Source organism: Kitasatospora sp. NPDC101447, from assembly GCF_044767225.1.
Classification (GTDB): domain Bacteria; phylum Actinomycetota; class Actinomycetes; order Streptomycetales; family Streptomycetaceae; genus Kitasatospora.
The window spans coordinates 5945-62549 of sequence record NZ_JBIWNL010000028.1 but is presented as its reverse complement, the minus strand read 5'-3'; the positions used below and the strand labels follow the sequence as shown (position 1 = coordinate 62549).

The following is a 56605-nucleotide window of genomic DNA, read 5'->3' as shown; positions in this document are numbered from 1 at the left end:
TGCCGGACTGCATGTCGAGGTGGGTGTGCGAGTCGGCCACCGCCACTGCCAGGGGTTCCGGCAGCGGCGGCGGGGTCGACCGGTCGTCGTCCTTGGCGGCCATGTCAGGCGGCCGGCTTCTCTTCGAGGCGCGGGAAGAGGATCTCGCCCTTGGTGACGGTGGCGCCGGCGGGCAGCCGGCCCCAGTCGGCCACGGTGGCGATGGTCTGCGCGGACAGCGCGCCCAGCCCGGCGGCGTCGGCGCCGAGCGAGGCCCACAGCTTCTCGGCGGTGGACGGCATCACCGGGTTGAGCAGGACGGCGGTGGCGCGCAGCGACTCGGCGGCGGTGTAGAGGATGGTCGCGAGGCGCGCCCGGCCCTCCTCCGAGTCGTCCTTGGCGACCTTCCAGGGCTCCTGCTCGGTGATGTAGCCGTTGACCTGCTTGACGAACTCGAAGATCGCCGCCAGGCCGCCGGCGAAGTCCAGCTCCTCGCCGATCTTCCGGTCGGCCGTCTCGACGGCCTTGGCCAGCCCGTCCGCGACGGCCTGCTCGGCGTCACCGGGCGCGGTGGCGGCGGGCAGCGCCCCGTCGAAGTACTTGCCGACCATCGCGGCGACCCGGGAGGCCAGGTTGCCGAAGTCGTTGGCGAGCTCGGAGGTGTAGCGGGCGGTGAAGTCCTCCCAGGAGAACGAGCCGTCCGTGCCGAACGGGATCGCCCGCAGGAAGTAGTAGCGGTACGCGTCCACGCCGAAGTGCGAGGTCAGGTCGGTGGGCGCGATGCCGGTCAGGTTGGACTTCGACATCTTCTCGCCGCCGACCATCAGCCAGCCGTTGGCCACGACGCGCTTGGGCAGCGGCAGGCCGGCCGCCATCAGCATGGCGGGCCAGATGACGGCGTGGAAGCGGAGGATGTCCTTGCCGACCAGGTGGACGGAGGCCGGCCACAGCTCGGCGAAGCGCTCCGGGTCGCTGCCGTAGCCGGCCGCGGTGATGTAGTTCTGCAGCGCGTCGACCCACACGTAGAGGACGTGCTTCTCGTCCCAGGGCAGCGGCACGCCCCAGTTGAAGGTGGAGCGGGAGATCGAGAGGTCCTGCAGGCCCTGCTCGACGAACCGCAGCACCTCGTTGCGGGCGGACTCGGGGGCGATGAAGCCGGGGTTCGCGGCGTAGAACTCCAGCAGCTTCTCGCCGTAGGCCGACAGCCGGAAGAAGTAGTTCTCCTCCTCCAGCCACTCCACCGGCTTCTTGTGGATCGGGCAGAGCTTCTCGTCCGCGGTGGCGCCGTCGAGCAGCTCGTTGGGGAGCTTGTACTCCTCGCAGCCGACGCAGTACGGGCCGGAGTAGCCGCCCTTGTAGATCTCGCCCTTGTCGTACAGGTCCTGGACGAACTCCTGCACGCGGTCGGTGTGGCGCTGCTGGGTGGTGCGGATGAAGTCGTCGTTGGCGATCTCCAGGTGCTCCCAGAGCGGCTTCCAGGCCTCCTCGACCAGCTTGTCGCACCACTCCTGCGGGCTGACGCCGTTCGCCTCGGCGGTCCGCATGATCTTCTGACCGTGCTCGTCGGTGCCGGTCAGGTACCACACCTTCTCGCCGCGCTGGCGGTGCCAGCGGGTGAGGACGTCGCCCGCCACGGTGGTGTACGCGTGGCCCAGGTGCGGGCGATCGTTGACGTAGTAGATCGGGGTGGAAACGTAGTACGCCGGGGCGCTCGTCCCGGTGGTGCTGTGGTCTGCAGTGGCCGCCATGGTCGGAAAGCTTAGTCGGGCGGGCGGACCGCCCTCGACCGAGTTCCGTCCCGGTCGGGGGCGGTCCGTCCCTGCCCTGCGGCGTCAGCCCAGGAGCCGTGCCCAGAACCGGGCCCAGCGTCCGCGCGGCTTGGCGGGCTCGGTCGCCGGGGGCGGCCCGGCCGGCTCGGCGTGCGCCGGGTAGCCGGGGGAGTGGTGCCAGAGCTGGTCGGCGGAGGCCACCCGGCCCTCGCGCATGATCCGGACGGTGTGGCCACCGCACCCGGGGCAGGTCGGCTTGAGGAGCGGGGACGGCACCCGGACACCGTTGGCGTGGTACTCGAACACGACGTGCCCGTCCTTGGCCGCGTGGTGCTCGATGTCGTACGCCTGCTCCCATCCGTACCCGCAGCGCAGGCACGCGAAGGAGTAGGCCTCCCGTACGGTCTCGACGGGAGTGTGCCCGCGGCCGGCCAGGCCCGCGGTGCTCAGGGGGCTACCGATCGTCTCGCTCATAGCCGTCTCCCAGCGCCCGCCGGGCGCTCGCCCGGCTGGGTCTTTCCTTTCCAGGAAATGCCCGGACCACCTCGGCCGACGCCCCACTTGTGAAGACTTGGATGCGGGTTGGGGAGCCCTATACGAAGGGCCTCCCCGGGACCGAAAACCGCGACCGAAACTTCAGCTCCACGGGCGTTTACCGGGGCCTTCCCTCCAAGGTACGACTACCCGTGCGCAACGCAACCCCCGGATTTCACCCCTTTTTCAGGCCCGGGTCCAGGCCCTCCTTCTTGGCCGCCACGACGGCGTCGAACACCTCGCGCTTGGGCAGCGAGAGCTCGACCGCGACTGCCGCGATGGCCTCCTTGCGCCGCTCCCCCGCCTCCTCGCGCACGGCCACCAGCCGGGCCAGCTCGGCCGGGGTCAGCTCCTGCGGCGCGGCCGGCGGGGCGCCGGCGACGACGACGGTGATCTCGCCCTTGACGCCGTCGGCCGCCCAGGCCGCCAGCTCGCCGATCGGCCCGCGCTTGACCTCCTCGTAGGTCTTGGTGAGCTCGCGGCAGACGGCGGCCGGGCGTTCCGGTCCGAACGCCTCGGCCATCGCGGCCAGCGCCTCGGCGATGCGGTGCGGCGCCTCGAAGAAGACCATGGTGCGCGGCTCGGCGGCGATCGAGGCGAGCTGCCGGGCCCGGTCGCCGGTCTTGCGCGGGAGGAAACCCTCGAAGGTGAAGCGGTCGACCGGGAGGCCGGACAGCGCGAGCGCGGTGAGCACCGCGGACGGTCCGGGCACCGCGGTGACCTTGACGTCCGCCTCGACGGCCGCGGCGACCAGCCGGTAGCCGGGGTCGGAGACCGAGGGCATGCCGGCGTCGGTGACCAGCAGCACCCGGGCACCGCCTGTCAGTGCTTCGACGAGTTCGGGGGTGCGACCGACCTCGTTGCCCTCGAAGTAGGAGACGACCCGGCCGGCCGGGGTCACCCCGAGCGCCTGGGTGAGCCGGCGCAGCCGGCGGGTGTCCTCGGCCGCGATGACGTCCGCCGTGGCCAGTTCGTGGACCAGTCGGGGCGGGGCGTCCGAGACGTCGCCGATGGGGGTGCCTGCGAGAACCAAAACTCCTGTCACGTCCCCCATCCTTCCAGCTGCCGCCGCGCGGGGCTTTTGGTGATGATTCGGGCAGCTTCCGAGGGAGCGGACGCCCGTGCGAAGAGCGCGCCTACGATGTGGCGGATGAACGGCGACACGGCGGCCCAGACGTCCACCGGTACGGACCACTCCGCGTGGGGCGGCGTCGGCCTGCCGTCCCCGCGCCCGGCGGAGTCCGTCGCCGCCCCCGCGGCGCCGACCTGGCGCGAGCGGCTGGCCGGCCACGGCTACCGCGCCCGCCCGACGGTGCCCCTGGCCGAGCGCCTGGTGCCGCCGATGCCGGACGGCCCCGGGGTGACCCCGCGCGACGTGCCGCAGTCGCCGCTGCTGCTGCGGCTCGGCATCTCGCTGCCGCAGGGCCTCTGGTACTTCCTGTGCCGCTGGTCCGGCTGGCTGGGCCCGATCGCGGTGGCGGTGTTCGCCGGGCTCCTGCGGTTCACCGACCTGGGCCGGCCGAACGCGATCATCTTCGACGAGACGTACTACGCCAAGGACGCGTACGCGCTCTGGCAGGGCGGCTACGAGATCAGCTGGCCCGAGGACGCCAACACGACGATCATGACGCCGGGCGCGGCCGTCCCGTACCGGGAGACGGCCTCGTACGTGGTGCACCCGCCGGTGGGCAAGTGGATCATCGGCTTCGGCGAGCAGCTGTTCGGCATGAACCCCTTCGGCTGGCGCTTCGCGGTGGCCCTGCTCGGCACCCTGTCGGTGCTGATGCTGGCCCGGATCGCCCGCCGGATGTTCCGGTCGACCCTGCTGGGCTGCGTGGCCGGCCTGCTGCTCTCGGTGGACGGCCTGCACCTGGTCCTCAGCCGGGCCGCCCTGCTCGACCTGGTGGTGATGTTCTGGATCGTCGCCGCCTTCGGCTTCCTGCTGCTGGACCGCGACCGGACCAGGGGCGTACTGGCCGGGAAGCTGGGCGGGGTCGAGAACGCCGGGCTCGCCCAGCGGGTGAACCTGGGCTGGCGCCCGTACCGGATCGCGGCCGGCGTCTGCATCGGCCTGACCTGCGCCACCAAGTGGAGCGGCCTGTACGTGATGGCGGCCTTCGGCCTGATGAGCGTGCTCTGGGACGTCGGCGCCCGCCGCCTGGCCGGCGCCCCGCACCCGTTCCGGGCGGTGCTCGCCCGGGACGTGGTGCCGGCCTTCTTCTCGGTCGTCGTGGTCTCGCTGTCGGTCTACGTCGCGTCCTGGTGGGGCTGGTTCGCCAGCAGCAACGCCCCGGGGAAGGGCGGCTGGGGCCGGGACTGGGCGGTCGGTCGCTCCACGGACTTCCCGTGGATACCCGAGGGCCTGCGCGCCCTGTGGCACTACCACTCGACGGTCTACGAGTTCCACACCCACCTGAGCGACCCGCACACCTACCAGTCCAACCCCTGGTCCTGGCTGGTGCTGGGCCGGCCGGTCTCCTTCTACTACGAGTCCGCCAAGCAGGGACAGGCCGGCTGCACCGTCGCCGACTGCGCCCGCGAGGTGCTGGGCATCGGCACCCCGCTGCTGTGGTGGACGGCCGTGGTGGCCCTGGTCTACTGCCTGTGGCGCTGGGCGTTCCGGCGGGACTGGCGGGCCGGCGCGCTGCTGTGCGGCCTGGCCGCGGGCTACCTGCCGTGGTTCGCCTACCAGCAGCGGACGATCTTCCTCTTCTACGCGGTGGTCTTCGTCCCGTTCCTGGTGCTCGCGGTGACGATGCTGGTCGGCGCCCTGATCGGCCCGCCCGGCGCCTCCCGGGACCGCCGGATCATCGGCTCCGCGACGGCCGGCCTGCTGGTGCTGCTGATCGTCTGGAACTTCCTGTTCTTCTTCCCGCTCTTCACCGGCCAGACCATCCCGCTGGACGACTGGCGCCGCCGGATGTGGTTCAACAGCTGGATCTGAGCACCGGGCTTGCCCCCCCCCGGACGGCCGGCCGCGCGCTCCGGCCGACACCGTGTCCCCCCGAATCGTCCGTATGCGGTGCACGACACGTACCAGATCCGTCACAAGTCCCGGGCGTTTCGTCGGCGCACCGATTCCGCCTGCCTAGGGTGGGGGCGTAACGCGTTTCCGGCTCCGGCCGGTTGCGCCCGGCCGCGAGACCCCTGGGGGAACTGCACCATGCGCAGTGGCGCGAAGATCGGCATCATCACCGGCGTGTCCATCGTCGTCCTCGCGGGCGGCGGTTACGCCGCGTACAGCCTGATGGGCGGCTCGGATTCCGGCGGCGCCAAGCCCCGCACGGTGGTCGCCGAACCGCCCTCGGCCGATCAGGCGGCGGCCGGCGCGAAGGACTTCCTGGCGGCCTGGGCGTCCGGCGACATCGCCAAGGCGGCCTCGCTGACCGACGACCCGGCCGCGGCCACCACCGCGCTGACCGCCTTCCGTGACCAGGTGAAGCCGAGCGCGCTGACCCTCACCCCGACCGGTCCGACCACCCAGCAGGTCTTCACCGCGGCCACCGGCAGCCCGGCCCCGGCCAAGCCCGCCGCCGGGGCCTCCGCGACGCCGTCGGCCGGCAGCACCCCGGGCGCCACCGACTCGCCGTCCGCCACCGCAGCCCCCGGGCCCACCGGCACGCTGATGAGCTTCAAGGCCCGCGCCGAGTTCGAGGGCACCAACCGGGCCTGGGACTACCAGGGCTTCCTGGGCGTCGTGAAGATGAGCGACAACACCCCGGCCGTGCACTGGGCGCCGACGGTGATCCACCCCCACCTGTCCGGCAACGAGACGATCGCCGTCCAGCAGGTCTTCGCCCCGCCGTCCACCGTGGTGGACCGCAACGGCAAGCCGCTGCAGGCGGCCTCGCTCACCCCGGCACTGATGGCCACCGTGCAGGACAACGCCCAGAAGCTGCTCCCGCCGGACCCGACCCGGGACCAGGACTCCGGCAAGGCCGTGGTGATCAACGATCCGGCCGGCAAGGCCGCCGCGGACAAGCTCTTCACCATCGTCGAGCCGAAGCCCGGCAAGCCGTTCAAGGTGACCATCGACAGCACCGTCCAGGCCGCCGCCGAGAAGGCGATGACCGACCTCGGCAGCAAGCCCGGCTCCATCGTGGCGATCGAGCCGAGCACCGGCCAGGTGCTGGCCTTCGCCAACTCGCCCGCCAACGGTCAGAACCGGGCCTTCACCGGGCTGCTCGCGCCGGGTTCGACGATGAAGATCGTCACCTCGGCGGCGCTGCTGGAGGCCGGGATCAACCCGGACAGCGTGGTGGCCTGCCCCGAGAAGAGCAGCAACTCGGTCCCGATCCCCAACGACTTCCCGGGTGCGTTCCCGAACAACACGCTCCAGCAGGACTTCATGGTGTCCTGCAACACCGCCTTCATCAACCAGGGTCTGACCAGCCTCAAGCCGGAGACGCTGTCCGCCACGGCCAAGGACGTGTTCGGCATCGGCCTGGAGTGGAAGACCGGCCTGCCGAACGCCGACGGCAAGGTTCCGCCGACGCCGGGCAGCAAGGACGAGCAGGCCATGAACTACATCGGCCAGGGCAAGGTCCAGATGAACCCGCTGGCCATCGCCTCGATCACCGCCACCGTCCAGAGCGGGGCGTTCAAGCAGCCGATCCTGGTGGCCGGTCTGCCGCAGCAGGCGGCGGCCCGCCAGATCTCGCCGGACGTCGCCGGCAAGCTGCGCGCGATGATGAACGCCACCGCGGTCGGCGGTACGGCCAGCCAGGTGATGGCCGGGATCACCGACAACGCGGGCGCCAAGACCGGCTCCGCCGAGGTCCAGGGCGCGTCCACCACCAACAGCTGGTTCACCGCCTTCCGCGGCAACATCGCGGTGGCCGCCGAGGTCCAGGGCGGCGGCCACGGCGTCGACGCGGCCGGCCCGGCGGTGGCCTCCCTCCTGAAGGCCGCCGCCGGCCGCTAGCAGCCTCCGTCCCGAGCCCGCCCCGCCTCAGCTCCGCGGCAGGGCGGGCTCCGGCGTCTCCGGCACCCGGCCGGGCGGGGCGGGGCGCCGGCTGCTCCAGCGCCGGGCCGCCAGCCGGGGCCAGATCATCAGCACCACCGGCAGCGCGAGGTACCCGAACCGCCCGGCCGGGGCGAGCATGAAGGCGATCGCCAGCCCGGCGGCCAGCAGGTCGGCCGCGGCGATCGCGGAGACCGGCGGCCGGGCCAGCAGCCAGATCGCCACCCCGACCAGGGCCACGGTCATCAGGGCCAGCGAGATGGTGTGCCCGGTCGGCCCGAAGCCGGCCAGCACCTTGCCGGGCAGCGGACTGCCCGCCGGGGTGCGGATCGCGGTCATCCCGAGCGGGAAGCGCACCACCTGTTCGCGCAGCGCGTCCGCCTGGGTCAGGACGGACGGCAGGATCACCGCCGTGCTCACCCCGACCCCGATCAGTGCGGTCCGGGCGGCGGGCCGGCGGCCGTACAGCCGCCAGAGCAGCAGGACGGCGACCGGCAGCGCGGGCCAGGCCGTCCACTTCAGGGTGCAGGCGAGGGCGAGCACCAGCCCGGCGCCGACGGTGCGGTCCCGCTCGGCGAGCGCCATGGCCAGGCAGCAGACGCCGATCAGCGGCAGGTCCACCCCGCCGACCACCAGGGCGAGCGCTATCAGCGGCGAGGCGGTGAGGACGGCCAGCGGCAGCAGCGGCGCGCGGTCCCTGGAGGGCCGCAGCAGGCGCCAGGCGGCCAGCAGGCAGGCGAAGAAGGTGAGCGCGAACCAGATCCGGGCGTCCCCGGCGACCCTGGCGAAGGCGGTGGAGTCGCCGAGCACTTGGCGCGGCAGCCCGAACAGGGCCATCGCTGGCAGGTACGGGTTGTAGTCGGTGACCACCACCGGGTGGGGCAGGTAGGCGTCGCCGGTGGTGAGCAGCAGGTGGGCCGAGCGTTCGACCACCATGACCTCGGACTGGTGGCGGCCGTGCAGGGCGAGCAGTCCGAGCGGTACGAGGACGGCGCCGACGAGGGCGACCGCGGCGGCCGCGTGGGCCGCGAAGCGCCGCGGCAGGGTCAGGCAGAGCAGCCCGGCCAGGGCGTAGGCGGGGGCCGCGATCAGGCCCCACAGCCGCTGGTTGGCCAGGTCGGAGACCAGCGGGAAGGCGGCGGCCCAGCCGGCGGCGATCAGGCAGCCGAGGAGTTGGACGGACCGCAGCGAGGCGAGTCCGGCGGGATTCAGTCGTTCGGGCGTGGGCGGAAAGGTGCTTTCGCCACGCTGGCGGGGGAAGGGGCGGACCGAGAAGCCTCTCGGCGGTCGTCCGGGTCTGGACGACGTCTCGGTCACGAAGGTCTGCGCCGGCGTTCTGCGGCGGCCGGTGAAGCGGCCGCCTGGGCGGGAGTAGCCGGGCGTGCGGGTGCTCACCATGGTGGAAGGTTATGGGTGTGGGCCCGGCCCTGTCGCCATGGCGTGGGGCACTGGGCGGGTGATGGCACGAAAAGGGCCGCCGGGTGTCCAGTCGGTCGGCGGCCCTTCACGTCGGATTCGCCTGCGGGTCAGCCGGCGGTCTGGTCGGCCGCGACTGCCGGTTCCTCGGCCTGCTCCAGGCGCGAGTGCTTGATGCTGTAGCCGAAGTACACGACCACGGCGACGGCGAGGGCGATCGCGCCGGCCCGGAAGGTGTCGGCGTGCAGGCCGGTGATCAGGTAGATGCAGAAGGCGACGCTGACCAGCGGGACGACCGGGTAGCCGGGCACCTTGAAGCCGCGCGGCAGGTCGGGCTGGGTGCGGCGCAGCACGATCACGCCGATCGAGACGACCGAGAAGGCGATGAGCGTCCCGAGGCTGGTGATGTCGGCCAGGACGTTCAGCGGGATGAACGCGGCCAGCGCGCCCACGCCGAGGCCGACCACGATGGTGTTCCAGACCGGGGTGCCGGTGCGCGGGGAGAGCTGGGCGAAGCGCTTGGGCAGCATGCCGTCGCGGCCCATCGAGTACAGGATGCGGGTCTGGCCGTAGATCACCACGAGGGTGATGCTGAAGATCGAGAGGATCGCGCCGATCGCGAAGACCATCGCGGGCCAGCTCTGGCCGGTGATGTCCTGGAGGATCTGGGCGAGGCCGGCCTCCTGGCCGTCGAACTTGTCCCAGGGCTGGGCGCCGATGCCGGCCAGCGCGACCAGGATGTAGAGCACGGTCACCACGACCAGCGAGATGATGATCGCCAGCGGCAGGGTGCGGCGCGGGTTCTTGACCTCCTCACCGGCGGTGGACACGGCGTCCAGGCCGATGAAGGAGAAGAAGATGCTGGACGCGGCGACCTGCACGCCGCCGATGCCGAGCGGCATGAACGGGGTCAGGTTGCCGGAGTGGAAGCCGGTCAGGGCCACGCCGATGAACAGCAGCAGGATGACGATCTTGATCGCGACCATGGCCGCGTTGACCTTCACCGACTCGCTGACGCCGCGGATCAGCAGGACGCAGACCATCGCGACCAGCAGCAGCGCCGGCAGGTTGAACCAGTGGGTGCTGTCCGGCGCGCCGGCGAGCTGCTCGGGGATCTTGAACCCGAAGGCCAGGTCGAGGAACTTGTTCAGGTACTCGGCCCAGCTGACGGCGATCGCGGAGGCGGAGACGCCGTACTCCATCAGCAGGCAGATGCCGACGCCGAAGGCCACGCCCTCGCCGAGGGTGGCGTAGGCGTAGGAGTACGAGGAGCCGGAGACCGGGATCGCGGAGGCCATCTCGGCGTAGCAGAGCGCGGTGAGTCCGGCGGTGACCGCGGCGATCACGAAGGACAGGATCACGGCCGGGCCGGCCGAGGGCACCGCGGTGTTCAGCACGAAGAAGATGCCGGTGCCGATGGTGGCGCCGATGCCGATCGAGGAGAGCTGCCAGAGGCCGATCGAGCGGCGCAGGTGGATGCCGGAGCGACCGCCCTCCTCGGGCGCGCCGGCCGGAAGGGCGTCGCGCCCCTCGCTCTCCGCGATCAGTGTCGAGACGGGCTTGCGTCGCAGCAGACGCGCACCAAGGGTGTTGCTGGCCAAAACTGCGGTCCTTCTAGACGGGGGAGGGTGTGGTGTCGGCTGGCCACCCGACACCACCGATGGGAGTCATTGCGGACCAACCGAACAAAGATGGGACAGTACCCGGCGAAAGCACCAGTGTCGCAAACGAACAGTCCGGGTACGCGCATTGTCCAAATCGGCACATATCGATGCACAAACCGGACACTTCGCAAACGGCGCATCTACCGGCGAGCAGCTAAAGCAGCAGCTCAGAGCCGTTCCGGGGGCCGGGATGCATCCGCCGAGCACCGCCGGGACCAATGAGGCGGGCGCTGCGCAGCCGCGGCCCTCCCGCACGGCCCGGCCCGACGGCCCGGTCGACCGCGCGCGCACGAAGCCCGGGCGGGCGCCGATTCGCCGCCCCCGTGCCGGAGTTCACGCCGGAGCGGCCCGACGCACGGTCCGGACTCGTTTCGCCACGGCGAACTGATGATCCCTAGGATCGGCCGGGTGACTACCGGACGACGACCACAGACCAGGCTCGGCAGCCTGCTGGCCGCCCTGGCGATAACGGGCGCCTCGCTGCTCCTCGGCCTGCCCGCCCACGCCGACGAACCATCAGCCGGCGCCGCCCCAGCCCCCAAGGAGGCCCCCCGGGTCGACCTCGTCCTGGACGTCAGCGGCTCCATGACCGCCACCGACATCCAGGGCAAGAGCCGCATCTCGGTGGCCCAGCAGTCGCTGAACGAGGTGATCGACGCGCTGCCCGCGGAGACCGAGTTCGGCATCCGCACGCTGGGCGCGACCTACCCCGGCAACGACAAGAACCTCGGCTGCCAGGACACCAAGCAGCTCTTCCCGGTCGGGAAGACCAACAAGGTCGAGGCCAAGACCGCGGTCGCCACCCTGCGGCCCACCGGCTGGACCCCGATCGGCCTGGCCCTGCGCGGCGCCGCCCAGGACCTCGGCAAGGGCGAGACCACCCGCCGGGTGGTGCTGATCACCGACGGCGAGGACACCTGCACCCCGCCCGACCCCTGTGACGTCGCCCGCGAACTCGCCTCCCAGGGCATCCACCTGGTCGTCGACACCCTCGGTCTGGCCCACGACGACAAGACCCGCCAGCAGCTGCTCTGCATCGCCAACGCGACCGGCGGCACCTACACCGACGTCCGCACCCAGGAGCAGCTCACCGACAAGGTGAAGCAGCTCGTCGACCGCTCCAACGACACCTACACGGTGACCCCGGTCAAGACCGCCGGCACCGACAAGTGCGAGAGCGCCCCGGTGCTCGCCCCGGGCGTCTACACCGACCGCGAGAAGTTCTCCGAGCACCGCGTCTACAAGGTCCCGGTCAAGGCCGGCCAGGAGCTGCGCGCCTCCGTCAGCGTCGCACTCGACCGCCCGACGGCCCGGGACTACGGCGTCCTGCTGCAGGCCACCAGCGCGACCGGCCAGGAGCTGGTCCGCGGCACCGACGCCGGCAGCAGCCGCACCGACGTGATCTCCACCGGCCTGCGCTGGTCCACCGACGACTCCAAGGGCTACGTCACGGCGAGCCCGACCTCCTCCTCGGGCTCCTCGAAGGAGAAGCCGACCACCACCGTCTGCCTGGTCGTCAGCAACTCGCTGGCCCCGCAGGCCGGCGTGCAGGCCGACCCCGGCATGCCGCTGGAGCTGACCGTGGACCTGACCTCCTCCTCGCCCGCCCCCGAGGGCGCCGCGATGGGCCTCGGCCGCGGCTGGATCCTGCTGCTCACCCTCACCCTGGCCGGCCTGGTCTTCGGCCTGCTGTTCGGCTGGATCGCACGTTGGCGGATCGCCGTCTGGCGGGAGAACTGACCATGCGTACGACGATTCGCGGCGCCCTCGCCGCCCTCGCCCTGCTGCCCGCCCTCGCCCTGGGCGCCCCGGCAGCCTCGGCCGCGCCGTCCCCCTCGGCCAGCGCGAGCGGCACCCCGGCCCCGGCCACCAAGGCCGGCACCTCCTTCCTGACGGCGGTCAACCTCTCCCCCGGCCAGGACGCCGAGGTCGCCGCCTCCACCGGCGACTACCTGTACTGGGCGTTCGGCGCCTCCGAGGGGCAGACCCCGACGGTCAAGCTGACCGTCAACCTGGCCCCGGCGACCGACCGGCACGGCCCGCAGACCTGGTCCGTCGAGGTCTTCGACGGGCTGCGCCGCCGCCAGGCCTGCACCGCCGGCACCCAGAACGCCACCGGCGACCAGAACGCCACCTCGGTGGCGCTCGACTGCACCCTGCGCGAGGTCCGCACCTGGGCCGAGCCGTGGTCCGGCGACCCGCTTCCCGGCACCTACTACGTGCGGCTGTCGGTGACCGACGTCCCGCAGCCGGACCTCGGCCTGGCCACCTCCGTCCGGCTGCACGTCGCCGCCAAGGGCGGCTCCGACAACGCCCAGCCGGAGGGCGGGGAGCTGAAGGCCCCGCTGGTCCCGCCGGTCGGCGGCGGTGCGAGCACCGCCAAGGCGGCCGCCCCGGTGGCGGAGGAGGAGCACTGGTACACCGGCTGGTTCTCCGGCTGGAACAGCCGCTGGTACTGGACGATCGGCGGCGGCTTCCTGGCCGCGCTGGCGGGCGTCCTCGGCTACAACCTGACCCGGCACCCGCACGGCCGGCGGCCGGGTCACCACGGCACCGTGCCGCCCCAGGGCTCGTACCAGAGCGGTTCCTACTCCGACCGCCCCTGACCCGCGCCCCAGCACAGCCCGAGGGCCGGCCGGAGGACTCCTCCGACCGGCCCTCGGCCGCGTCCGGACCCGAACCCGGGACGAGCGTCAGCCGCGGAAGAGGTCGTGCCCCACGTCGGACGGGACGACGTCCTGGACCGGCTTGCTGTCCGGCCCCGGCACGTGCTCGCCGGGCACGGGCTCGCCGCTCTCCCGGTGCAGCAGCACCACGCCGTCCTCGGCCCAGAGCTGCCGGTACCCGTGGTCCAGCAGCAGCCGGATCCGCGCGGCCTGCTCGGTGTCCGTGGCGAACGGGAAGGAGCGCTTGTTCGACCGGGTGAGCACGTACTCGCGCCCGCGCGGCGTGCCGTCCACCAGCACCACGTCGGTACGGGCGGTCAGCCGCGGCGCGATCTGGTTGTCGGCCTCCACCGAGGCGCCGTCCGGGATCAGCGCCGCCGCCCGCACCAGCGCGGCCTCGCTCGGCTTGGCCTCCCAGGAGGACGGCACCGCCAGCTGCACCAGCCCGATCGGCACGGCGGCCACCAGGGCGATGCCGGCCGCGCCGAGGCCCAGCCGTCGCGCCCGCCGGACGGTCCGCTCGGGCCGCTCGGTGCTGCTCAGCCGGCCCAGCACCTCGACGGCGGCCGTGAGCAGGATCGGCCAGAGCATCGAGTCGTAGTGCCGGGCGATCGACCAGTGGTTGGGGTTGCTGGACAGGATCCGCTCGGCCAGCAGCGGCACCGCGCACAGCACGGTGGCCGAGCGCAGCGGCAGCAGGAGCGTCGTCCCGAACAGCCAGAGCAGCAGCAGCGGCTTGAGCGGCTGGTCGAAGGCCGTCTGCACCAGCAGGAACGGGTTGTGCAGCAGGTGGCGCAGGGCGTCCCCGCCGTCCGTGCCGAGCGCCGCGTAGTTCCAGTAGTAGCCCGGCTCCCCGCCCATCGCCGGGATCAGCCACGTGATGGCGACCGCCGAGGCGACCGGGCCGCCCAGCAGCAGCCCGAGGCCGGTGAAGCGGCCCGCCCGGTCCCCGGTGCGGCGGGTGCGCAGCAGCACCAGCCCGTACGCCCCGACCATCAGGCCGAGGTCCTCCTTGGTGCAGCACAGCAGGACGGCGGCGAGCACCACCGTGCCGTACCGGCGGGCCAGGCCGCGCTCCAGCATCAGCAGGGTCAGCGGCACCGCGAAGGCGACCTCGTGGAAGCCGACCCGGGCGGCGACCAGCAGCGGCCAGCCGAGGGCGTGGACCAGGCCGGCCAGGTCGGCGGCCCGCCGGGCGGTGCGCGGAGGGGCGGCGGCGAAGCCGTGCGCGGCGATCCGCCGGATCAGCGGCACCCCGGCCGCGAACAGCAGCGACTGCCCGATGATCAGCGAGCGCGGGTCGTCCCAGATCCAGTACAGCGGGGCGAGCAGCGCCAGGACCGGCGAGAAGTGGTCGCCCAGCAGCGAGAAGCCGGGCGGGAACTCGTGGTGGTAGCTCTTCAGCGTGGAGACGGGCAGCCCGAAGTGGGCGTAGCCGCGCACGCCCTGGTCGAATATGCCGAGGTCGAAGCCGCCGAGCGACACCGAGGTCCAGCCCTGCAGTCCGACGGCGCACATCACCGCGAAGCAGAGCGCGGTGAGCAGCGCGGTGCGCCGGGCCGGGCCGTGCAGCAGGGCCGCGGCCGCGTTCCGGGCGGTGGGCGCGGCGGCGGGCGGCGACGGGGGTGCGGTCTGGGTGGTCACGTCAGGTCTGATCCGTCCGGTCTGGGTCCGTCGGGTCCGGTGGGGCGGGCCCGGTGGGTCGGGTCCGGTCCGTCAGGTCCGGTTCGTCAGCGCGGGATCGCGGTCGAGCTTGGCGGCCAGCAGCGCCCAGGCACCGCCGCCGGTGGCATCGACGGCCTGTCGCCGGGCGCGGTACAGCCGCACCCCGAGGACGACCAGGACGGCGATCCCGATCGGCGGGTAGATCGCGCCGGGCAGCTGCCAGTACCAGGCGACCCCGCGGCCCCAGCGGTGCGGCACCGTCCACATGACGTGGGAGAGGAACACGAGGAGGGTCACGCCGAGCAGGACCTGCCGTGCCCTGGTCCGGGCCTCGACCACCAGCAGGGCGATCAGCGGGACGCACCAGACCCAGTGGTGGGTCCAGCTGATCGGCGAGACCAGCAGGGCGGTGAACGCGGTGCAGACCCCGCCCCAGGCGTCGGCCCGGCGCAGCACCCGCGCCGAGCGCCCGGCCAGCACGGCCACCCCGAGTCCGAAGGCACCGACCAGCGCGGAGGCGGCCAGGCCGACCAGGCCCGGGTCGTTGACGTCGAGCAGCCGGCAGACGGCGCCGCGCAGCGACTGGTTGTCCACCAGGACGGTCACGCCGACCCGGCTCGGGTCCCAGAGGTACGTGGTCCAGAACCCGTACGAGGCGTCGGGCAGCAGGACCCAGCCGATCAGGCCCGCCGCCACGAACGTGCCGGCCGAGACCAGTGCGGCCCGGACCCGGCCGGTCAGGAAGAGGTAGACCGCGAACAGGCCCGGGGTGATCTTGATGGCGGTGGCCAGGCCGATGCCCACGCCCTTGAACCGGTTGCGGTCCGAGCGGGTCAGGTCCCACAGCACCAGGCAGAGGATGCCGAGGTTGACCTGGCCGTACTGGAAGGTGGTGAACACCGGCTCCAGCCAGATGCCCAGGCCGGTCGCCAGGATCACCACGGCGGGCCGGTTGTGCCTGGCCCATCCGGCCAGCTTGAGCGACAGGTGCACCGCCAGGGCGAGCAGCCCGTAGTTGAGGAGCATCACCAGCACGCGCAGGGTGCTCACGTCGAACCAGGTGCTCGGCACGAAGAGCATCGCGGCGAACGGCGGGTAGGTGGCCGGCAGGTCCCAGCCGGGCAGCCGCATCGCGTACAGGTCCTGGCCGCGGACGACGGCCTGGCCCTCGGCCCGGTAGACCAGCATGTCGACCATGGTGGCCCCGTGGGCGTGCCGGAAGCAGGCGAACACCGCCAGTGACACGGCGGCCGCGCAGGCCGCCGCGAGGGTCCAGGAATTCGATCTTCCGGTTTCCGGGGTGCCGCCGGAATCGTCCGGGCCGGACTGCCGCGCCCACCGTGTCAGACCGAACTCGCGCACCGCGATGGCACCCCGTTGAGATAGACCAGATCGTTCCGTCGTCAGCGTCTGGGCCAACCCACCATAACCGACCCCTCTGAGGCCCAAACCGCGTCAGAAACCGCCCCCGGAAGGTGTTGTGATCTCGACCACAACGGGTCGTCGGACCGACCCGTGACGACCCCCGCGCCACAAAACGCGAAATCCCGCCGGGAGTTGCCTCCCGGCGGGATTCGGTGGACCGGCCGGAGCCGATCCGTTGGGTGGAGCTGAGGGGATTCGAACCCCTGACCCCCTCGATGCGAACGAGGTGCGCTACCGGACTGCGCCACAGCCCCAACGAGAAGAAACTCTAGCACCTTTCGGAGGTGGTCCGTGACCACCCCCCGGTGGCGGCGCCGACCGGGGGGTGGTCGGGGTCATTCGTTGGCCGCGCGGGGGCGGGACTCGGTGACCTGCGGCTCCGCGTACTGGTCGAAGAGCGGGGTGCTGCGGGACTCGGCGGGGCGGCCCGCCGTCCAGGTGCCGGGGGCCGACAGGTCGAGGCCCCGGGAGACCCGGGGAGCGACCGGCGCGGTGACGTAGGTCGGCAGCGGGACGGGCACCGGCTCCCAGGAGTCCGGGCCGGCCGCGCCGCGCTCGCGCATGCCGTCGACCCACTCCTCGTGCTCGGTCGCCTCGGCCACCGCGGAGGCGGAGGGCACCGAGACGGTGACCTCCTCCGGGTCGGCGGCCAGCCGCAGGTGCGGTCGGCGCGCGGCGCGCTCCTCGGCGGGCGTGGCCGGGGCCGGCTCCGCCCCCGCCGGCGCCTCGGCCGGGGCAGCGTCGGCCGTCGGGGCCGGAACGCGCTGCTGCTCGCGCTTGCGCAGCCGTTCGGCCGCCTGGGCGGCCCGGACGCGGTCGAGCTTCACCTCGTACCGCTGGCGCTCCAGCTTGCGCAGGTGGCCGATGTACAGGGTGAGGAGGGCCGCGGGAACGGCCGGGACCCAGAGGAAGGCCAGTCCGGCCACCGCCGCGACCACCGCGCCGAGCGCGAAGCAGAGGAAGAGACCGGTGACCATCCGGCGCCGGCGGGCCAGCAGCCGCGCCCGGCGCTCGACCCCGACCTGCGGCGCCGGGGCCGGCCGTTCGGCCGCCCGCTCCGCCGGTGGTTCGGGTTCCCGCGCCGCGGGGTCGCCGGAGGCGGCCTCGTCCCGTCCGGGAGGGCCGTCGTTGCTGTGCTCGTCGTCACGCGGTTCGTCGCCCAGGGCCCGGGCTGCCCGCCGCTCCAGCGCCGAACGCCCGGCCAGCAGGCGGATGGCGGTGCTGAAGCGTTCCGTCGGGCGCGCCTCGTTGAGTTCGTCCTGCCTGCGGAGCCACATCGGCACCAGATAGGCGGCCCAGGCCCCTACGATGACGGCGTAGATAAGGCCGCTACTGCTCACGATTCACACCGTACGGGCGCCGGGAAGGCCTGGCAGCAATTTGGCCCGGCGTGTCGTGTGATCAAGCTGATTCTCCGACTATTTTGCCGGTATTTGTGACGGTCCGCCACCGGGCCGATGCCATATCGATATTTCATTCGAACATATATTCAATTACCTGGCCGGTGTCCGGAACTGAGCGCGCGCCAGCGCTCCAGCATCCCCTCCGGAACCTCCTCGTCGGTCAGCGCGTAGACCAGGTGGTCGCGCCAATCGCCGTCGATGTGGAGATAGCGCGGGCGGATTCCCTCCGAGCGGAAGCCGAGCTTTTCCACCACGCGCCGGCTCGGGGCGTTCTCCGGACGGATGCAGACCTCGATCCGGTGCAGTCCGAGGGTGCGGAAGCAGTAGTTCACCGAAAGCGCCACGGCGGCCGGGATGATGCCCCGGCCGGCCACCGCCTCGTCGACCCAGTAGCCGATGTTCGCCGAGCACATCGAGCCCCAGGTGATCCCGCCGACGGTCAACTGACCGACCAGCTCGCCCTTGTAGAGCACCACGAAGGGCAGCATCCGGCCCGCCGAGGCCTCGCCGCGCAGGAAGCGGACCATCTGCCGGTAGGTCGGGCGGGGCCCGGCGGTCTGGCCGGCCGGGCCGGGCGGCACGGTGGCCTCCCACCGCCGCAGCCAGTCCCGGTTGCGGCGGCTCACCTCCTGCCAGTCGCGCTGGTCGCGGGCCCGGATCGGGCGCAGCGCGACCTCCCCCTCGTGGAGTTCTACCGGCCAGCCGGCGTTCAGTGCCCTCTCCTGGATTCTGGAGCCCCGGGGGCCGGGGCGTCGGGCCGGGGGTGGTCCCCACCGCCGAGCTGGTCGACGGCGTGGGCGAGCAGCGGCTCCAGGACGGCCAGACCGTCCTTGACGCCGCCGGTCGAGCCCGGCAGGTTGACGATCAGGGTACGTCCGGCGAGCCCGGCGAGCCCCCGGGAGAGCGCCGAGGTGGGCACCTTCTCCCGGCCGTACGCACGGATGGCCTCGGCGATGCCGGGGATCTGCCGGTCGATCACCCGGGCGGTCATCTCCGGGGTGAGGTCCATCGGCGAGATGCCGGTGCCGCCGGTGGTCAGCACGACGTCGTAGCCGGCCGCGACGGCCTCGCGCAGCACGGCCTCCACCGGCTCCCCGTCCGGGACGACCCGGGGGCCGTCGGCGGTGAAGCCCATCGCGGTCAGGCCGGCCACCAGCAGCGGGCCGCCCTTGTCCGCGTAGACACCGGCCGAGGCCCGGTTGGAGACGGTCACGGCCAGCGCCCTCCCGGCCGACGCGGTCACGCGTCCACCTCCGGCGCGAACCAGTCGCCGCTCTTGCCGCCGGTCTTGCTCAGCACCCGGACGGACTCGATGGTGGCGCCCTTGTCCACGGCCTTGACCATGTCGATGACGGTCAGCCCGGCCACCGCGACGGCGGTCAGCGCCTCCATCTCGACGCCGGTGCGGTCGGCGGTCTTCACGGTGGCGGTGATCTCCACCGCGTCGTCCGCGACGGCGAGGTCGACCTTGACGCCGGAGACGGCGATCGGGTGGCAGAGCGGGACGAGGTCCGGGGTCTTCTTGGCGCCCATGATCCCGGCGATCCGGGCCACCGCGAGGGCGTCGCCCTTGGGCACGCCCTCGCCGCGCAGCAGCTCGACCACCTTCGGGGAGACCCTCACCCGTCCGGCCGCGACGGCGGTGCGCGCGGTGGTGGCCTTCTCGGAGACGTCGACCATGCGGGCCGCGCCCTGGTCGTCGACGTGGGTGAGGCGGTCGCCGGGGGGAGGTGTCGTCACGGGTGGCTCCAGGGGCGCGCAGGTCGAAGTACCGCGCTACCGTACAACTCCGTGACTCCCCGGGCGCTCAGGAGTCCAGCAGCACCACGTCGACCTCGCTGCCGGCGGGCAGGTCGGTGACGTCCTCGGGGACGGTGATCAGGCAGTCGGCCCGGGCCAGCGCGCCGACCAGGTGCGACTCGGCGCCGCCGACCGGCTCGACCGTGCCGTCCGCCGCCGAGTAGCGGCCGCGCAGGAACTGCCGACGGCCGGCCGGGGAGCGCAGCGCGGCCGGGCAGAGCGCGCGGACCACCGGACGGTGCACGTCGGCGGCGCCGAGCATGGTGCGGATGACCGGGCGGACGAACAGCTCGAAGGAGATGTAGGCGCTCACCGGGTTGCCGGGCAGGGCGAGCAGCGGCACCCCGGGCGCGTCGCCGATCCGGCCGAAGCCCTGCGGCTTGCCGGGCTGCATCCGCAGCTTCCGGAAGTCGACGCCGCCGTAGGTCTCGAAGACCTCCTTGACCACGTCGTACGCGCCGACGCTGACCCCGCCGCTGGTGACGATCAGGTCGGCCCGGCCGAGCTGGTCCTCCAGGACGGCGCGCAGCCGGTCGGCGTCGTCCGGGACGGCGCCGACCCGGAAGGCGATGGCGCCGGCCTCCTGGGCGGCGGCGGTGAGCGTGAAGCTGTTGGAGTCGGCGATCTGCCCGGGGCCGACCGGCTCGCCGGGCTGGACCAGCTCGCTGCCGGTGGACAGCACCACGACCCGCGGGCGCGGGCGGACCTTCACGGTGGCCCGGCCGATCGCGGCGAGCAGGCCGAGCTGGGTGGGGCCGAGCCGGGTGCCGGCCTCCAGGACCTTCGATCCCGCGGCGACGTCGCTGCCGCGGCGGCGGATGTGCGCGCCCTCGGCGACCGGGCGCAGGACGCGGACCTCCTCGTCCGGGACGGGCGCGGTCATCGCGGCGGCGGCCACGCCGGTGCCGGTGCCGCCGTCGGTCCACTCGACCGGGGCGACGGCGCGGGCACCGGGCGGCACGGGGGCGCCGGTCATGATCCGGGCGGCCTGGCCGGGGCCGACCCTGGGCAGCTCGTCCGCGCCGGCGGCGATGTCGCCGACCACCGAGAGCACCGAGGGGTAGGCGTCGGTCGCGCCCTCGGTGTCGGCGGTGCGGACGGCGTAGCCGTCCATCGAGCTGTTGTCGAAGGGCGGCAGGTCGCCGGCGGCGACCACGTCCTCGTCGAGCCGGCAGCCCTGGGCGTCGAGCAGCCGGAGCTCGATCGCGGGCAGCGGGCCGACGGCGGCGAGCACGTCGGCGAGGTGCTCGTCCACCGTCCAGAGGCGGGGGGCCGCCGGTGCCGGGTCCGTTCCGGCGTCGCAGCAGGCTGCGGGCGTGGTGCTGTGCTCGGTGGACCCGGTCATCGGCGGCTCGCTCTCTGTCGTGTCAGTCCTGCATCTCGGAGCCGACGAACTCCCGCAGCCAGGAGCGGAACTCCGGGCCCAGGTCCTCGCGCTCGGCGGCCAGACGGACGATAGCGCGCAGGTAGTCGGCGCGGTCGCCGGTGTCGTAGCGGCGGCCCTTGAAGAGCACGCCGTGCACCTGGCCGCCGTCGGCGGGCTCGCGGGTGGTGAGCTCGCGCAGGGCGTCGGTGAGCTGGATCTCGCCGCCGCGGCCGGGCGGGGTCTCGCGCAGCACGTCGAAGACCAGCGGGTCGAGGACGTAGCGGCCGATGACGGCGTAGTTCGAGGGGGCCTCGCCCGGCTCGGGCTTCTCGACCAGGTCGGTCACCTGGAAGACGTCCTCGCCGAAGCCGTTGGCCTTGACGGCGGCGCAGCCGTAGAGGTGGATCTGGGAGGGGTCGACCTCCATGAGGGCGACGACCGAGCCGCCGAGCTCCTGCTGGACCTCGATCATCCGGGAGAGCAGCGGGTCGCGCGGGTCGATCAGGTCGTCACCGAGCAGGACGGCGAAGGGCTGGCCGGCGACGTGCTGCTCGGCGACCGAGACGGCGTGGCCGAGGCCCTTCGGGTCCCCCTGGCGGACGTAGTGCATGTTGGCCAGCTCGACGGACTCCCGCACCCGGGCCAGGCGCTGCTGGTCGCCCTTGCGCGCGAGGAGCTCCTCCAGCTCGTAGGCACGGTCGAAGTGGTCCTCCAGCGCGCGCTTGTTGCGGCCGGTGACCATCAGTATGTCGGACAGGCCTGCGGCGGAGGCCTCCTCGACGACGTACTGGATCGCCGGCTTGTCGACGACCGGCAGCATCTCCTTCGGGGTGGCCTTGGTCGCCGGGAGGAAGCGGGTGCCCAGTCCGGCCGCGGGTACCACGGCCTTGGTTACCGGAACTCGGGAGTTGGTCGTCGTCATGCGTTTACCTTACTCAGGCACGTTTTCGCCCGGCCGAGCGCGGTCGGACGGCTAGGACAGCACGTCGCGGGGCACGGCCACAGAGGCTGGCGTATGGGATGGGACCGGCTGGGCGAGGGGGTCCCCTCCGGCACAGGCCGACAGACTACCCGGCTTTCCCGAACGGTCACGTTCGGCAGTCGGACCGTGCTCCGCACCGGAATCGACCGGCCGGGGAAGCCCGGTGGCGGGCAGGTCGCCGTGGCGCGGCGAGATCCGCCAGCAGTCGCCGCCGGCCGCCCGGGCCTCGGCCAGCGCCGTGTCGGCCGCGCGCAGCAGGACGGCGGCGTGGGCCCCGTCCTCGGGCAGCACGGCGATGCCCGCGGCGGCGGTGAGGCCGTTGCCGCGCACCGGGCGGGACTCGCGCGTCCCGGAGGACCAGTCGAGCAGCAGGTGGCGGCGGACCGACCAGACCAGCCGCTCGGCGACCTGCACGGCGCCCTCGGCCCCGGTGTCGGGCAGCACCACCAGGAACTCCTCGCCGCCGTACCGGCCGAGGGTGTCGGCCCGGCGGATCTCCATCGCGAGGCGCTGGGCGAGGTCGCGCAGTATCGCGCCGGCCCGGCCGCGGCCGTGCTCGGCGACGACCGCGTCGAAGCCGGTGATCGCCAGCATCAGCACGGCGAGCGGGCGGGGGCCGTCGCCCGGGTCGGTGTGCTCGGCGCGCCGGGACCGTTCGATCTCCCGGTCCAGGGTGAGCTGCAGGTGGCGGTAGTTCCACACGCCGGTGAGCGGGTCGCAGGACGCGGTGCGCTCCAGTTCGGCGCAGTGGGCCTCCAGCTCGGCGATCCGCTCCCGCAGCCGCTCCGTCCCGGCCGCGGCCCCGGCCCGGACCCGCCGGACCCGCACTCCGAGGGCGGTGGCGCCGGCCAGTGCGGGGACGCTGAGCGCGGCCAGGGCCTGGACCAGCAGCGGGGTGGACAATCGGGGCGCCCTTTCGCGTGGCAGGCTCTGCGCGTCGGCGGTCTGGAGACGTGGAGGATCCGGTGCACAACGAGAAGAGCGACCTGAGGACACGGCTGCTGACGCGGCGCCGCGGGCTCTCCGCCGAGGAGCGCACCGCGACGGCGCTCGCGCTGGCCGGGCACGCCGGGGAGCTGGCCGGGCCGGGCGCCACGGTGGCCGCGTACGTCTCGGTCGGCGCCGAGCCGGGCACCAGGCCGCTGCTGGACGAGCTGCGGGCGCGCGGGGTGCGGGTGCTGCTTCCCGTGCTGCTGGCCGACAACGACCTGGACTGGGCCGAGTACGCGGGGCCCGGGGAGCTGGCCCCGGCCGGGCGCGGACTGCTGGAGCCGGTCGGTCCCCGGCTCGGGCCGGAGGCGGTCACCCGGGCCTCGGTGGTGCTGCTGCCGGGACTGGCGGTGGACCGCGGCGGGCTGCGGCTGGGCCGGGGCGGCGGCAGCTACGACCGGGTGCTGGCCCGGCTGGGGCGGGCGGGCGTACGGCCGGTCCTGGCGGTGCTGCTGTACGAGCACGAGCTGCTGGAGCGGGTGCCCGCCGAGCCACACGACCGGCCGGTGGACCTGGCGGTCACGCCGTCGGGGGTGCGGCGGCTGGGCTGACGGCGGAACGGGCTCGCCCGCCGGGAGCGGCTGCGGGCCCGGGAAACGGCGGCGGCCCCGCTCCGGGGTGGGAGCGGGGCCGCCGGGTGTCCGTCCGGGCGTCAGCCGGTGGTGAGCACCAGCTTGTGCTTGGTGGCCTTCTCGACCGCGTCCGGGCTGGAGGCCCAGGTGAGCAGCTTGCCCTTGAGCCAGAGGTCGGTCTGGTCGTTGTAGTTCTCGTGGAAGGCGTGGCCGGAGGCGCCGCCGACGTTGATCCAGCGCGAGGCGTCGAGGTCGTTCAGGTCGACCACCATCCGCATCGACGGGATCCAGTCCACCTGGTAGCCGGCCGCCGCGTTCCAGCCGGCCGCGTCGACCGCCGCCGAGCCGCCGGAGAGGCGGTACGGGCCGCGGTTGAGCAGCTTGTGGAGCACGCCGGAGGCGATCGAGGAGTCGTCGGTGCCCAGGGTCTGCTCCTTGAGCTCCAGCTTGTGCAGCCGGCCCCAGCTCCAGGTGGAGACGTCCTTGCTGAGCAGCGAGGTCAGCTCCTGGCGGGCGTTCTTCATCGCTTCCTTGAGCAGGTTGTCCAGGCCCTTCTGGACGTTGTGCTGGGAGTCGATGTACGTCCACCACGAGCTGTCGGGCTTCTCCAGCTGGTCGCGCACCACCTCGGTCCAGCGGTCGCCGCCGTCCGGCTGGGCCTTGGCCGGGTCACGGGTGCCGCACTCGGTGACGATCCTGGTGGTGCTGTCCGGCTTGGTGGGGTCGTCCTGCTGGCGGACCAGCAGGCAGTTGTCCTTGGCCCGGAGGTCGGCCGGGAACTTCTGGCCGAAGGCGAGGGTGAGCAGCTGGCGCCAGACGCCGTTGTAGTAGGCGGCGGCGGCCGAGTCGGCGTCCTGGTGGTAGTTCCAGTCCTTCAGCAGGTCCTGCGCCTCGCGGACGTACGGGTCGTCGATCTGCTGCTTGAGCAGCAGCGGGACCAGCGTCTTGGCCATCACGTTGGTGTTGTCCAGCTGCAGGGTCTGCATGTCGTCCGGCGAGATCTTGCCGTTGTTCTTGAGCAGGCCCTCGATCTGGTCGGTGATCTCCTTGGCGCGGGTGCCGTACTCCCAGTCCTTGGTGAGGCTGTACTTGTAGCTCGGGTCCACCACGGCCTGGTTGGCGGTGACGATGTAGCCGGAGGAGGGGTTGAGGCTCCACGGCAGCGCGTTGAACGGGATCGGGTCCTTCCACTGGTACGCGGAGTCCCAGCCCAGCGCGGGGTAGGTGCCGTCGCCCTTGCCGCGGACCGGGATCGTGCCCGGGGCCTGGTAGCCGATGTTCTTGGCGTCGGCGTAGATCAGGTTCTGCGCGGGGACGGTGAAGTCCTTGGCGGCGGCCCGGAAGTCGTCCCAGTTCTTCGCCTTGTCCAGCTCGAAGACGGCGTCCATGGTCTTGCCGGGGCTGAGCGCCGTCCACTGCAGGGCGACGCCGTAGCCGCCGGTGCCGCGGTCGGGCGCGGAGGTGCCGTTGGGGGCGTACTTGCCGACGTTCTGCTGCTCGTTGCTCTGGTCGGAGATCAGCGGGGCACCGGTCTGGGTGGTGCGGACGGTGATGGTGCGGTCCTCGCCGCCGGCGACCTTGATGGTCTCCTTGCGGAGGTCGAACTTCACGTCCTTGCCGTCGACCTGGTAGGTGTCCGGGCCGGTGACCTTCTCCAGGAAGAGGTCGGTGACGTCGGCGCCGAGGTTGGTGAAGCCCCAGGCGACGTCCTTGTTGTGGCCGATTATCACGCCGGGCATGCCCGCGAAGGTGAAGCCGGAGACGTCGAACTGGCAGGCCGGGGAGGCCGTCCGGCAGTGCAGGCCCATCTGGTACCAGACCGAGGGCAGGCCGGGGCCGAGGTGCGGGTCGTTGGCCAGCAGCGGCTTGCCGGTGGTGGTGTGGGAGCCGGCGACCACCCAGGAGTTGGAGCCGATGCCCTGGCCGGGGCGGCCGAGCAGCTGCGGCATCCCGTCGATCCGGTCGGTGAGGCTCTGCAGCATCGCCTTGGTGGTGGCCTCGCCCTGGGCGGTGGCGGTGCCGTTGCCGGTGCCCGGCTGGGCGGAGCCGTCGGCCGGGCGGTAGGCGTCGCCGGCCACGGTGCCGGTCTTCACGATGGTGCCGTTGCGGGTGTACGGGTAGTCCGGGTACAGCTCGGCGATCTTGTCCGGGGTGAAGTCCTGGGCCAGCAGCGAGCGGTCGACCTCCTCCTGGAGGTTCCCGGAGAGGTTCCAGGCCATCGCCTTGAGCCAGGCCACCGAGTCGACCGGGGTCCACTGCTCGGGCTCGTAGCCGCTGTTGACGACGCCGAGCAGGGTGTACTCCAGCGAGGCCTTCGCACCGCCGGGGTGCTCGGCGAGCCAGGCGTTCACGCCGTCCGAGTAGGACTGCAGGTACTTCTTGGTCTCCGGCGACAGCTTGGTGTCGAACTCCTTCTGCGCCACCTGCCGCCAGCCCATGGTGCGGATGAAGGCGTCAGTGTCGACCTGGCCGTCACCGAACATCTCGGAGAGCCGGCCGGCGGTGATGTGGCGTCGGACGTCCATCTCCCAGAAGCGGTCCTGCGCCTGGACGTAGCCCTGGGCGCGGAACAGGTCCTCGGGAGTGTCGGCGTACAGCTGCGGGATGCCGTTGGCGTCCCGCTTCACGTCGACCGGCGCGGTCAGGCCCGCGACCTTGACGCTGCCGTCCACCTCCGGGAAGGACGCGCGGACCGCGGAGACCCCGCGGTAGCCGCCGTAGCCGACGCCGGCCACCAGCAGCACGACCAGCACGATCACGAACAGACGGGCGCGCCGGAACTTCTTCGAGCGGGGCATCTGGGTCCTTGCGGTCCTGACTTCGGGGCGGGCGGGCGTGTCCAGGGCCAGCGGCCGTGACAGGGAACCACATTAGGCCGAGTCTGCCGAGCACTGTGAACGGGGGACCAAGCTAAAGATATGGCAAAATGTTAGACTGCGTAACGATCCGCAAGGGGAGCATTGACGCCTTCTTAACGGGTCGACCCCTCAGCACCACCCTGACACCCCGTCCGCCCCTGCCTGCCCGAGGTGCCACTGCGTGAACGTCTCCCACCTGAACCAGCTCCTCCTCGAAGCCTCCGTGATCCTGCTCTTCGCGGTGGTCGCCGTGCGGATCTCCACCCGATCAGGGCTGCCCAGCCTGCTGATCTATCTGGGGATCGGCGTGGCGCTGGGCCAGAACGGAGTCGGCTTCACCTTCAACAACGCCGAGCTCACCCAGGTGATCGGCTACGCGGCACTCGTGGTGATCCTGGCCGAGGGCGGTCTCAAGACCAGCTGGCGGGAGATCAAGCCGGTGATGCCGGCGGCCACCGTGCTGGCCACCGTCGGCGTCGGGATCAGCGTGTTCGCCACCGCGGCCGGCGCGCACTGGCTGGTCGGCCTGGACTGGCGGACCTCGCTGCTGCTCGGCGCCATAGTCTCCTCGACCGACGCCGCGGCCGTCTTCTCGGTCCTGCGGATGGTCCCGCTGCCGCACCGGCTCACCGGTCTGCTGGAGGCCGAGTCCGGCTTCAACGACGCGCCCGTGGTCATCCTGGTCGTGGCCTTCGCCACCAGCGGCGAGCTGGACCCCTGGTACGTCCTGATCGGCACGATCCTCGCCGAACTCGCGATCGGCGCGGCGATCGGCCTCGCCGTCGGCAAGCTCGGCGCCTTCGGCATCAAGCACGTCGCGCTGCCCTCCTCGGGCCTCTACCCGATCGCCGTGATGGCGCTCACCGTGCTCGCCTACGCGGGCGGCGCGCTGCTGCACGGCTCCGGCTTCCTCGCCGTCTACATCTGCGCGGTGATCCTCGGGAACTCCAAGCTGCCGCACGGCCCGGCCGTCCGCGGTTTCGCCGACGGGCTGGCGTGGATCGGGCAGATCGGCATGTTCGTCCTGCTCGGCCTGCTCTGCACGCCCGCGACCATGGGGTCCGCGGTGGTGCCCGCGCTCGTCATAGGCGGCGTGCTGGTCTTCCTGGCCCGGCCGCTGTCGGTGGTGGTCTCGCTGACCCCCTTCAAGGTGCCGGCCCGCGAGCAGGCGCTGCTGAGCTGGGCCGGGCTGCGCGGGGCGGTGCCCATCGTGCTGGCCACCATCCCGGTGGTGTCGGGCGCGCACCAGGCCGAGGACGTGTTCAACATCGTCTTCATCCTCGTCGTCGTCTTCACCCTGCTCCAGGGGCCGACCCTGCCGTGGGTGGCCAAGCGGCTGCGGATCGGCGAGGGCGCGATGGGCCAGGACCTCGGCATCGAGTCCGCCCCGCTGGAGAAGCTGCACGGGCACCTGCTGTCGGTCGCACTCTCCCCCACCTCCCGGATGTCCGGTGTGGAGATCGGCGAGCTGCGGCTGCCCAAGGGCGCGGCGGTCACCCTGGTCGTGCGCGAGGGCAACTCCTTCGTGCCGGACAAGGCGACGGTGCTGCGCGGCGGGGACGAGCTGCTGGTGGTCACCACGGACGACGTCAGCGAGGCCGCGGAGCGGCGACTGCGGGCCGTCGACCGGGGCGGCAAGCTCGCGGGGTGGCTCAACGGGCGGTGAGCCCGGTGAGCCCGGGGCGCCCGGGGTGCTTGGGCGCTTCGGGCCCTCCGGGGTGCTTGGGGCGCTTGGGCGCTCCGAGCCCTCCGGGGTGCTCGGGGCGGGGTGGGCTGGCGGGATCTACGCGCGTAACTGTATGCTGGTTCGACCACGCCGTATAACCACCGCTAGACCACCCCCAGCATCTGCCTGACGCAGAGTTGGCGCGACCGCTCGGCGGCCGCGGTCCGGCCCCCGGCAACCACACCGGGCCGACCCGGTATCTACCCCGGTCGACGCGCGAGAGGACGACTCTCGGCGCCGTCGGGGCCACACCATGCCCTGCCGCGCTACCAGGCAGCAGGAAGGACCGACCGTGACGGCCCGCCGAACGGTCGATACCTCCGCGGACAGCACCGCGGACACCAGCGCAGCCCAGGCCCCCGCCCGCGTCGGGTACGGCGAGCTGCTGCGCACCCCCGGAGCCTGGACCTTCCTGGCCCCGGCCCTCGTCGCGCGACTGCCGTACGCGATGCTCAGCATGGGCATCCTGCTGCTCGTCTCCAAGACCCACGGCTCGTACGGCACCGCCGGTACGGTCACCGCCGTCGCCGCCGTCGCCCAGGCCCTGGTCGGGCCGCAGACCGGGCGGCTGGCCGACCGGTACGGCCAGGCCTCGGTGCTCGTCCCGACCGTCCTGGTGCACGGCGCCTCGGTCGGCGTGCTGATCGCGCTGGCGCTCGGCCACGCGCCGGCCTGGAGCCTGTTCCTGGCCGCCGTCCCGGCCGGTGCGAGCGTCCCGCAGATCGGTGCGATGGTCCGGGCCCGCTGGGTCGCCCGGTTCACCGCCGACGGCCCGTCCGACGCCTCGGCGGCCCGGGTCAGCACCGCGTTCGCCTTCGAGTCGGTGACCGACGAGTTCACCTTCGTGATCGGCCCGATCCTGGCCTCCGGCATCGCCGCCATGGCGAGCCCGGCGACCGCCCTGGTCGCCGAGGCCGCGCTGACCGTCGTCGGCGGCCTGGCCTTCGCCGCCCAGCGGCGCACCGCCCCGGCCCGGATCGTGCCGCAGCCCGGCGCCGAGCGCGTCTCGGCGATCGCCTCCCCCGGCGTGCGGCTGCTCGCCGGCTCCATCCTCGGGGTCGGCGCGGTGTTCGGCGGCATGCAGGTCTCGGTGAACGCCTTCGCCGACTCGGTCGGGCAGCACGACGCGGGCGGCACCGTGTACGGGATCTTCGCGGGCGGCTCGATGCTGGCCGGCGTGCTCTACGGCGTGATCGCCTGGCGGCGGCCCGTCCACAAGCGGATGCTGATCAGCTACGCGCTGCTGGTGCTGGGCTGCTCCACGCTGTGGGCGATGCCGAACCTGGTCGCGCTCACCGTCGCCGGGCTGGTCTGCGGCCTGGCCATCGCGCCGACCCTGATCAGCGGCTACACCCTGGTCGAGACGCTGGTCGCGGACGGCGCCAAGACGGAGGCCTTCACCTGGCTGACCGGCGCCATCGGGCTGGGGCTCGCGGTCGGCTCGATGGTGGCGGGCCGGCTGATCGACGGGCACGGGCCGTCCACCGGGTTCCTGGTGCCGCTGGTCGGCGCCGGCCTGGGGCTGCTCGCGCTGTTCTCGCTGCGGCACCTGCTGGTGGCGCCGCGGACTTCGAACCGGATCGTCGCCGGCTCCGCGGCGGGCTCCGTGGAGTCCGCCGGTGCTGCGCAGCTGGTGGGCGCGGCCAAGGGCTGAGCGGGGCGGTGGTTCGCGGCCGATCCCGGGCCGGGGCGGGGCCGATCTCACACCGGAGTCGCTGGACTGATCCCGCGGAATGCCGCATCATTGACCATCGTTAGCACTCATCAGGCGAGAGTGCCAGGAGGAAGACAAGTGCCCACGTACCAGTACCAGTGCACCGAGTGCGGCAACGGCCTGGAGGCGGTGCAGAAGTTCACCGACGAGGCACTGACCACGTGCCCCGACTGCCAGGGACGGCTTCGCAAGGTCTTCTCGGCCGTGGGTGTCGTGTTCAAGGGGTCCGGCTTCTACCGGACCGACAGCCGCTCCTCCTCCAGCAGCTCGGTCGGTTCCGGGTCGTCCTCGACCTCGTCGACGACGACCTCCTCGGCCCCCGCGTCGGGCACGGGCTCCTCGGCCCCGTCCAGCCCGGCTCCGGCCGCGAGCTGACCCGGGCGCCCGGGGGGAATCCCGGCGCACAGCAGTCCTCGGAAAGGCCCGTCGACCCCGCTTCCACGCGGGGGCGGCGGGCCTTTCCGCATATGTTCGGCCCGCTTTCGTCAACTCCGGAGGACCCGGCCGACCGGTGTGGGTGTACGAAGTCGTCCACAGGGGCGGGTTTGTCCACAGGCTGGGGAAACGGCTTTCCGGGCCCGGCCCGAGCGCGCATCGTGTGGGTGGTCAGCCGGCCCACCGGGGGTCGGCTGCCGGACCCTCCGGAGGTGCGTCGATGACGACCGTGGGCTTCTCCGTCCCGCCGCCCGCCCCCGCCGTTCCACCCCGGCAGGAGGTGCCCAGCTTCCCGCCGATCCGGCGCGGGTGCGGCGGGTGGCACCGTCTGCGCAGCGCGGTCCGGCGACGGGCCGGGGTGCCCGCGCTGGTGCTGCTCGCGGTGGCCGCCGCGCTCGCGCTCGGGCCCGCGCGGGCCGGCCTGCCGCCGTCCGGCGGGGGCGCGCTGGGCCGGACGGGTTGTCAATCCGGGACTGCGGAAGATCACCCGTAACCCGGCGACGACTTCGTCGTTCGAGGCGGCATGAAGGGCTTCAAGGAATTCCTGCTGCGCGGAAATGTCGTCGAACTCGCCGTCGCCGTGGTCATCGGCGCGGCTTTCACCAACATCATCAACGCCTTCGTGAAGGGCGTGATCAACCCGATCATCGGCGTCTTCGGAACGAAGGACCTGGGTTCCTACAGTTCCTGCCTCAAGGGGCCCTGTGTGGTGAGCCCGACCGGTGAGGTCACCTCCGGGGTCCAGATCCTGTGGGGATCGGTGCTCAGCGCCGCCCTGCAGTTCCTGATCACCGCGGCCGTCGTCTACTTCGTCCTGATCGTGCCCATGAACCGGATGGCGGCCCGCCGCAAGACCCCCGGGGAGGTCGCGGCGGAGGCCGAAGCCAAGGAGGTCCAGCTACTGACCGAGATCCGCGACGCGCTGGTCGCGCCCCTGCGCTGACGCGCAGACCTTCCCCGTCCGCCCCTCAGCCCCCGTGGTGCGGCGGGCGCTGGCTCAGGTACCAGTCCAGCCCCCGCCCACCGCTCTCCCCCGCCCCGGAGCGCTCGCCCCAGCCGGTGTCGGTGTCGTCCCGGGACTGCTGGTCCAGCGGGTCCCGGAAGACCAGCCGGGCCTTGGCCGCGGGCTTCTGCTGCGGCTCGCCGTCCCGGGTCGGGTCCTGGTTCCCGCTCTGGTCCTGGCCCTGGCCCTGGCCCTGGTTCCGGCTCTGGTCCCGGACCTCGCCCGTGCCCTGCTCTGCCGGCTGTTCCTGCCCCTGCTCGCTCACCCTGTCCACTCCGTCGTTCGCGTCGTCCTGGCCGCCCGTCCTGTCCCTCCAGCCTAAGAGCCCCGTGGCACGACTCGGGCCCCGGTGCGGAGCGCTCCGTACCGGGGCCCGGGCGGGCGGCGGCAGATCCGTCCGGCAGGCCGGCGGACGGGCTGGTCATGCGGGCCCGACGGCCGGGCTCGGGCGACCGGCCGGGCTCGGGCCGGTCAGGCGGCTTCGAAGCCCGCGTGGTCCGCGATCTTCTTCAGCTCGGCCAGCGCGTGCTTCTCGATCTGCCGGATCCGCTCACGGGTGAGGCCGTGCTGCTTGCCCACCTCGGTGAGGGTGCGCTCGCGGCCGTCCTCCATCCCGTAGCGGGAGCGGATGATCGAGGCCGTGCGGTCGTCCAACCGCCCGATCAGGTCGTCCAGTTCCTCACGGCGGAGCATCACCATCACGGCGTCCTCGGGGGACGTCGCCCCGGTGTCCTCGACGAGGTCGCCGAACTGGGTCTCGCCCTCGTCGTCCACCGACATGTTCAGGCTGACCGGGTCACGCGCCCAGTCCAGCACGTCCTTGATCCGGGCCTCGGTGGTGTCCAACTCGGCCGCGATCTCGGCCGGCTCGGCCTCGCGCCCCAGTTCCTTGGACTTCTCGCGCTGCACCCGGCGGATCCGCCCCAGCTCCTCCACCAGGTGCACGGGCAGCCGGATGGTGCGGGACTGGTCGGCGATGGACCGGGTGATCGCCTGCCGGATCCACCACGTCGCGTACGTGGAGAACTTGAAGCCCTTGGCGTAGTCGAACTTCTCGACGGCGCGCACCAGGCCCGCGTTGCCCTCCTGGATGAGGTCGAGCAGGGGCAGGCCGCTGCGCGGGTACCTGCGGGCGACCGCGACCACGAGCCGGAGGTTGGAACGGATGAAGACGTCCTTGGCGCGCTCCGCGTCGGCGGCTATCGTCTCCAGCTCCTCGCGCGTGATGCCGTCGGGGAGTTCATCCTCGTCCAGCAGATGCTGGGCGTACACCCCGGCCTCGATCCGCAGCGAGAGCTCGACCTCCTCGGCGGCATCGAGCAGGGGCGTCCTGGCGATCTCGTCGAGGTACATGCCGACCAGGTCACGGTCGGCCTCAAGGTTGGTCGGGCGGGCCGCGCGAGTCCGGTCGGCCCTGTCGCGAACGACGGCACGGGTGGCCATGCTTGCTCCCTTTGCTGGTGTTGCCGAGGTCTGCCTGCCTGCCCCGAGGGCAAGAAGTGCGGGCCCCACGGGGCTCACACGTAACGATCCAACGAACAGATTCCGGACAACATTCCCAAGTCACTCCGATTCTTCCCGGTGATGCAGTATCCTGCCGGTTTTCACTCCGACTTTGGACGCTCGGTGACCACTCGGGCACGACCCGTGCATTCCGGCGACCGTTCACGGAGCGATTTCTTCACCCGACCCTCACGCGCCGGTCGCCTACTGGTTGAACCCGCGAACGGCCGCCGGCGTTCCCGCGCACCCCCGCCCGCACGCCCGCGCCCACACCCCGGCGCACGCAGGACCTCCGCACAAACGATGCCGAATCGCTATCGCTCCAGCTCCCGATCGGCACAGGACACTGGGAAGGTGTCAGCCATGCACCTGACCAACAGCACGACCTCCGCCACTGCGCGTAATCGCAGTCTCCTGCGGGACGCCGCGGTCATGTTGGTCTGTGCCGCACTGTTCAGCCTCCTGGCGGCGCTGGTGGCGGGCCACTGGCGCCCGCTGGAACGCTTCGACCAGGAGTGGACCGACGAACTGCACATCTACGCCCGGGAACACCGGATCTGGACCGCCTCGGTGCAGACGCTCTCGGACATCGGCGGCACCGTCACGATGCGTACACTCCTCGGAATCGCCGCCGCCTGGCTCTGGTTGATCGGCGCGCGGGTGCTGGCCGGCTGGGTGGCCGCCCAGACACTGGTCGGCTGGGGCGCCCAGTGGGCCCTGAAGCTGGCCTTCGACCGCGCGCGGCCCGGCTTCTCCGACCCGGTCTCGCACGCCGGCGGCCCGGCCTTCCCCTCCGGCCACGCCATGGCCTCGACGATCACCTGCGCCGTCCTGGTCAGCCTGCTCTGGTACCGGGTCCGCCGCCGGGGCCGGACCGCCGCCTCCGCAGTGGCGGCGGCGACCGTGCTGACCATCGGCTGGACCCGGATCGCGCTCGGCGTGCACTGGCCCAGCGACGTGCTGGGCGGCTGGCTGGCCGCCGGGATCGTGCTGGGTGCCGTGACCACCGTGATCGAGCTCTGGCGGCCCGGCGCGCTGGCCCGCGACGTACGGCGGGTCAACTGGCGCACCAGGCCCAGGGTTCAGCGGGTCATCGTGTCGTCCGGCCGACCGGCCCGGACCGTCGACCCACTGGACGAGGACCACCCGGACGACGCCCCGCGGGCCGAGGGCACGCCCGAGCCGGACCCGCCGGCCGACGGCGCACCGGGCAACGGCGCACCGGGCGAAGGCACGCCGAGCGGACGCGGCCGGGGCGGTGCCGCCCGGAAGGACGCGGCCGACCGCCCCGACGAGACCGTCAGTTGAGTCCGCGTCACCGGCTCGGACCCGTCGGCTAGCGTGACCGCCATGTCCACCACCCCTGCTCCCGCCCCCACCCAGCCCGCCGGACACCCCGGGCGGCCGCTGCGGATCGCCACCGTCCAGACCCAGGCCGTGGCCGGCGACATATCCGCCAACGCCGAGCAGGCCGCCGCGCTGATCCGCGAGGCGGCCGGTGCCGGCGCCCGCCTGGTGCTGTTCACCGAGAAGTTCCTCTCCGGGTACGAGCCCGAGCTGATCCGCGCCGACCCGCTCAAGTACACCGTCCAGAACGGCGACCCGCGCCTCGCACCGATCGCCGAGGCGTGCCGCGAGACGGGGACCGTCGCCGTGGTCGGCGCCGCCGTGCAGGACGGTGCCGACCTGCGGATCTCCGCCCTCGTCCTCGGCTCGGACGGCGGCTTCGTCACCCGCTACGACAAGCAGTACCTGTTCAAGAGCGAACGCGACCTCTACCGCCCCGGGACGGCCGGCTGCACCCTGGAGCTGGACGGCTGGCGACTCGGCCTCGGCATCTGCTACGACTCCGGCTTCCCCGAGCATGCCCGTGCCGCCGCGCTCGACGGCTGCCACGCCTACCTGGTCGGCGCGCTGTTCAGCAGGGGCCACGGCCACCACGAGTCCCGCACGTGGTTCCCCGCCCGCGCACTCGACAACACCCTCTACACGGTGCTCGCCAACCACATCGGCCGGACCGGCCCCTGGCACACCTGCGGCGGCAGCGCGGTGTGGGGCCCGGACGGCCGCCTGATCGCCGAGGCGAGCGAGGACCGGCGCGAGGTCGTCGTCGTCGACCTGGACCCCGCCGTCCTGCGCACCACCCGCGAGAACGAGACCCTGCTCGCCGACCTCGCCCTCGCCGCCGGACAGCCGGCCGCGCCGCGCACCCACGTCACCCTGGCCTGACCCGGCGAGCGGGCCCGACCGACGTCCGGCCCGGCCCTGACCCACCGGGGCCGGGCCGGGCGGCAGCCCCGGGGAGCCCGCTCGGGCGGTCCGCGGGCCGGGAAGTCAACGTCCCGGCTCCGGAGTTCACCCCCGCCCGATCGGTCGGCCCGCCCGACGGGACCCGCCCTCGGCCCACGCCGCTGCCACCGCCAAAATCCGGCCGCCCCCGCGGACGGGGAGGACGGCCGCGGCGAGGCCGGTCAGGACGGTCAGGGCCAGGGCGAGCAGGACCGCCTGGGGTCTGCTCCATGATCACTCCGTGGACGGGCCACCGGCCCCGGGGCGGCTCCTCCCCGAGAGGTACGGCGCCCCTGGGACCGGTCCGCCGGCGAAGCGCCGGGCCGGAAACGGCGCAGGCCCCCGCCCGGAGTGGGCGGGGGCCTGCGACTGCGTTCTGTGCTGTGCCCCAGACAGGAATCGAACCTGCGACACCGGCTTTAGGAGAGCCGTGCTCTATCCCCTGAGCTACTGAGGCGTGGCCCGGTTGTGGCGAGGCCGTTCACAGCGTACCGGATCGGGGGTGGGGAGCGGGGTGGCGGACGGGTCACGGGTGGGGTGCGGGTGCCGACGAGGCGTCAGCCCGGGTCAAGTAGCCTGCCGGGAAGTGCCTGATCCGCCGGGGCACCCCGCGCGAAGGAGACGAAGGACCCGATGAGACCTGCTGTGCGCCCGGTCGGCCGACTGCTGGGGCCGGTGTGGTTGTGGCCCGCGCTGGTGATGCTGGCCGTGGGGGCGTACCGGTTGGGCACCCCGGACCTGTGGCGGGACGAGATCGCGACCTCGACGGTGGCCACCCGCTCGCTGGGCGACATGCTGCGGCTGCTCCAGCACATCGACGCCAGCAACGGCGCCTACTACCTGCTGATGCACGGCTGGACCGCGGTCTTCGGCGACTCGGCGGTGGCACTGCGGATTCCGTCCGTGCTGGCCATGGCGGGCGCCGCGGCGTTCGTGGCGCTGACCGCCCGGCGGCTGTTCGGCGGGCGGGTCGCGGCGATCGGGGCCGGCCTGCTGTTCGCGGTGCCGCCGCTGGTCTCCCGCTACGCCCAGGAGGCGCGCTCGTACGCGCTGGTGACCTGTGCGATCGCGGCCGCGACCTACTTCCTGCTGCGGGCCCTGGAGCGGCCGACCTGGCGGCGCTGGGCGCCGTACTGCGCGGCCATGGCGCTGGCGGGTGCGGGACACCTGGTGTCGTTCAGCACGGTGGCCGGGCAGGCCGCCCTGGTCGGACTGCACCTGTGGCGCACCCGGGAGGCGACGGACCGGCGGCTGCTGTGGCAGTACCCGCTGGCGGTCGTGGTGGCCGCGCTGCCGGTGCTGCCGGTGGTGCTGCTGGGCAGCCGCCAGTCGGACCGGCAGCTGGGCTGGATCGCCACGCCGTCGCTGCGCGGCCTGGCCCGCTTCGGCGAGTCCCTGTTCGGCTCGCACCTGGTGTTCTACGCCTTCGTGCTGCTGGCCGTCCCGGCGCTGGCCCTGCCGGGTCGGCGGCTGCAGGCCTGGCAGGCGCTGCTGCTCGCCGAGCTGCCGGTGGTGAGCGTCTGGCTGGTGTCCCGCCTCGGGGAGACCTCGTACTTCATCGACCGGTACCTGCTGTTCACGGTGCCCGCGTGGGCGGTGCTGGCCGGGGGCGGGGTCGGTGCGGCCTACGGTGCGGTGGCGGCCCTGGTCCGACGCGGTCCGGCGCCCCGCAGGGCCGTGGCGGTGGCCGGGGTGGTGGCGGCGGGCATGCTCGCCGTACCGGCCGTGGCGGCGCTGCCCAGGCAGCCCGCGATCCGGTACGTGGGCTCGCACACCGGCTCGGAGGAGCCGTTCCGGGTGGCCGCCCGGACGATCGCCGTCGGCTACCACTCCGGGGACGGGATGGCGGCCCCGTTGGGCAACCAGTCCTGGGCGATGGTCTGGCCGGGCGTCAGCCACTACCTGCCGTCGGACGTCCACCCGTACCCGGTGTTCGTCGCGCAGAGCGCCGACGACGCGGAGGACCTGTCGCCGGTCGCCTGCGCGAAGCCGGAGGACTGCCTGGGCTCGGTGTCCCGGATCTGGCTGCTGGTCCTCGGTGACACCGCGGACCCGCTGGGCGCCATGCCGACGGACCAGGCGCAGCTGCTCCGCACGCAGTACGGCGACCCGGACCAGGTCACGCCGCTCGGCGGGTTCACGCTCGCGCTGCTCGACCGCGACACGTAGGCGCGGGCGGGAGGGCGCGGGGCGCAGGGCGCGGGCCACGGGCCACGAACGCCGAAGGGGAGCCGGTACGGACCGGCTCCCCTTCGGCGTTTCTCCGTCGGCTCGGCGTCGCGGCGTCGCGGCGGCTCAGTGGCCCAGCCGCTCGGCCGCTCGGCCGCTCGGCGACGTCAGTGCCTCACAGCATGCGCAGCAGGCGGGACTGGATGGACGGCGGGTTGAGGTCCGACTGGAGGGCCACCGGGACCTCCACCTTGTTGTCGCCGGTACCCACCTGCAGCGTGCCGACCTCCTTGCCGGCCTGCTCGCTGTGGCCGATCTTCGCCGCGTCCAGGGTGACCGTGCCCGAGATCCCCGGGAAGCCGGCCACCACCAGGTCCTTGGTCGCGACGAGCGGGACCGAGCCGCCGAGACCGTCGTCCACCGAGCCGACGACGTCGCCCTTCTTCACCACGGTCTGGCCGGTCACGCCGTTCTGCGCGGCCTGGATCTGCTTGCCGCTGACCTTCAGCACGGTCGGCAGGATGCCGTCGCCCGGAGCGGGCGAGGTGGCCGGCTGGCCCAGGGTGACACCGAGGATCAGCCGCTTCACACCGCCGATCTCCTTGTACGCGGCCCACATCAGGCAGCCGCCGGCCGGGGTGCTGGAACCGGTCTTGACGCCGATCACGCCGGTCTTCGGGTTGATCAGGTTGTTGGTGTTGGGGATCTTCACGTTGTTGAAGTTGGTCTCCGGGGTGGAGACGATCTGCCGGAAGATCTCGTCCTGCATGACCTGCTCGGCCAGCTTCAGCTGGTCCTTGGCGGTGGACTTGGTGTCCGAGTTGTAGCCCGCCGGGTCCGCGTAGATGGTGTTGGTCATGCCGAACTTGGAGGCGGTGTCGTTCATGACCTTGACGAACGCGTCCTCGGATCCGGAGTGGAAGCGGGCGAGCAGCCGGGCCACGTTGTTGGCGGAGGGCAGCATCAGCAGCTCCAGCGCCTGGTACTCGGTGAGCACCTGGTTCTCGGTGAGCGTGACCTTCGACTCGTCGACGTTGCCGGACTCCTGCGCGGCCTGCTTGTCGACGACGATCTTCGGGCCGCTCTCGCCCTTCTTCAGCGGGTACTTCTGCAGGATCAGGTAGGCGTTCATCACCTTGGTGACGCTGGCGATCGAGGCCGGCGTCTCCGGGCCCGAGCTGCCGAGGCTGCCGACCCCGACCACCTCGGCGGCGGACTGGCCCTTGGCCGGCCAGGCGAGGTCGAGCTGGTCACCGGAGAAGCTGAAGCTGCCCGCGGCGGTCATCTTCGCCTTGGCGTCCGGCAGCGGACGCAGCAGTTGGGCCACCGCGAGGGCGCCGAGCACCACGGCGATGAAGACGGTCCAGATCGTCACCCGCTTGAAGGCGCGACGCAGCGGCGAGACCGGGCGGGAGTTGAGGGAGGCCAGGACCTCCATCGCCTCCGCGGTGTTCTCGGGCGAGGGCAGCGGCTCCGGGGAGGGCAGCGGCTCGGGCCGGGGCAGCGGCGGGACCGGCGGGACCGGCCGCGGGTCGGGCCGGGGCAGCGGCTTCGGGGCCGGCGCGGGTCCGGGCGCGGGCTTGGGGGCCGGCTTCGGCAGCGGCTCCGGGCCGGGCGTCGGCTCGGGCTCCGGTACGGGGGCCGGCGCCGGCGGCTCGGGCACGGTGCCGGCCGCGGACGCGGCGGCGGCGCGCAGCGGCCTGGGCTTCTCCAGCTTCTCGGCCTGCCCCGCCTTCTGACCGGGCTGCCCGGTCTCGGTCAGCGTGACGGGGGCGGCGTCGGCGGCGGGAGAGTCCTCGGCGGAGGGGCCTTCGGGTTCGTCGGCCTCCTCGGCTTGCTCGGATCCGTCCGTTTCCTCGGTGGTCTCGGCGGGGGCTGCGGCGCCGTCGGCCTTCGTGGAGTTCCCGGTCTCCTCGGCCTTCGCCGCCTTGCCGGTCTCCTCGGCCTTCCCGTCCGCGACGGCTTCGGCGGCTGAGGCGGCCTTCCCGTCCTCAACGGCCTTGGCGTCCTTGGCGGCCTTGGCGGCCGGCGCGGACTCGGACCCGGCTGCGGCTCCGGCGGGCTCGGCCGCCTTGTCCGCTGCCTTGTCCGCTGCCTTGTCCTCGGGCTTCCCCTCGGCCTTGTCCGCCACCGCAGCCTTCGTCCGCATGGCGAGACGCGGGTCGGCGACGGACGGGCGCTCGGCGGGCTTCTTCGACTCGGCGTCCGCCGACGGGGCTTCCTTCTTCTCCCCCTCATCACCGGAACTCCCGTTACCGGCGGCCTTCACCAGCTCGTCGGGCAGCCGCAGCGCGGTGGTCTTGTTGTCCACCGGAAGCCGCAGCATCGTCGTCTTGCTGTCCACATCCCGGACGCGGAGCTGTACGGTCGAGCCGCCCTTGGCCCCGGCCACCGGAGCGTCGCCGGACTCCTTCGCGGGCTCCTTCGCAGGCTCCTTCGCGGACACCTCCGCCGAGGCCTTCGCGGGCGCCGCCACGGACGACTCCGAGGACGGCTTCGCGGCTGCCTTCGCGGGCGCCTCGCCCGAGGTCGACGCCGAACTGTCCGACGAACCGTCCGAGGAGGTCGCGGCTGACGCCCCGGCAGCCGCCGGGCCGGAACCGCCCTCGGCGGCACCGGCCGTCGTACCGGTCCGTTCGCGTTCGCGGCCCTGCTCCCGCTCGCCGTCCCTCAGCACCCTGTCGGGGGACTCGCCCACGTATCCCAGCCTCCTCAACGCCCGTGGGGCACCGGCGAACCCGATTTCGGGAAGCCGACGCCCCGCCCCGTGTACCTGTACAGTCTCCGCCACCGACGGCCGTTCCCACCGCGCACACCCCGCCCGACCGGCGCTTATTGCCATCGCTCGGCCGCACCGCGGTCCGTTCACCGGTCAGACGCCGGGCCCGAGGCCGCCGGTTCCGCGCCTTCACCGCAAGGTCACGATTCGGAGGCGTACTCGACAAGCCCGTGTGAGAGGCGTCACCCTGTCTCTCATCCACGCGGGGAGGCTTGGATGGGCAAGAGCCGCAGAACTGTTCCCGAGGAACTCTTGCTGCTCGCTTTGGACCCGACCACGGGTACCACGGCGCAGCCGCAGACCCTCGACCTCGGACTCGCCGGGGCCCAGCTCGTCGAGCTGTCCCTGGCCGGACGGATCGTACCGGAGGGAGACCGGATCGCTGTCGTGCTGGCGCGGCCGACCGGCGACCCGACCCTTGACCACGCACTGGAGTTGCTGCGCCGACGCGGCAGTCCGGTTCGCGCGGCGCACTGGATCGGCGGGCCCCGGCTGGGGCTGCGGCAGACCTATCTGGCGCACCTGGAGCGCTGCGGCATGGTGACGGCCGTGCCGGGCCAGGTGTGCGGGGTGCTGCCGACGACCCGGTACCAGGCGTCCGACGACTGCACCAACGCCGCGATCAAGCAGCGGTTGGACACCGCGATCCGCACCGGTGTGCCGCCGGACCCGCGGACCGCGGCGCTCGCGGCGCTCGCCCACTCGGTGGGGCTGGGCAAGCACCTGTACCCGGGCAACGAGGGCCGGTCCTCGCGGTCGCGGCTGCGCGACCTGATCCGGTACGACCCGCTCGGCGGGATGGTCGCGCACGCCGTGATGGACGTGCAGAACGGCCTGCCGACGCAGCAGAACCGTTCTTCCCAGGGCGCCGGGCCCGCCCCCGTGGCCGGCCGGGCCGGCTCCCGTACGGCGGGCCGGGGTTCGGGCGGGCGGGTCCCCGCCTCCCGGGTCGGCGTCCGCTGACCGGGGCTCGCCGGCCGGGGCCCGTCGGACGGGCCCGCTGACGGACGGACGGGCGGCCGGTGTGCCGTCCGACGCTCCCGAGGGCACACCGGACGGCGCGGGCCGCGTCGCCCGCGCCCCCGGAGGCGCTGAGCGACCCGACGCACGACCGACGCACACCCCGTACGACCGGTACCGGTGGCACCTTGAGCATGAGGAGCGCCACCCGCGCCGCCCGAACGACAGTCACGACAAGCACGGCGAGCACGACGAGCACCACCGGAAGCACCGAGGGGCGGTCGCCCCGCGACGCAAGTCGCCCGGCGACCGCCCCTCTTGCCGTCCCCGGAGGCCGGCGTCCGCGGCTCCCACACATGCCGGAGGCACGTGCGGAGGCGCCCCCGGGGACATCCGTCGCACTACCTGTCCGAGTCGTCGAGCCGCATTACCACCTGGGGGCTTTCACTGTCCCGCGGAAGCGCTATTCCGATGATCTGTTCCACCGCGCTGCTGTGATTCCCCGGCGCCGACCTGGCCCAAGGTGACATGCTGCTCCAAGTCAGGGGGGTTGCTCCCAATGTCCGAAGTGTTCCGAGGGCTGCCGTTCCAACGATCACCAGAGGTCCGGCCGGAGGTCGAAGTGTCCGCCAACGTCAATCCCACCGTCCGCCGCCGACGCCTCGGCTCCGAGCTGCGCAAGCTCCGCGAGGGCCTCGGCATGACGGCCGAGGAGGTCGCCGGCCGGCTGATGGTCTCCCAGTCCAAGATCAGCCGGCTGGAGAACGGTCGCCGCAGCATCAGCCAGCGGGACGTCCGGGACCTCTGCGACGTGTACAAGGTGTCCGACGACCAGATGCGTGCCAGCCTCATGGAGATGGCCAAGGAGTCCCGCCAGCGCGGCTGGTGGCACGACTTCAACGACATGCCGACCCCCTACAGCGTCTACATCGGCCTGGAGGCCGAGGCCTCCTCGATCCGCGCGTACGAGTCCTCCTTCGTCCCGGGCCTGCTGCAGACCGAGCAGTACGCCCAGGCCGTGGTCGAGGGCACCCAGCCGGACACCGACGCGAACGCCGTGCAGCGCCGGGTGCAGGTCCGGATGAAACGGCAGGAGCGCGTCCACGGCGAGAACCAGCTGGGCAGCCTGTGGACCGTCATAGACGAGGCGGTGCTGCGCCGCGAGGTCGGCAGCAAGGCGGTGATGGCCCGCCAGCTGCAGCAGATGCTGGAGCTCAGCCTGCGCCCGAACATCACCATCCAGGTGATCCCGTTCTCGCACGGCGCGCACCCCGGCATGACCGGGACATTCTCCCTGCTGGAGTTCCCGGAGTCAGCCGATTCCACGGTTGTCTACTTCGAAGGTGTGACGAGCGATCTCTACCTGGAGAAGGAGGCTGATGTGCGCCGCTATACCGGTCTGTACGACTACCTGAGGGCGGCCGCACTCGGTGTCGCGGAGAGCCGGTCGCTGATAGCCGACATCGAAAAGGAATTCCACGAATGATCACCCCGTCCGAGTACGGAACCCGATGGCGCAAGAGCAGTCACAGCGGCGGCCAGGGCGCCTGCGTGGAGATCGCCGTCCCCGGCACGGGGGCGGTGGCCGTCCGGGACTCGAAGGACCCCCGCGGGCCCCAGCTGCGCTTCTCGACCGAGGCCTGGAACGCCTTCGCCACGGCGGCGGCGACGGGCGCCTTCGGCGAGCTCCCGGGCTGACCAGCCCGCGCGGTTCCGCACCCGCCCGCACGGTTCCGCACCCGGCGCGTCGGGGTCGGCGCCCGGCCCCTCGCGGGGTGTTCAGCCCGTCACGGGGTAGCGGACGGCCCAGTTGACGCCCTCCGCCGTCTGCCGGTCGTGCAGTTCGGCGCCGTGCATCAGCTCCAGCACGAAGTCGTCGGCGAGTTCGAGGATCGCCGCGCGCCCCTCGACGCCCGCCACCAGGCCCGGCGGCAGCGCGGTGTCCCCGTGCAGCACCCCGAGCAGGTTGCCGCAGATCGCGCCGGTGGAGTCGCTGTCCCCGGAGTGGTTGACGGCGAGCAGCAGGCCCGAGCGGACGTCGTGGGCGACCAGCGCGCAGTAGACCGCGATCGACAGCGCCTCCTCGGCGACCCAGCCCTCCCCCAGCGCCTCGACCCGGTCGGCGGAGGGCTCGCCGGCCCGGACGGCGTCCAGCGCGGCCCGCAGCGCGGCCGTGGTCTCCTCGTGCGCCTGCCGCTCGGAGAGCAGGGCGAGCGCGAGGTGGACGCCCTCCTCCAGGGTGCCGCCGCGGGCCACCGCCTGGACGATCACCGCGAACGCGCCCGCCGCGAGGTAGCCGGTCGGGTGGCCGTGGGTGAGCACCGAGCACTCGACGGCGAGCTGGAACACCAGGCCCGGCTCCCAGGTGGTGAGCAGCCCGAACGGCGCCGCCCGCACCACCGTCCCGCAGGCCTTGGAGTGCGGGTTCTTGGGCCGCTCCACGGTGCCGAGCCGCTCGGCGTCGGGCCCGGTGAGGCCGGACAGGCTGCCCTGGCCGGGCGCGCGCTGGGCGTACAGCCACTCCTCGCGGCCCAGCCAGCCGAGGTCGGGGCGGCGCTCGTCCGGGCCCCAGTCGCGCTGGGTGGCGGCCCAGCGCAGATAGGCCAGGTGCAGGTCGGTGGGCGGGTGCCAGCTGCCGGTGTCGCGCCGGATGTGGGCGCGGATGAGGCCGTCGACGGTGAACAGGCTGAGCTGGGTGTCGTCGGTGACGGCGCCGGTGCGCCCGTACGCGGGGACGTAGCCGGTGACGCCCTGCGGCCCGTGCTGGGCCCGGATCTTCTCCAGCGCCTCGAACTCGACGCCGGCGCCGAGCGCGTCGCCGATGGCCCCGCCGAGCAGGCAGCCCCGCACCCGGCTGCGGTAGTCCTGCTGCTGGGCGCGTGACCACAGTGGCATCACGACGGGGCGCCTTTCCTCGGGGTGGGGCGACGCGACGCTCGGCCGGTCGCGCGCCCTCGCACTGTACTTCGACGGCCGTGCGGATCGACGGGATCCCTCGAACTTCAGTGCCCTTCCCCGGTGCCGGGCCCGGCCGCCGCGCGGGCGGCGGCCGGGGCGCGCACGGTCAGGCCGGCAGGGTCAGTCCAGTACGGGCAGCAGCTCCGGCAGGTGCCCGTCCGAGGCCAGCGCCGCGGCACGGCGCTCGGCCGGCACCTCACCGTAGGTGGTGGTGCGCTGGCGGTGCGGACGGCCCGCGGCCTCGGCGATCGCCTGCAGGTCGCGCACCGACTTGTAGCTCCCGTACGCCGAGCCCGCCATCCGCGAGATGGTCTCCTCCATCAGGGTGCCGCCCAGGTCGTTGGCGCCGGAGCGGAGCATCTCGGCCGCGCCCTCGGCGCCCAGCTTGACCCAGCTGGTCTGGATGTTCGGGATGTGCGGGTGCAGCAGCAGCCGGGCCATCGCGACCACGGCACGGTTGTCCCGGGCGGTCGGGCCGGGCCGGGAGATGCCGGCCAGGTACACCGGGGCGTTGGTGTGGATGAACGGCAGGGTCACGAACTCGGTGAACCCGCCCGTCCGCTGCTGGATCCCGGCGAGCAGCCGCAGGTGGCCGAGCCAGTGCTCCGGGGTGTCCACGTGCCCGTACATCATCGTGGACGAGGACCGGATGCCCAGCTCGTGCGCGGTGGTGACCACCTCGACCCAGGTCGCGGCCGGCAGCTTGCCCTTGGTGAGCACCCAGCGGACCTCGTCGTCCAGGATCTCGGCGGCCGTGCCCGGGATGGTGTCCAGGCCCGACTCCTTGGCCCGCTGCAGCCACTCGCGGATCGAGAGGCCGGTGCGGGTCGCGCCGTTGACGACCTCCATCGGGGAGAAGGCGTGCACGTGGATGCCGGGCACCCGCTCCTTCACCGCGCGGGCGATGTCGAAGTAGGCGGTGCCGGGCAGGTCCGGGTGGATGCCGCCCTGCATGCAGACCTCGGTGGCGCCCACCTCCCAGGCCTGCGCGGCCCGGTCGGCGACCTGCTCCAGCGAGAGGGTGTAGGCGTCCGCGTCGGTGCGGCGCTGGGCGAAGGCGCAGAACCGGCAGCCGGTGTAGCAGACGTTGGTGAAGTTGATGTTCCGGGTGACGCAGTAGGTGACGTCGTCCCCGACGGCGGCGCGGCGCACGTCGTCGGCGATCCGGCAGAGCGCGTCCAGGGCCGGTCCGTCCGCGTGGAAGAGGGCCAGCGCCTGGTCGTCGGTCAGCTTCACCGGGTCGTCGGCCGCCACCGCCAGGGCCTCCCGGAGGTCCCCGGCGAGGCCCTCGGGCGCGCCCTTCGCGAGCACCTGCTCGCGCAGCACCTCCCAGTCGCCGTACACGTCCTCGAAGTCGGCCCGGCGGTCCCCGCTGCGGCCCTCGGTGTCGATGGTGGTGTGCAGGTCGGTCCGCCCGTACGACTCCGGCAGGTCCTCGGGCTCCTGCCAGGGCAGGCCGCGGACCACCGCGTCCGGGTTCGCCAGGCCGGTCTCCGGATCGGCCAGCGCTCGGACGTGCGGCAGCACCCGCGGGTCCAGCCAGGGCTCGCCGTGGCGCACGTAGTCGGGGTAGACGGCGAGGCGCTCGCGCAGCTCGAAGCCGGCCGCCGCCGAGCGTTCGGCCAGCTTCTCGATCTGCGGCCAGGGGCGCTCGGGGTTGACGTGGTCCGGGGTGAGCGGGGAGACCCCGCCCCAGTCGTCGATGCCGGCCGCGATCAGCCGCTCGTACTCGCCGTCCACCAGGTTCGGCGGGGCCTGCAGGCACGCGGCCGGGCCCAGCAGGTGCCGGGCGACGGCCACGGTGGCGACCAGCTCGTCCAGTTCGGCGTCCGGCATGCCGCGCATCGCCGTGTCCGGCTTGGCGCGGAAGTTCTGCAGGATCAGTTCCTGGATGCCGTGGTAGGCGCGGGAGACCTTGCGCAGCGCGAACAGCGACTCGGCGCGCTCCTCGTAGGTCTCGCCGATGCCGATCAGCAGGCCGCTGGTGAACGGGACGGAGCTGCGTCCGGCGTCCTCCAGCACCCGCAGGCGGACGGCGGGTTCCTTGTCCGGGGAGCCGTGGTGCGGACCGCCGGGCTCGCTCCACAGCCGGGTGGCGGTGGTCTCCAGCATCATGCCCATCGAGGCGGAGACCGGCTTGAGCCGCTGGAAGTCCGTCCAGCTCAGCACCCCGGGGTTGAGGTGCGGCAGCAGCCCGGTCTCCTCCAGGATGCGGATCGACATCGCCCGCACGTACGCGATGGTGTCGTCGTAGCCGTGCGCGTCCAGCCACTCGCGGGCCTCGGGCCAGCGGTCCTCGGGCTTGTCGCCGAGCGTGATCAGGGCTTCCTTGCAGCCGAGTTCGGCCCCGCGGCGGGCCACCTCCAGCACCTCGTCGGGGGACATGAACATCCCCTGGCCCGCCCGGCGCAGCTTTCCGGGGACGGTGACGAAGGTGCAGTAGTGGCACTTGTCGCGGCACAGCCGGGTGAGCGGGATGAACACACTCTTGGAGTAGGTGATGACGCCCGGACGGCCGACCGCTTCGAGACCTGCGTCGCGCACCCGGGCGGCACTCGAACAGAGGTCCTGCAGGTCCTCGCCTCTGGCTTGCAGCAGTACGGCGGCCTCGGTCACGTCGAGGGCGACGCCGTCCCGGGCGCGGCGCAGGGCGCGGCGCATCGCGTTCGCGGTCGGGGGGTTGCTTGCGTCCATGGCGGTTCCGTCCATGGCGCGACCCTACGCCAGCGGTGGTACCCCGGGATGAGCAACCCTGAGACCGTCTCAGGGTCGGCATACCCACGAAGGCCAACCCGATCTGGCCCTGCAGGGCGATGACGCCGGTGGCACCGCGGCCTCTAATGGAGGGGCAAGACCAATCGCACGTGTCCGCAGAGGAGTTGAGTACGCCATGACCAATGAGACGGCGACGGGGGACGACCAGGACGGCGGCGTTCCGTACCGCTCTCGGCGGCACGTCCTGGTGCGTGCCGGGGTGCCGCTGGCGGTGGCCGCGGTGATCGCCACGGGGATCGGGCTGGTGCCCGCGCTGGCCGCCGACTCCCCGCCCGACCTGCCGACGCTGACGGCGGAGCAGGTGGTGGCCAAGGCCCTCGGCTCCCAGACCCAGGCCCTGTCCGGGACGGTCTCCGTCAGCACCGACCTCGGCCTGCCCAGCCAGCTGCTGGGCATGGCCGGCGGGCTCGGCGCGGCGGCGTCCGGGCACGGCGGGGACGCGGCGGGCGCGTCGGCCGACCCGCAGGCCAAGCTGCTCGGCCTGCTCGGGGGCGACCGGACGCTGCGGGTCGCGGTGGACGGCCCGGAGCACCAGCGGGTCGACATGATGGAGAACATGGCCGGCTACACGGTGGTCCGCAACGGCGACCAGGCCTGGGCCTGGGACAGCTCGTCCAACAGCGCGATGCACATGACCGGCCGGCCCGCCGACCAGCACCCCCGGGCCCCGCTGTCCGAGCTGCCGACCACCCCGCAGGAGGCCGCCCGGCAGTTCCTGACCGCGAGCGCCGGCACCACCGCGGTCACCGTGGCCGGCACGGCCAACGTGGCCGGGCAGAAGGCCTACCAGCTGAGCGTGAAGCCGACCCAGAGCGGTTCGACCATCGCCGAGGTCCGGATCTCGGTGGCCGCCGACAACGGAGTGCCGCTGGCGGTGGCGGTGAAGTCCACCGACGGCACCACCGTGCTGGACGTCCACTTCACCGACGTGTCCTTCGCCAAGCCGGCCGCCAAGACCTTCGACTTCACCGCCCCCAAGGGCGCCAAGGTGACGGAGCAGAAGGCGGACGACGCGGCGGCCGGGGGCAAGGCCGCGGGCAAGGGCGACGCCGCGGGCAAGGGCGAGGCCGCGGGCAAGGGCGAGGCCAAAGGCGATGCCAAGGGCCACGAGGGCATGAACGTGATCGGCGAGGGCTGGACGGCCGTGTTCACCTCGCAGCTGCCCAGCGGCGCGGTCGAGATGCCGAAGGGCGATGCCAAGGGCGACGGCAAGGGCGACGGCAAGCACGGCGGCCGCGGCTCGGTGAACCCGCAGGGGCTGATGAAGTCGCTCGGCAAGCAGGTCGACGGCGGCACCCTGATCGGCACCAAGGTCGTCAACGTCCTGCTCACCGACGACGGCCGGGTCTTCGCCGGCGCGGTCACCCTGCCGACCCTGCAGCACGCCGCCGGGGTGAACTGACGGATGACCAGGACTCCCGTAACGGGGGACGTTACGGAGTCGGCCGGGGGTCCGGGCGCCGAATCGCGCCCGGCCCCCGCTCCCGTTCCGCCCGCTTCCCCCGCTTCCCCTGCTGCCTCCGCCGGTTCCGCCGGTTCCGCCGGCGATGACGTCATCAGGACCCGCGGCCTCACCAAGCGCTTCCGGGGCGGCCAGCTCGCCGTGGACGGCCTGGACCTGGCCGTTCCGCGCGGCTCCGTCTTCGGCTTCCTGGGCCCCAACGGCTCCGGCAAGACCACCACCATCCGGATGCTGATGGGCCTGATCGCCCCCACCGCGGGCGTGGCCACCGTCCTCGGGGAGTCGATGCCGCAGTCCGTCGCCTCCGTGCTGCCCCGGGTGGGCGCGCTGATCGAGGGCCCCGCGCTGTACGGCTTCCTCTCCGGGCGGGACAACCTGGTCCGGTTCGACTCCGCCGACCCGACCGCCGACCCGCGCACCCGGCCGCAGCGGGTGGACGCGGCGCTGGAGCGGGTCGGCCTGAGCGCCGCCGCGGGCAAGAAGGCCCGCGCGTACTCGCTCGGCATGAAGCAGCGCCTCGGCCTGGCCTCCGCGCTGCTGCAGCCGCGCGAGCTGCTGGTGCTGGACGAGCCGACCAACGGACTGGACCCGCAGGGCATGCGGGAGATCCGGGCGCTGGTCCGGGAGGTCGCGGCGGAGGGCACCACGGTGTTCCTCTCCTCGCACCTGCTGGACGAGATCGAGCAGGTCTGCACCCACGCGGCAGTGATGTCCCGGGGCCGGCTGGTGGTGCAGGGCACCGTCGCCGAGCTCGCCGCCCGGGCGCAGGGCCGGCTGGTGGTCCGCACCCCGGACGTGGCGCAGGCCGCCGAGGTACTGGCGGCCCACCAGGTCACCGCCCTGGTGCCCGGCGAGGGCCGGATCGACGGCGAGCCGGGCGAGCGGGGAGACGACGCGCTGCCCAAGCTGTGCGCGGCACTGGTGGAGGCCGGGGTGCGGGTGCACGGCTTCGGGCTGGAGCGGGGCACGTTGGAGGACGCCTTCGTGGCGCTGACCGGGGAGGGCTTCGATGTCGCGGGCTGAGGCGCTTGCGCCGCGTACGGGCCGGCGGCCGCAGACGGCGGCCGGGTTCCTGGCGCTGTTCCGCAACGAGCTGCACCTGACCTTCCGCCGACTGCGCACCAAGGTGCTGCTGGGGATCCTGGCGGTGCTGCCGGTCCTGATCGGGGTGGTCGTCAAGCTCAACACGGACAGCCCGCACGAGGGCGGCGGTCCGAGCTTCATCGCGCAGACCACCCAGAACGGGCTGTTCCTGGTCTTCACCGCGCTGGCGGTCGCGCTGCCGGTCTTCCTGCCGATGACGGTCGGCGTCGTCGCCGGTGACTCGGTGGCGGGCGAGGCGGCCACCGGGACGCTGCGCTACCTGCTGGTCGCCCCGGCCGGACGGACCAGGCTGCTGGCCGCCAAGTTCACCGCCGGGCTGGTGTTCTGCCTGGCCGCGACGGCGGCGGTCGCGGCCGCGGCACTGGCCACCGGCGCCGCACTCTTCCCGCTCGGCGAGGTCACGCTGATCTCCGGTGACACCATCGGCTTCACCGAGGCGCTGCTGCGCGCGGTGCTGGTGGCCGGCGTGGTCGCCGCCTCGCTGGCCGGGCTGGTCGCGATCGGGCTGTTCGTCTCCACGCTCACCGGCAGCGGCATCGCGGCGATGGCGGCGACCGTCGGGCTGGTGATCACCGTCCAGATCCTGGACGCCTTCCCGCAGCTGGACGCGATCAGGCCGTTCCTGTTCACGCACTACTGGCTCAGCTTCTCCGACCTGCTGCGCCAGCCGATGTACTGGGACGACGTGCTGAAGAACCTCGGGCTGCAGGCCGCCTACGTCGCGGTGTTCGGCTCGGCGGCCTGGTCCCGCTTCACCAGCCGGGACATCAGCGCGTGACGATCGTCAAGAGGTGACGACCATCAGCGCGTGACGGCGTTCAGCGGGTGACGGCGTTCAGCGGGTGACGGCGTTCAGCGGGTGACGGCCGCCCCGGCCGTCCGCGCGGGTGCGGGCTGCGGCACGGTCGCGGCCCGCACCGCGCGGTCGGCCCGCACCTGGCGCAGCGCGTCCCAGGTGAGCAGCGCGAGCGCGGCCCAGACCAGGGCGAAGCCGGCCCAGCGGGCGGGCGGCATCGCCTCGTGGAAGACGGCGACGCCGATCAGGAACTGGAACACCGGCGCCAGGTACTGCAGCAGCCCGAGCACGGTCAGCGGCACCCGTACGGCGGCCGCGCCGAAGAACAGCAGCGGGATCGCGGTGATCACACCGCTGAGCATCAGCAGCCCGGAGTGCCCCCAGCCGTACGAGCCGGCCACCGTGTGCCCGAAGGTGCCGCGCCCGCTGAGCTCCAGGTAGACCAGGTAGCCGAGGGCGAACGGGAACATGAAGGCGCTCTCCGCCGCGAGGCTCTCCAGCCCGCTCAGCCCGACCTTCTTCTTCAGCAGGCCGTAGGTGGCGAAGGAGAACGCGAGGGTGAGCGCGATCCACGGCAGCTGCCCGTACGCGACGCTCAGCACCGCGACGGCGAGTGCGCCGACGCCCACCGCCGTCCACTGCGCGACGCGCAGCCGCTCTTTGAGGACCAGGACGCCGAACGCGATGGTGACCAGCGGGTTGATGAAGTAGCCGAGGCTGGTCTCGACGACGTGCCCGGAGTTCACGGCCCAGATGTAGACGCCCCAGTTGACGGAGATCACGGCGGCCGCACCGGCCAGCATGGCGAGCCGGCGGGGCTGGCGCAGCAGTGGGCGTATCCAGCCCCAGTGCCGCTGGGCGACCAGCATCAGGACCACCGCGACCAGCGACCAGACCATCCGGTTGGCCAGGATGTCGTCGGCGGCGCCCGGCTCCAGCAACGGCCAGAACAGCGGGAAGAGCCCCCAGATCCCGTAGGCCGCGAAGCCGTACCAGAGGCCCCGGCCGCTGTCCTGCTGCTCTGACTGTGGCATGGCCGAGTGCCCTTCCGCGCGCGTGTGGTCAGGTGACCGTAGCTGGCGGAAGGGCAGGCTGTCATCTCCGTTTCCGGATTTTGGTCATGACATTGCTTGAATGCTGGACGTTTCCGGCGTCCGGGCCGGTCGGCGGGGGTGCACCCGGCCGGGCGGGGTCGGCACGGGTGCGCCCGACCGGGCGGGTCGACGCGAGCGCCCGGGCGATCCGCTCGGAAGGCTCAGACCGTCAGTGCGGCGCGGACGGACTCCGCGAGCGGGACGGTCGGGCGGCCGATCAGCCGGGCCAGGTCGCCCGGGGTGCCGGCCAGCTCTCCGCGGGCGATGCCGGCGTCCACGTCGACGAACACCTCGGCGAAGCCCTCCGGCATCCCCGCACCCACCAGCACCTCGCGGTGCTCGGCCGGGGTGACGTCCCGGTGCACGACCGGCTTGCCCGAGGCCTCCGCCAGCTCGGCGGCCAGCTCGGACAGGCTCCAGGCCGCGTCACCGCTCAGCTCGTACGCCTTGTTCTCGTGGCCGTCGCCCTCGCCCGTCAGGACCGCCACCGCCGCGTCCGCGTAGTCCCGGCGCGGGGCGGTCGCCACCCGGCCGTCCCCGGCGCTGCCGAGCACCACGCCCCGCTCCAGCGTGCCGGCCACGTCGCCCAGGTAGTTCTCGGTGTACCAGCCGTTGCGCAGCAGCGCGTACGGCAGGCCGGAGGCGAGGAGCAGTTCCTCGGTCGCCTTGTGCTCGTCGCCCAGCCGGAAGGTCGCCGTGCCCAGGATGCTGGTGTACGCGAGCAGCGCCACCCCGGCGGCCTTGGCCGCGTCGATCACCGCACCGTGCTGGGCCACCCGGCTGCCGAACTCGTTCCCGGAGATCAGCAGCACCCGGTCACCGGCCGTGAAGGCCCCGGCGAGCGTCTCGGGCCGGCCGTAGTCCGCCTCGTGGACCCGGACACCCCGCTCCGCCCACTCCTCGGCCTTGCCTGCCGAGCGGACCACGACCGCGATCTCGCTCGCCGGCACGGCCGCCAGCAGGCCCTCCACGACCAGGCGGCCGAGCTGTCCGGTGGCTCCGGTGACGACGTACATGGTTCTGCTCCCTGTGGGTGTTCCGGTGTCTTCGAAACTCACCCTAGGGAGGGCACTAACTTCTGGATAGTACGCACTTTGAAGTACGGTACTGACATGGAGGTAATCGAGGTAGTCGAGGAGGACCGGTCGCTGCTGGACCGGGTGCCCGACGTCTACGACCGGATGTGCCCCTCCCGGGGCGTGCTGGAGCACGTCACCAGCCGGTGGGGGGTCCTGGTGCTGATCGCCCTGCGGGAACGCGGCTACCGCTTCAGCGAGCTCCGCCGCCGGGTGGCCGGGGTCAGCGAGAAGATGCTCGCGCAGACCCTGCAGACGCTGGAGCGGGACGGCATGGTCCTGCGGGAGGCGCACCCGGTGATCCCGCCCCGGGTGGACTACAGCCTCACCCCGCTCGGCATGGAGGCGGCCGAGTACGTCTCGGCGCTCGCGCACTGGGTGGAGGCCCGGATGTGCGCCGTCTCCGAGGCCCGCGAGGAGTACGACGCCAGGCCCCGCTGATCCGCCGGGGCGGCGGGGGTGGCCGGGGCGCCGGGGGTGGCCGGGGCGCCGGGGCCCAGGGGCGCAGGGGCGCCGGGGCGGCGGGGCTGCGCGGTCAGGCCGGCCGGGCCTCGCCGACGAGGGCTGCCAGGCCGTCCAGGACGCGGGCCAGGCCGAACGCGTAGGCGTGGTCCGGGCTGTACGCGCCGCCGTGCGCCTCGCCGGCGGCGGCGCCGACCCGGGCGGCCACCGGGTAGCGCTCGGGGTCGAAGACCCGGGCCAGCAGCTCGGCGTTGGCGGCCCACCACTGCTCGTCGGTCATCGCGCTGTCCTGCTGGGCGGCGCGCTCGTCGGCGGCCATCCGGGCGCAGGTCTGGACGAAGCCGAGCAGGTGGGTCAGCGCGGCGTCCAGCTCGACGTCGGTCAGACCGGTGTCCTCGAAGGCACGCAGCTCGTACTCGTACTTGGCCATCAGGCCGGGCCCGAGCGGCGGGCGGCTGGTGGACACGGCGGCGACCCAGGGGTGGGCGCGGTGCAGCGCGCGGTTGTCGTCCGCGACGGCGGTGACCCGGGCGCGCCAGCCGTCGCCGGCGGGGGCGCTGCGGGGCATGGTCGCGTAGACGGTGTCCAGCATCAGGTCGAGCAACTCGGCCTTGCCGGGCACGTAGGTGTAGAGCGCCATCGGGGAGAGCCCGAGCTCCTGGGCGACCCGGCGCATGGTGACGGCGTCCACGCCCTCGGCGTCGGCCAGGGCGACCGCGGCGGCGGCGATCTCACCGGTCGAGCGCGCCTGCCTGGGCCCGCGCCGACCGGGCTTCTCCTCGGCGGTGAGCCCCCAGAGCAGGGCGAGGGTGCGCGCCGGATCTCCTGCGCTGCTGCGGTCGGTGGCCATGGGGTCATCGTTTCACGCATCCCCGGGGCCCCGAACGGCCGGACCGCTACCGTCTCCCCATGACCAGCCCTGAGCCGCTCCCCGGTACCGACACCGCGCAGGCCCTCCGCGCCCGGGTGACCTGCCGCCGCTGCCACCGACCGCTGCACGACCCGGAGTCGCGGATGCTGCGGCTGGGGCCGGAGTGCCGCGACCCGGCGGAGCGGGTCGCACGGTTCGACGTCGACCAGGATCCGCTGCCGGGCGTCGGGTAGCCGCTCGGGGGTGAGCCGGGGTCAGTGCGGGGTTTGCGCGGGGCCGGTGCGGCGCCGGTGCGGCGCCGGTTCGGCGCCGGTGCGGGGTCAGCCGCGGCCGAGCAACCGTCCGAGGAAGCCGGGGCGCCGCGGTCCCGGGGGCCGTTCCGGCTCGGGCGCCGGGACGGACTCGGACTCGGGCTCGGGCGCCGGGTCGGGCTCGGACTTCGGGGTGTCGGCGGCGTCCTCCGCGCGGATGGCCGCCCGCGCGAGGTCGCGGTCGGCGGGCGACACCCAGGGCGCGGCGAGCACCAGTCGGCACACCGAGCGCAGGATCGTCACCACGCGCACCCGCCGGGCGTCGACGCAGTAGTGCAGCCGCCGCCGGAGCTGCACGGCGATGTCGGCGCGGGCCTCCGGGTGCGTCCAGCCGATGGCGACCAGCGCGAAGCCGGCCGCCTCGGCGACCCAGTCCTCCGGGCCGAGCAGCAGGTCGAGCAGCACCCGGCGGCGCTCCGACTCCGGCCACGGCTGGTCGGTGCGGTGGTGGGCGATGCCGAGGCAGGCGAAGGACTGGACGGCACGCACCCACAGCTCGGGCTGGTGGGCGAGCAGGGCCCGGCCGAGTTCGTCCTCGGGCGGCAGCGGCGGGTGGGTCAGGACGCCGAGCAGGTCGTCGAGCGACAACCCGGCGAGGCGGACGGCGTGGTCGTACGCGGCCGGGACCGTCGGCCAGACGATCCCGGCGGTGGCGCGGACGAGTTCGGCGCTCTCCGGCGCGGGCGGGGCGACGGCGGGCCTGGGGTCGGTGCCCTCCCAGGCCCAGACCCGGGTGGCGGTCGCGGTCAGCGGCCGCCGGGGGTCGGGTTCGTCGACGGACTGGTAGACGACGGCGCACAGCGGCAGCGCGAGGTGGAGGGCGAGCTGCGAGCTGGGCGGTTCGAGGGTGGAGACGTTGCAGTCGATCGCCGTCCCGCGGTCGGTGTCGGGCGCCGCGAGGACCTGGTGCAGCAGGTTGACGGTGGCCTCGGGCGTGCCCGGAACCATGCCGAGCCAGGGCTCCTGATGGCTCAACCGGGCCAGGACGTCCTGGGCGTACTCGTGGTCGGGGTGGGCGCGGTGGTGGTCGGCCAGGCCCAGCAGGTGCGCCGGGTCGCCGTCCAGGGCGTGCCGCAGGCCGTACCGGGCCGGGGCCGCCTTGGGGTGGTCGGGCTCGGTGGCGAGCACCCGGTCCAGCCAGGGCAGGCCCTCGGCGGGGCGGTCGAGGGCGCCGTACAACTCGGCCACGTCGACGGCGAGGTAGCTGCTGGAGTTGTCCCGGTCCGGCGCGACCCGCTCCAACTCGGCCTCCCAGACCGCGAGGGCGCGCTCCGGACGGCCGTCGGCGCGCAGGGCGTTGCCCAGCATCACGGCGGGCAGGTACCCGGGTGCCGCGCGATGGGCCCGTTCGGCGAGCTCGACGGCGCGGGCGGTGGCGCCGAGCCGCCGGGTCAGGCCGGAGGCCATCGCCAGCAACAGCGCGTGGTCGCCGTGGCGGGCCAGCACGGCCTGCACGAACACGTCGAAGGGCCTTACGGAATCGGCCAGTTCGGCGGGTAGCGGGTCCGGCAGGGCGCCGGCCGCGCGAGCCACCGCCTGGGCGACGGCGTCCGGGTCGACGAGGCCGGGCAGGTCCTCCCGGGCCAGCCAGGCGGTGTGCGCCCAGGGCCGGGCCGGCTCGTACTGGATGGCGGAGGCGAGCAGGCCGACGGCGGCGTCCCAGTCCCCGGCGGCCGCCTCCACGTGGGCGCGGCAGACGACCGTGCCGAGGTACACCTCGCCGTCCAGCGGGAACAGCTCGCGCGCGGCCGCCGGACCGCCGGCAGCGGCGGACAACTCGGCCAGCGCCTCGTGCAGTTCGGGCAGCTGCGGATCGGCCAGGATGGCGTCGGAGAGGTGGTCGGCGGCGTGGTCGAGCTCACCGGAGTCGATCGCCAGCCGGGCGACCGCGACCTCCCCCTCGGCAGCCAGCCGGGCATCGCCCTCGTCGTCGGTGTGACCGCCCATGCCTTGCCCCCCGGTTGCGTCGTCTCGATCCGGACGAGGCTATCCGGTGCGGGCGACGCCCCGGTGATCAGCCTGACGGTGAACTCCGGCCAACTCTCCGATCGGATACGGCCCTTACGAGTGGTTCAGACCTCCGAGGCGTGCAACTCGCGGCCACCTGCCACCACGATGGCCGAGGCGCTTCGCAGCCGAAGTGCCGCCGTCCCCCTGTCGATCGAGGACACATCGAGGATCCGATGAAGCTTTCGCGCACCATGTCGCTGGCCGCCTCGGCCGCCGTCCTGAGCACCCTCGCCCTCGCCGGTCAGACCGCCCCGGCGTCCGCCGCCGGCTCGTTCGTGGTCAGCGAGTCCCAGTTCAACCAGATGTTCCCGAGCCGGAACCCCTTCTACACGTACAAGGGCCTGGTCGACGCGCTGAACGCCTACCCGAAGTTCGCCGCCACCGGCGACACCGCCACCCGCAAGCGCGAGGCCGCCGCCTTCCTCGCCAACGTCAGCCACGAAACCGGCGGCCTGAAGTACGTCGTCGAGCAGAACAAGGCCAACTACCCGCACTACTGCGACACTTCGCAGCCCTACGGGTGCCCGGCCGGGCAGTCCGCGTACTACGGGCGCGGCCCGCTGCAGCTCAGCTGGAACTTCAACTACAAGGCCGCCGGCGACGCCCTGCACATCGACCTGCTGCACGACCCGTACCAGGTCGAGAGGAACCCGGCCACCTCCTGGAAGACCGCCCTCTGGTTCTGGAACAGCCAGAACGGCGCCGGACGGATGACCGCGCACGACGCCATCGTCAACAACAGGGGCTTCGGCGAGACCATCCGCAGCATCAACGGCGCCCTGGAGTGCAACGGCAAGAACCCCGACCAGCGCAACGACCGCATCAGCCTCTACCGGAAGTTCGTCGGCACCCTGGGCACGGACGTCGGCGGCGGCAACATCTCCTGCTGATCGACGCGGCGCCGAGGTCTCGGTGCGGCTTCGGTGAGCCGCCGGTGAGGCCCTGAGGCCTCGCTGACGCGGAGTGGGGGGGGGGGGCGGGCCCCCGCCCCCCCACCCCGCCGCCGCCACAAAAAAGGTGGGGGGGCGGGGGGCCCCCGGCGGGGTTGACACCACG

General features: G+C 73.1%; 47 protein-coding genes and 2 tRNA genes (1 of these 49 only partly in view). 22 read left to right on the top strand and 27 right to left on the bottom strand.

The features are described 5' to 3' along the window. The 4 genes from ACIRST_RS30575 to rsmI all read right to left on the bottom strand — a co-directional run. Positions 1–103, bottom strand: the 5' portion of a protein-coding gene (locus tag ACIRST_RS30575) for a TatD family hydrolase (protein WP_350525982.1). 776 nt of this gene lie to the left of the window's left edge; 103 of the gene's 879 nt are visible here — the first part of the coding sequence; it begins with the start codon at positions 101–103; its stop codon lies off the left edge, out of view. Between the two features lies 1 nt (position 104). Further along, a complete protein-coding gene (gene metG, locus ACIRST_RS30570) occupies positions 105–1727 on the bottom strand; it encodes a methionine--tRNA ligase (RefSeq protein WP_350525981.1) in 1623 nt (540 codons plus the stop codon). An 84-nt stretch (positions 1728–1811) separates the two neighbouring features. Next, entirely contained in the window at positions 1812–2222 is a 411-nt protein-coding gene (locus tag ACIRST_RS30565; RefSeq protein ID WP_350525980.1) for a hypothetical protein, read from the bottom strand. 235 nt (positions 2223–2457) lie between these two features. Beyond that, positions 2458–3327, bottom strand: a complete 870-nt coding sequence (gene rsmI / locus ACIRST_RS30560) for a 16S rRNA (cytidine(1402)-2'-O)-methyltransferase (protein WP_350525979.1) — start codon at positions 3325–3327, stop codon at positions 2458–2460. A 96-nt stretch (positions 3328–3423) separates the two neighbouring features. Here rsmI and ACIRST_RS30555 point away from each other — a divergent pair, with 96 nt between their 5' ends. Then, a complete protein-coding gene (locus ACIRST_RS30555; RefSeq protein ID WP_402806065.1) occupies positions 3424–5226 on the top strand; it encodes a dolichyl-phosphate-mannose--protein mannosyltransferase in 1803 nt (600 codons plus the stop codon). A 219-nt stretch (positions 5227–5445) separates the two neighbouring features. Further along, positions 5446–7206 (top strand): penicillin-binding transpeptidase domain-containing protein, encoded by a 1761-nt coding sequence (locus ACIRST_RS30550; protein WP_350525977.1) that lies wholly within the window; start codon positions 5446–5448, stop codon positions 7204–7206. Between the two features lie 27 nt (positions 7207–7233). On the opposite strand, the gene ACIRST_RS30545 is transcribed toward ACIRST_RS30550, so the two are convergent. Continuing rightward, positions 7234–8643: a glycosyltransferase 87 family protein gene (locus ACIRST_RS30545; RefSeq protein WP_350525976.1), complete on the bottom strand. Its 1410-nt coding sequence runs from the start codon at positions 8641–8643 to the stop codon at positions 7234–7236. A 128-nt stretch (positions 8644–8771) separates the two neighbouring features. Then, positions 8772–10262 carry an amino acid permease gene (locus ACIRST_RS30540; RefSeq protein ID WP_402806060.1) on the bottom strand — a complete coding sequence of 497 codons (1491 nt, stop codon included), beginning with the start codon at positions 10260–10262 and terminating at the stop codon, positions 8772–8774. 471 nt (positions 10263–10733) lie between these two features. Here ACIRST_RS30540 and ACIRST_RS30535 point away from each other — a divergent pair, with 471 nt between their 5' ends. Both ACIRST_RS30535 and ACIRST_RS30530 read left to right on the top strand, forming a co-directional pair. Next, the gene (locus tag ACIRST_RS30535) at positions 10734–12065 is read left to right on the top strand and encodes a VWA domain-containing protein (RefSeq protein WP_396552462.1); all 1332 of its coding nucleotides are present in this window, start codon (positions 10734–10736) and stop codon (positions 12063–12065) included. Between the two features lie 2 nt (positions 12066–12067). Next, positions 12068–12931 (top strand): peptidase, encoded by an 864-nt coding sequence (locus ACIRST_RS30530; RefSeq protein WP_350525973.1) that lies wholly within the window; start codon positions 12068–12070, stop codon positions 12929–12931. Between the two features lie 87 nt (positions 12932–13018). Here the strand turns inward: ACIRST_RS30530 and ACIRST_RS30525 are convergent, their stop codons facing one another. The 10 genes from ACIRST_RS30525 to ACIRST_RS30480 all read right to left on the bottom strand — a co-directional run bounded on the left by ACIRST_RS30525 (position 13019) and on the right by ACIRST_RS30480 (position 22535). Beyond that, positions 13019–14635 carry a DUF2079 domain-containing protein gene (locus ACIRST_RS30525; protein WP_402806057.1) on the bottom strand — a complete coding sequence of 539 codons (1617 nt, stop codon included), beginning with the start codon at positions 14633–14635 and terminating at the stop codon, positions 13019–13021. Between the two features lie 72 nt (positions 14636–14707). After that, on the bottom strand, positions 14708–15901 hold the full coding sequence (locus ACIRST_RS30520) for a glycosyltransferase 87 family protein (protein WP_396552459.1): 1194 nt from the start codon (positions 15899–15901) through the stop codon (positions 14708–14710). Positions 15902–16261: 360 nt separating this feature from the next. Beyond that, positions 16262–16335, bottom strand: a tRNA-Ala gene (locus ACIRST_RS30515). A gap of 81 nt (positions 16336–16416) precedes the next feature. Then, positions 16417–17421 (bottom strand): hypothetical protein, encoded by a 1005-nt coding sequence (locus tag ACIRST_RS30510; protein WP_402806055.1) that lies wholly within the window; start codon positions 17419–17421, stop codon positions 16417–16419. A 149-nt stretch (positions 17422–17570) separates the two neighbouring features. After that, a complete protein-coding gene (locus tag ACIRST_RS30505; protein ID WP_350526001.1) occupies positions 17571–18197 on the bottom strand; it encodes a GNAT family protein in 627 nt (208 codons plus the stop codon). After that, entirely contained in the window at positions 18194–18727 is a 534-nt protein-coding gene (locus ACIRST_RS30500) for a MogA/MoaB family molybdenum cofactor biosynthesis protein (RefSeq protein ID WP_350525969.1), read from the bottom strand. Before ACIRST_RS30500 ends, ACIRST_RS30505 begins: the two co-directional genes overlap by 4 nt. Next, on the bottom strand, positions 18724–19164 hold the full coding sequence (moaC, locus tag ACIRST_RS30495) for a cyclic pyranopterin monophosphate synthase MoaC (RefSeq protein ID WP_350526000.1): 441 nt from the start codon (positions 19162–19164) through the stop codon (positions 18724–18726). The genes ACIRST_RS30500 and moaC overlap by 4 nt, the downstream gene beginning before the upstream one ends. 127 nt (positions 19165–19291) lie before the next feature. Beyond that, complete coding sequence (gene glp / locus ACIRST_RS30490; RefSeq protein WP_350525968.1) at positions 19292–20629, bottom strand: gephyrin-like molybdotransferase Glp; 1338 nt, start codon at positions 20627–20629, stop codon at positions 19292–19294. Between the two features lie 22 nt (positions 20630–20651). Then, on the bottom strand, positions 20652–21572 hold the full coding sequence (gene galU / locus ACIRST_RS30485; RefSeq protein ID WP_350525967.1) for a UTP--glucose-1-phosphate uridylyltransferase GalU: 921 nt from the start codon (positions 21570–21572) through the stop codon (positions 20652–20654). Positions 21573–21623: 51 nt separating this feature from the next. Next, positions 21624–22535, bottom strand: a complete 912-nt coding sequence (locus ACIRST_RS30480; protein WP_396552456.1) for a GGDEF domain-containing protein — start codon at positions 22533–22535, stop codon at positions 21624–21626. A gap of 62 nt (positions 22536–22597) precedes the next feature. Between ACIRST_RS30480 and ACIRST_RS30475 the strand changes: the two genes are divergently transcribed. Continuing rightward, entirely contained in the window at positions 22598–23173 is a 576-nt protein-coding gene (locus ACIRST_RS30475) for a 5-formyltetrahydrofolate cyclo-ligase (RefSeq protein ID WP_350525965.1), read from the top strand. Between the two features lie 101 nt (positions 23174–23274). On the opposite strand, the gene ACIRST_RS30470 is transcribed toward ACIRST_RS30475, so the two are convergent. Beyond that, complete coding sequence (locus ACIRST_RS30470; protein ID WP_350525964.1) at positions 23275–25992, bottom strand: penicillin acylase family protein; 2718 nt, start codon at positions 25990–25992, stop codon at positions 23275–23277. Positions 25993–26233: 241 nt separating this feature from the next. Here ACIRST_RS30470 and ACIRST_RS30465 point away from each other — a divergent pair, with 241 nt between their 5' ends. From ACIRST_RS30465 to mscL, 5 genes are all read left to right on the top strand, one after another. After that, positions 26234–27718, top strand: coding sequence for a potassium/proton antiporter (locus ACIRST_RS30465; protein ID WP_402806049.1), 1485 nt, complete (start codon positions 26234–26236; stop codon positions 27716–27718). A 352-nt stretch (positions 27719–28070) separates the two neighbouring features. After that, positions 28071–29432 (top strand): MFS transporter, encoded by a 1362-nt coding sequence (locus tag ACIRST_RS30460; RefSeq protein WP_350525962.1) that lies wholly within the window; start codon positions 28071–28073, stop codon positions 29430–29432. Between the two features lie 138 nt (positions 29433–29570). Continuing rightward, positions 29571–29867, top strand: coding sequence for an FmdB family zinc ribbon protein (locus tag ACIRST_RS30455; RefSeq protein ID WP_350525961.1), 297 nt, complete (start codon positions 29571–29573; stop codon positions 29865–29867). Positions 29868–30147: 280 nt separating this feature from the next. After that, on the top strand, positions 30148–30420 hold the full coding sequence (locus ACIRST_RS30450; protein WP_402806046.1) for a hypothetical protein: 273 nt from the start codon (positions 30148–30150) through the stop codon (positions 30418–30420). A 30-nt stretch (positions 30421–30450) separates the two neighbouring features. Further along, positions 30451–30870 carry a large conductance mechanosensitive channel protein MscL gene (mscL, locus tag ACIRST_RS30445; RefSeq protein ID WP_350525959.1) on the top strand — a complete coding sequence of 140 codons (420 nt, stop codon included), beginning with the start codon at positions 30451–30453 and terminating at the stop codon, positions 30868–30870. Between the two features lie 25 nt (positions 30871–30895). On the opposite strand, the gene ACIRST_RS30440 is transcribed toward mscL, so the two are convergent. Further along, the gene (locus tag ACIRST_RS30440; protein WP_402806043.1) at positions 30896–31195 is read right to left on the bottom strand and encodes a hypothetical protein; all 300 of its coding nucleotides are present in this window, start codon (positions 31193–31195) and stop codon (positions 30896–30898) included. 206 nt (positions 31196–31401) lie between these two features. After that, a complete protein-coding gene (locus ACIRST_RS30435; protein WP_350525957.1) occupies positions 31402–32373 on the bottom strand; it encodes a sigma-70 family RNA polymerase sigma factor in 972 nt (323 codons plus the stop codon). A gap of 423 nt (positions 32374–32796) precedes the next feature. Between ACIRST_RS30435 and ACIRST_RS30430 the strand changes: the two genes are divergently transcribed. Continuing rightward, complete coding sequence (locus tag ACIRST_RS30430; RefSeq protein ID WP_402806040.1) at positions 32797–33741, top strand: phosphatase PAP2 family protein; 945 nt, start codon at positions 32797–32799, stop codon at positions 33739–33741. Positions 33742–33783: 42 nt separating this feature from the next. After that, on the top strand, positions 33784–34662 hold the full coding sequence (locus ACIRST_RS30425) for a carbon-nitrogen hydrolase family protein (protein ID WP_402806037.1): 879 nt from the start codon (positions 33784–33786) through the stop codon (positions 34660–34662). A 444-nt stretch (positions 34663–35106) separates the two neighbouring features. Here ACIRST_RS30425 and ACIRST_RS30420 read toward each other — a convergent pair. Next, a tRNA-Arg gene (locus tag ACIRST_RS30420) sits at positions 35107–35179 on the bottom strand. A gap of 176 nt (positions 35180–35355) precedes the next feature. Between ACIRST_RS30420 and ACIRST_RS30415 the strand changes: the two genes are divergently transcribed. Then, positions 35356–36891, top strand: a complete 1536-nt coding sequence (locus tag ACIRST_RS30415; RefSeq protein ID WP_402806035.1) for a glycosyltransferase family 39 protein — start codon at positions 35356–35358, stop codon at positions 36889–36891. Positions 36892–37066: 175 nt separating this feature from the next. Here ACIRST_RS30415 and ACIRST_RS30410 read toward each other — a convergent pair whose 3' ends face one another. Beyond that, on the bottom strand, positions 37067–39589 hold the full coding sequence (locus ACIRST_RS30410; RefSeq protein WP_402806033.1) for a hypothetical protein: 2523 nt from the start codon (positions 39587–39589) through the stop codon (positions 37067–37069). 297 nt (positions 39590–39886) lie between these two features. Here ACIRST_RS30410 and ACIRST_RS30405 point away from each other — a divergent pair, with 297 nt between their 5' ends. From ACIRST_RS30405 to ACIRST_RS30395, 3 genes are all read left to right on the top strand, one after another. Next, on the top strand, positions 39887–40633 hold the full coding sequence (locus ACIRST_RS30405; RefSeq protein ID WP_402806030.1) for a GPP34 family phosphoprotein: 747 nt from the start codon (positions 39887–39889) through the stop codon (positions 40631–40633). Positions 40634–41252: 619 nt separating this feature from the next. Then, positions 41253–42116: a helix-turn-helix transcriptional regulator gene (locus tag ACIRST_RS30400; protein ID WP_350526504.1), complete on the top strand. Its 864-nt coding sequence runs from the start codon at positions 41253–41255 to the stop codon at positions 42114–42116. Continuing rightward, positions 42113–42328 (top strand): DUF397 domain-containing protein, encoded by a 216-nt coding sequence (locus tag ACIRST_RS30395; protein ID WP_402806028.1) that lies wholly within the window; start codon positions 42113–42115, stop codon positions 42326–42328. Before ACIRST_RS30400 ends, ACIRST_RS30395 begins: the two co-directional genes overlap by 4 nt. An 81-nt stretch (positions 42329–42409) precedes the next feature. Here the strand turns inward: ACIRST_RS30395 and ACIRST_RS30390 are convergent, their stop codons facing one another. Then, entirely contained in the window at positions 42410–43525 is a 1116-nt protein-coding gene (locus ACIRST_RS30390; protein WP_350526502.1) for an ADP-ribosylglycohydrolase family protein, read from the bottom strand. A 183-nt stretch (positions 43526–43708) separates the two neighbouring features. Beyond that, a complete protein-coding gene (locus ACIRST_RS30385) occupies positions 43709–46297 on the bottom strand; it encodes a bifunctional FO biosynthesis protein CofGH (RefSeq protein ID WP_402806024.1) in 2589 nt (862 codons plus the stop codon). Between the two features lie 181 nt (positions 46298–46478). Between ACIRST_RS30385 and ACIRST_RS30380 the strand changes: the two genes are divergently transcribed. The 3 genes from ACIRST_RS30380 to ACIRST_RS30370 are packed head-to-tail and all read left to right on the top strand — an operon-like array spanning position 46479 to position 49707. Beyond that, a complete protein-coding gene (locus ACIRST_RS30380) occupies positions 46479–47765 on the top strand; it encodes an outer membrane lipoprotein carrier protein LolA (RefSeq protein WP_402806021.1) in 1287 nt (428 codons plus the stop codon). A gap of 3 nt (positions 47766–47768) precedes the next feature. Then, positions 47769–48848: an ABC transporter ATP-binding protein gene (locus ACIRST_RS30375; RefSeq protein ID WP_402806019.1), complete on the top strand. Its 1080-nt coding sequence runs from the start codon at positions 47769–47771 to the stop codon at positions 48846–48848. Further along, entirely contained in the window at positions 48835–49707 is an 873-nt protein-coding gene (locus ACIRST_RS30370; protein WP_402806017.1) for an ABC transporter permease, read from the top strand. Before ACIRST_RS30375 ends, ACIRST_RS30370 begins: the two co-directional genes overlap by 14 nt. A 74-nt stretch (positions 49708–49781) precedes the next feature. Here ACIRST_RS30370 and rarD read toward each other — a convergent pair whose 3' ends face one another. Continuing rightward, complete coding sequence (rarD, locus tag ACIRST_RS30365; RefSeq protein WP_396552439.1) at positions 49782–50759, bottom strand: EamA family transporter RarD; 978 nt, start codon at positions 50757–50759, stop codon at positions 49782–49784. A 221-nt stretch (positions 50760–50980) separates the two neighbouring features. Next, a complete protein-coding gene (locus tag ACIRST_RS30360) occupies positions 50981–51835 on the bottom strand; it encodes an SDR family oxidoreductase (RefSeq protein ID WP_402806015.1) in 855 nt (284 codons plus the stop codon). A 96-nt stretch (positions 51836–51931) separates the two neighbouring features. On the opposite strand from ACIRST_RS30360, the gene ACIRST_RS30355 reads away from it, so the two are divergent. After that, positions 51932–52336, top strand: a complete 405-nt coding sequence (locus ACIRST_RS30355; RefSeq protein ID WP_402806012.1) for a winged helix-turn-helix transcriptional regulator — start codon at positions 51932–51934, stop codon at positions 52334–52336. 94 nt (positions 52337–52430) lie between these two features. On the opposite strand, the gene ACIRST_RS30350 is transcribed toward ACIRST_RS30355, so the two are convergent. Continuing rightward, on the bottom strand, positions 52431–53207 hold the full coding sequence (locus ACIRST_RS30350) for a TetR/AcrR family transcriptional regulator (protein ID WP_396552436.1): 777 nt from the start codon (positions 53205–53207) through the stop codon (positions 52431–52433). A 59-nt stretch (positions 53208–53266) separates the two neighbouring features. Here ACIRST_RS30350 and ACIRST_RS30345 point away from each other — a divergent pair, with 59 nt between their 5' ends. After that, complete coding sequence (locus ACIRST_RS30345; RefSeq protein ID WP_350526494.1) at positions 53267–53461, top strand: DUF6011 domain-containing protein; 195 nt, start codon at positions 53267–53269, stop codon at positions 53459–53461. 87 nt (positions 53462–53548) lie between these two features. Here ACIRST_RS30345 and ACIRST_RS30340 read toward each other — a convergent pair whose 3' ends face one another. Continuing rightward, a complete protein-coding gene (locus tag ACIRST_RS30340; protein ID WP_402806009.1) occupies positions 53549–55486 on the bottom strand; it encodes a tetratricopeptide repeat protein in 1938 nt (645 codons plus the stop codon). Between the two features lie 236 nt (positions 55487–55722). Between ACIRST_RS30340 and ACIRST_RS30335 the strand changes: the two genes are divergently transcribed. After that, on the top strand, positions 55723–56439 hold the full coding sequence (locus tag ACIRST_RS30335) for a chitinase (RefSeq protein WP_402806007.1): 717 nt from the start codon (positions 55723–55725) through the stop codon (positions 56437–56439). Positions 56440–56605: the final 166 nt, after the last annotated feature.

What these genes read in the sequence shown, in the direction of transcription:
- ACIRST_RS30565 (WP_350525980.1), bottom strand. Translation starts at nt 2,222, where the DNA reads ATGAGCGAGACGATCGGTAGCCCCCTGAGCACCGCGGGCCTGGCCGGC.
- ACIRST_RS30470 (WP_350525964.1), bottom strand. Translation starts at nt 25,992, where the DNA reads ATGCCCCGCTCGAAGAAGTTCCGGCGCGCCCGTCTGTTCGTGATCGTG.
- ACIRST_RS30335 (WP_402806007.1), top strand. Translation starts at nt 55,723, where the DNA reads ATGAAGCTTTCGCGCACCATGTCGCTGGCCGCCTCGGCCGCCGTCCTG.
- ACIRST_RS30375 (WP_402806019.1), top strand. Translation starts at nt 47,769, where the DNA reads ATGACCAGGACTCCCGTAACGGGGGACGTTACGGAGTCGGCCGGGGGT.
- glp (WP_350525968.1), bottom strand. Translation starts at nt 20,629, where the DNA reads ATGACCGGGTCCACCGAGCACAGCACCACGCCCGCAGCCTGCTGCGAC.
- ACIRST_RS30555 (WP_402806065.1), top strand. Translation starts at nt 3,424, where the DNA reads ATGTGGCGGATGAACGGCGACACGGCGGCCCAGACGTCCACCGGTACG.
- ACIRST_RS30415 (WP_402806035.1), top strand. Translation starts at nt 35,356, where the DNA reads ATGAGACCTGCTGTGCGCCCGGTCGGCCGACTGCTGGGGCCGGTGTGG.
- ACIRST_RS30430 (WP_402806040.1), top strand. Translation starts at nt 32,797, where the DNA reads ATGCACCTGACCAACAGCACGACCTCCGCCACTGCGCGTAATCGCAGT.
- mscL (WP_350525959.1), top strand. Translation starts at nt 30,451, where the DNA reads ATGAAGGGCTTCAAGGAATTCCTGCTGCGCGGAAATGTCGTCGAACTC.
- metG (WP_350525981.1), bottom strand. Translation starts at nt 1,727, where the DNA reads ATGGCGGCCACTGCAGACCACAGCACCACCGGGACGAGCGCCCCGGCG.
- ACIRST_RS30550 (WP_350525977.1), top strand. Translation starts at nt 5,446, where the DNA reads ATGCGCAGTGGCGCGAAGATCGGCATCATCACCGGCGTGTCCATCGTC.
- ACIRST_RS30340 (WP_402806009.1), bottom strand. Translation starts at nt 55,486, where the DNA reads ATGGGCGGTCACACCGACGACGAGGGCGATGCCCGGCTGGCTGCCGAG.
- ACIRST_RS30425 (WP_402806037.1), top strand. Translation starts at nt 33,784, where the DNA reads ATGTCCACCACCCCTGCTCCCGCCCCCACCCAGCCCGCCGGACACCCC.
- ACIRST_RS30370 (WP_402806017.1), top strand. Translation starts at nt 48,835, where the DNA reads ATGTCGCGGGCTGAGGCGCTTGCGCCGCGTACGGGCCGGCGGCCGCAG.
- ACIRST_RS30345 (WP_350526494.1), top strand. Translation starts at nt 53,267, where the DNA reads ATGACCAGCCCTGAGCCGCTCCCCGGTACCGACACCGCGCAGGCCCTC.
- ACIRST_RS30380 (WP_402806021.1), top strand. Translation starts at nt 46,479, where the DNA reads ATGACCAATGAGACGGCGACGGGGGACGACCAGGACGGCGGCGTTCCG.
- ACIRST_RS30435 (WP_350525957.1), bottom strand. Translation starts at nt 32,373, where the DNA reads ATGGCCACCCGTGCCGTCGTTCGCGACAGGGCCGACCGGACTCGCGCG.
- ACIRST_RS30530 (WP_350525973.1), top strand. Translation starts at nt 12,068, where the DNA reads ATGCGTACGACGATTCGCGGCGCCCTCGCCGCCCTCGCCCTGCTGCCC.
- ACIRST_RS30360 (WP_402806015.1), bottom strand. Translation starts at nt 51,835, where the DNA reads ATGTACGTCGTCACCGGAGCCACCGGACAGCTCGGCCGCCTGGTCGTG.
- ACIRST_RS30545 (WP_350525976.1), bottom strand. Translation starts at nt 8,643, where the DNA reads ATGGTGAGCACCCGCACGCCCGGCTACTCCCGCCCAGGCGGCCGCTTC.
- ACIRST_RS30350 (WP_396552436.1), bottom strand. Translation starts at nt 53,207, where the DNA reads ATGGCCACCGACCGCAGCAGCGCAGGAGATCCGGCGCGCACCCTCGCC.
- moaC (WP_350526000.1), bottom strand. Translation starts at nt 19,164, where the DNA reads ATGGTCGACGTCTCCGAGAAGGCCACCACCGCGCGCACCGCCGTCGCG.
- ACIRST_RS30450 (WP_402806046.1), top strand. Translation starts at nt 30,148, where the DNA reads ATGACGACCGTGGGCTTCTCCGTCCCGCCGCCCGCCCCCGCCGTTCCA.
- ACIRST_RS30385 (WP_402806024.1), bottom strand. Translation starts at nt 46,297, where the DNA reads ATGGACGGAACCGCCATGGACGCAAGCAACCCCCCGACCGCGAACGCG.
- galU (WP_350525967.1), bottom strand. Translation starts at nt 21,572, where the DNA reads ATGACGACGACCAACTCCCGAGTTCCGGTAACCAAGGCCGTGGTACCC.
- rarD (WP_396552439.1), bottom strand. Translation starts at nt 50,759, where the DNA reads ATGCCACAGTCAGAGCAGCAGGACAGCGGCCGGGGCCTCTGGTACGGC.
- ACIRST_RS30390 (WP_350526502.1), bottom strand. Translation starts at nt 43,525, where the DNA reads ATGCCACTGTGGTCACGCGCCCAGCAGCAGGACTACCGCAGCCGGGTG.
- ACIRST_RS30405 (WP_402806030.1), top strand. Translation starts at nt 39,887, where the DNA reads ATGGGCAAGAGCCGCAGAACTGTTCCCGAGGAACTCTTGCTGCTCGCT.
- ACIRST_RS30355 (WP_402806012.1), top strand. Translation starts at nt 51,932, where the DNA reads ATGGAGGTAATCGAGGTAGTCGAGGAGGACCGGTCGCTGCTGGACCGG.
- ACIRST_RS30395 (WP_402806028.1), top strand. Translation starts at nt 42,113, where the DNA reads ATGATCACCCCGTCCGAGTACGGAACCCGATGGCGCAAGAGCAGTCAC.